This is a genomic window from Escherichia sp. WS1368 (assembly GCF_046487485.1).
Taxonomy (GTDB): Bacteria; Pseudomonadota; Gammaproteobacteria; order Enterobacterales; family Enterobacteriaceae; genus Escherichia; species Escherichia coli.
This window is the reverse complement of sequence record NZ_JBJQJI010000011.1, coordinates 1-57,671: the sequence shown is the minus strand read 5'-3', so window position 1 is coordinate 57,671 and position 57,671 is coordinate 1. Positions and strand designations below refer to the sequence as shown.

At 52.7% G+C, this 57,671-nt stretch carries 46 protein-coding genes and 2 pseudogenes (1 of these 48 running past the window's edge); 27 read left to right on the top strand and 21 right to left on the bottom strand.

Features of this window, described 5'->3' with window-relative positions; translation table 11 throughout:
- On the bottom strand, positions 1–365 hold the 5' end (the start) of the coding sequence (gene ahpF, locus ACJHYD_RS17665) for an alkyl hydroperoxide reductase subunit F (RefSeq protein WP_001366511.1). It extends 1,201 nt beyond the left edge of the window; the window shows 365 of its 1,566 coding nt (coding positions 1–365); its start codon is at positions 363–365; its stop codon lies off the left edge, out of view.
- A gap of 170 nt (positions 366–535) precedes the next feature.
- The gene (ahpC, locus tag ACJHYD_RS17660; RefSeq protein WP_000052796.1) at positions 536–1,099 is read right to left on the bottom strand and encodes an alkyl hydroperoxide reductase subunit C; all 564 of its coding nucleotides are present in this window, start codon (positions 1,097–1,099) and stop codon (positions 536–538) included.
- Positions 1,100–1,470: 371 nt separating this feature from the next.
- Here ahpC and dsbG point away from each other — a divergent pair, with 371 nt between their 5' ends.
- From dsbG to ACJHYD_RS17640, 4 genes are all read left to right on the top strand, one after another.
- Positions 1,471–2,217 (top strand): thiol:disulfide interchange protein DsbG, encoded by a 747-nt coding sequence (gene dsbG, locus ACJHYD_RS17655; protein ID WP_001301891.1) that lies wholly within the window; start codon positions 1,471–1,473, stop codon positions 2,215–2,217.
- Between the two features lie 207 nt (positions 2,218–2,424).
- Positions 2,425–3,327: a DNA-binding transcriptional repressor CitR gene (citR, locus tag ACJHYD_RS17650; protein WP_001550793.1), complete on the top strand. Its 903-nt coding sequence runs from the start codon at positions 2,425–2,427 to the stop codon at positions 3,325–3,327.
- A gap of 146 nt (positions 3,328–3,473) precedes the next feature.
- Entirely contained in the window at positions 3,474–4,694 is a 1,221-nt protein-coding gene (locus tag ACJHYD_RS17645; RefSeq protein WP_000029782.1) for a phosphoadenosine phosphosulfate reductase, read from the top strand.
- Positions 4,667–5,296: an IbrB-like domain-containing protein gene (locus ACJHYD_RS17640; RefSeq protein WP_000502941.1), complete on the top strand. Its 630-nt coding sequence runs from the start codon at positions 4,667–4,669 to the stop codon at positions 5,294–5,296. The genes ACJHYD_RS17645 and ACJHYD_RS17640 overlap by 28 nt, the downstream gene beginning before the upstream one ends.
- Here ACJHYD_RS17640 and ybdL read toward each other — a convergent pair whose 3' ends face one another.
- Positions 5,297–6,457, bottom strand: a complete 1,161-nt coding sequence (ybdL, locus tag ACJHYD_RS17635) for a methionine-oxo-acid transaminase (protein ID WP_001550792.1) — start codon at positions 6,455–6,457, stop codon at positions 5,297–5,299.
- Positions 6,458–6,565: 108 nt separating this feature from the next.
- On the opposite strand from ybdL, the gene hcxA reads away from it, so the two are divergent.
- A complete protein-coding gene (gene hcxA / locus ACJHYD_RS17630; protein WP_001550791.1) occupies positions 6,566–7,654 on the top strand; it encodes a hydroxycarboxylate dehydrogenase HcxA in 1,089 nt (362 codons plus the stop codon).
- A 9-nt stretch (positions 7,655–7,663) separates the two neighbouring features.
- Here the strand turns inward: hcxA and ACJHYD_RS17625 are convergent, their stop codons facing one another.
- The 7 genes from ACJHYD_RS17625 to entC form a co-directional block, all read right to left on the bottom strand.
- A complete protein-coding gene (locus ACJHYD_RS17625) occupies positions 7,664–7,861 on the bottom strand; it encodes a YbdD/YjiX family protein (protein ID WP_000460431.1) in 198 nt (65 codons plus the stop codon).
- A gap of 127 nt (positions 7,862–7,988) precedes the next feature.
- Positions 7,989–10,094 carry a pyruvate/proton symporter CstA gene (cstA, locus tag ACJHYD_RS17620; RefSeq protein ID WP_001043146.1) on the bottom strand — a complete coding sequence of 702 codons (2,106 nt, stop codon included), beginning with the start codon at positions 10,092–10,094 and terminating at the stop codon, positions 7,989–7,991.
- A 180-nt stretch (positions 10,095–10,274) separates the two neighbouring features.
- Positions 10,275–10,688 carry a proofreading thioesterase EntH gene (entH, locus tag ACJHYD_RS17615; RefSeq protein WP_001550790.1) on the bottom strand — a complete coding sequence of 138 codons (414 nt, stop codon included), beginning with the start codon at positions 10,686–10,688 and terminating at the stop codon, positions 10,275–10,277.
- Positions 10,689–10,690: 2 nt separating this feature from the next.
- A complete protein-coding gene (gene entA / locus ACJHYD_RS17610) occupies positions 10,691–11,437 on the bottom strand; it encodes a 2,3-dihydro-2,3-dihydroxybenzoate dehydrogenase EntA (RefSeq protein WP_000347657.1) in 747 nt (248 codons plus the stop codon).
- Complete coding sequence (entB, locus tag ACJHYD_RS17605; RefSeq protein WP_001007138.1) at positions 11,437–12,294, bottom strand: enterobactin biosynthesis bifunctional isochorismatase/aryl carrier protein EntB; 858 nt, start codon at positions 12,292–12,294, stop codon at positions 11,437–11,439. The genes entA and entB overlap by 1 nt, the downstream gene beginning before the upstream one ends.
- A 13-nt stretch (positions 12,295–12,307) precedes the next feature.
- Positions 12,308–13,918 (bottom strand): (2,3-dihydroxybenzoyl)adenylate synthase EntE, encoded by a 1,611-nt coding sequence (entE, locus tag ACJHYD_RS17600; RefSeq protein ID WP_001550789.1) that lies wholly within the window; start codon positions 13,916–13,918, stop codon positions 12,308–12,310.
- 9 nt (positions 13,919–13,927) lie between these two features.
- Positions 13,928–15,103: an isochorismate synthase EntC gene (gene entC, locus ACJHYD_RS17595; protein WP_001550788.1), complete on the bottom strand. Its 1,176-nt coding sequence runs from the start codon at positions 15,101–15,103 to the stop codon at positions 13,928–13,930.
- 188 nt (positions 15,104–15,291) lie between these two features.
- Here entC and fepB point away from each other — a divergent pair, with 188 nt between their 5' ends.
- Entirely contained in the window at positions 15,292–16,248 is a 957-nt protein-coding gene (gene fepB, locus ACJHYD_RS17590; protein ID WP_001234345.1) for a Fe2+-enterobactin ABC transporter substrate-binding protein, read from the top strand.
- Positions 16,249–16,251: 3 nt separating this feature from the next.
- Here fepB and entS read toward each other — a convergent pair whose 3' ends face one another.
- Positions 16,252–17,502, bottom strand: coding sequence for an enterobactin transporter EntS (gene entS / locus ACJHYD_RS17585; protein ID WP_001041781.1), 1,251 nt, complete (start codon positions 17,500–17,502; stop codon positions 16,252–16,254).
- Between the two features lie 110 nt (positions 17,503–17,612).
- Between entS and fepD the strand changes: the two genes are divergently transcribed.
- Genes fepD through fepC form a run of 3 tightly spaced genes read left to right on the top strand, consistent with a single transcriptional unit; the run spans position 17,613 to position 20,418 of the window.
- Positions 17,613–18,617, top strand: coding sequence for a Fe(3+)-siderophore ABC transporter permease (fepD, locus tag ACJHYD_RS17580; RefSeq protein ID WP_001550787.1), 1,005 nt, complete (start codon positions 17,613–17,615; stop codon positions 18,615–18,617).
- Positions 18,614–19,606, top strand: a complete 993-nt coding sequence (fepG, locus tag ACJHYD_RS17575; protein WP_000640927.1) for an iron-enterobactin ABC transporter permease — start codon at positions 18,614–18,616, stop codon at positions 19,604–19,606. Before fepD ends, fepG begins: the two co-directional genes overlap by 4 nt.
- The gene (gene fepC / locus ACJHYD_RS17570) at positions 19,603–20,418 is read left to right on the top strand and encodes an iron-enterobactin ABC transporter ATP-binding protein (protein ID WP_000140646.1); all 816 of its coding nucleotides are present in this window, start codon (positions 19,603–19,605) and stop codon (positions 20,416–20,418) included. Before fepG ends, fepC begins: the two co-directional genes overlap by 4 nt.
- Here fepC and wzz(fepE) read toward each other — a convergent pair.
- The 4 genes from wzz(fepE) to fes all read right to left on the bottom strand — a co-directional run bounded on the left by wzz(fepE) (position 20,415) and on the right by fes (position 27,065).
- On the bottom strand, positions 20,415–21,548 hold the full coding sequence (wzz(fepE), locus tag ACJHYD_RS17565) for an LPS O-antigen length regulator Wzz(fepE) (protein ID WP_001550786.1): 1,134 nt from the start codon (positions 21,546–21,548) through the stop codon (positions 20,415–20,417). The genes fepC and wzz(fepE) overlap by 4 nt on opposite strands.
- Before the next feature lie 215 nt (positions 21,549–21,763).
- Entirely contained in the window at positions 21,764–25,645 is a 3,882-nt protein-coding gene (gene entF, locus ACJHYD_RS17560; RefSeq protein WP_001550785.1) for an enterobactin non-ribosomal peptide synthetase EntF, read from the bottom strand.
- Positions 25,642–25,860, bottom strand: a complete 219-nt coding sequence (ybdZ, locus tag ACJHYD_RS17555; protein ID WP_001550784.1) for an enterobactin biosynthesis protein YbdZ — start codon at positions 25,858–25,860, stop codon at positions 25,642–25,644. The genes entF and ybdZ overlap by 4 nt, the downstream gene beginning before the upstream one ends.
- Before the next feature lie 2 nt (positions 25,861–25,862).
- Positions 25,863–27,065, bottom strand: coding sequence for an enterochelin esterase (gene fes / locus ACJHYD_RS17550; protein ID WP_001550783.1), 1,203 nt, complete (start codon positions 27,063–27,065; stop codon positions 25,863–25,865).
- 242 nt (positions 27,066–27,307) lie between these two features.
- On the opposite strand from fes, the gene fepA reads away from it, so the two are divergent.
- Positions 27,308–29,548 (top strand): siderophore enterobactin receptor FepA, encoded by a 2,241-nt coding sequence (gene fepA, locus ACJHYD_RS17545; RefSeq protein ID WP_001034923.1) that lies wholly within the window; start codon positions 27,308–27,310, stop codon positions 29,546–29,548.
- Positions 29,549–29,722: 174 nt separating this feature from the next.
- Positions 29,723–30,343: an enterobactin synthase subunit EntD gene (gene entD / locus ACJHYD_RS17540; protein ID WP_023063555.1), complete on the top strand. Its 621-nt coding sequence runs from the start codon at positions 29,723–29,725 to the stop codon at positions 30,341–30,343.
- A gap of 121 nt (positions 30,344–30,464) precedes the next feature.
- Here entD and hokE read toward each other — a convergent pair whose 3' ends face one another.
- A complete protein-coding gene (hokE, locus tag ACJHYD_RS17535; RefSeq protein ID WP_000956470.1) occupies positions 30,465–30,617 on the bottom strand; it encodes a type I toxin-antitoxin system toxin HokE in 153 nt (50 codons plus the stop codon).
- Here hokE and ACJHYD_RS17530 point away from each other — a divergent pair.
- From ACJHYD_RS17530 to ybdG, 6 genes are all read left to right on the top strand, one after another.
- Positions 30,586–30,855, top strand: a complete 270-nt coding sequence (locus ACJHYD_RS17530; RefSeq protein WP_077634174.1) for a hypothetical protein — start codon at positions 30,586–30,588, stop codon at positions 30,853–30,855. The two genes, hokE and ACJHYD_RS17530, sit on opposite strands and share 32 nt — an antisense overlap.
- A 204-nt stretch (positions 30,856–31,059) precedes the next feature.
- Complete coding sequence (locus tag ACJHYD_RS17525; RefSeq protein WP_001550780.1) at positions 31,060–32,178, top strand: YbdK family carboxylate-amine ligase; 1,119 nt, start codon at positions 31,060–31,062, stop codon at positions 32,176–32,178.
- 65 nt (positions 32,179–32,243) lie between these two features.
- Complete coding sequence (locus ACJHYD_RS17520) at positions 32,244–32,492, top strand: DUF1158 domain-containing protein (RefSeq protein WP_000682518.1); 249 nt, start codon at positions 32,244–32,246, stop codon at positions 32,490–32,492.
- A gap of 64 nt (positions 32,493–32,556) precedes the next feature.
- The gene (locus ACJHYD_RS17515) at positions 32,557–32,925 is read left to right on the top strand and encodes an MmcQ/YjbR family DNA-binding protein (RefSeq protein ID WP_000360951.1); all 369 of its coding nucleotides are present in this window, start codon (positions 32,557–32,559) and stop codon (positions 32,923–32,925) included.
- Between the two features lie 93 nt (positions 32,926–33,018).
- Positions 33,019–33,672 (top strand): oxygen-insensitive NAD(P)H nitroreductase, encoded by a 654-nt coding sequence (nfsB, locus tag ACJHYD_RS17510; RefSeq protein ID WP_001550777.1) that lies wholly within the window; start codon positions 33,019–33,021, stop codon positions 33,670–33,672.
- Between the two features lie 107 nt (positions 33,673–33,779).
- On the top strand, positions 33,780–35,027 hold the full coding sequence (ybdG, locus tag ACJHYD_RS17505) for a mechanosensitive ion channel YbdG (RefSeq protein ID WP_001153128.1): 1,248 nt from the start codon (positions 33,780–33,782) through the stop codon (positions 35,025–35,027).
- A gap of 80 nt (positions 35,028–35,107) precedes the next feature.
- Here the strand turns inward: ybdG and pheP are convergent, their stop codons facing one another.
- From pheP to cusC, 5 genes are all read right to left on the bottom strand, one after another.
- Positions 35,108–36,484, bottom strand: a complete 1,377-nt coding sequence (gene pheP, locus ACJHYD_RS17500; RefSeq protein ID WP_000786320.1) for a phenylalanine transporter — start codon at positions 36,482–36,484, stop codon at positions 35,108–35,110.
- Between the two features lie 101 nt (positions 36,485–36,585).
- The gene (gene cusA, locus ACJHYD_RS17495; protein WP_001550776.1) at positions 36,586–39,729 is read right to left on the bottom strand and encodes a Cu(+)/Ag(+) efflux RND transporter permease subunit CusA; all 3,144 of its coding nucleotides are present in this window, start codon (positions 39,727–39,729) and stop codon (positions 36,586–36,588) included.
- Between the two features lie 11 nt (positions 39,730–39,740).
- Complete coding sequence (gene cusB / locus ACJHYD_RS17490; RefSeq protein ID WP_000717148.1) at positions 39,741–40,964, bottom strand: Cu(+)/Ag(+) efflux RND transporter periplasmic adaptor subunit CusB; 1,224 nt, start codon at positions 40,962–40,964, stop codon at positions 39,741–39,743.
- Between the two features lie 15 nt (positions 40,965–40,979).
- On the bottom strand, positions 40,980–41,312 hold the full coding sequence (gene cusF, locus ACJHYD_RS17485) for a Cu(+)/Ag(+) efflux RND transporter periplasmic metallochaperone CusF (RefSeq protein ID WP_000709877.1): 333 nt from the start codon (positions 41,310–41,312) through the stop codon (positions 40,980–40,982).
- 23 nt (positions 41,313–41,335) lie between these two features.
- Positions 41,336–42,718 carry a Cu(+)/Ag(+) efflux RND transporter outer membrane channel CusC gene (gene cusC / locus ACJHYD_RS17480; RefSeq protein ID WP_001550775.1) on the bottom strand — a complete coding sequence of 461 codons (1,383 nt, stop codon included), beginning with the start codon at positions 42,716–42,718 and terminating at the stop codon, positions 41,336–41,338.
- Positions 42,719–42,874: 156 nt separating this feature from the next.
- Between cusC and cusR the strand changes: the two genes are divergently transcribed.
- The 10 genes and pseudogenes from cusR to ACJHYD_RS17430 form a co-directional block, all read left to right on the top strand.
- On the top strand, positions 42,875–43,558 hold the full coding sequence (cusR, locus tag ACJHYD_RS17475; protein WP_000770953.1) for a copper response regulator transcription factor CusR: 684 nt from the start codon (positions 42,875–42,877) through the stop codon (positions 43,556–43,558).
- Positions 43,548–44,996 (top strand): Cu(+)/Ag(+) sensor histidine kinase, encoded by a 1,449-nt coding sequence (gene cusS, locus ACJHYD_RS17470; RefSeq protein ID WP_220412323.1) that lies wholly within the window; start codon positions 43,548–43,550, stop codon positions 44,994–44,996. The genes cusR and cusS overlap by 11 nt, the downstream gene beginning before the upstream one ends.
- 736 nt (positions 44,997–45,732) lie before the next feature.
- Positions 45,733–47,634 carry a type VI secretion system tip protein VgrG gene (locus ACJHYD_RS17465; protein ID WP_001550773.1) on the top strand — a complete coding sequence of 634 codons (1,902 nt, stop codon included), beginning with the start codon at positions 45,733–45,735 and terminating at the stop codon, positions 47,632–47,634.
- Between the two features lie 27 nt (positions 47,635–47,661).
- Entirely contained in the window at positions 47,662–48,123 is a 462-nt protein-coding gene (locus ACJHYD_RS17460; protein ID WP_001160804.1) for a DcrB-related protein, read from the top strand.
- Between the two features lie 19 nt (positions 48,124–48,142).
- Complete coding sequence (locus tag ACJHYD_RS17455) at positions 48,143–52,975, top strand: RHS repeat-associated core domain-containing protein (RefSeq protein WP_061089646.1); 4,833 nt, start codon at positions 48,143–48,145, stop codon at positions 52,973–52,975.
- Positions 52,976–52,997: 22 nt separating this feature from the next.
- Positions 52,998–53,708, top strand: a complete 711-nt coding sequence (locus ACJHYD_RS17450) for a hypothetical protein (protein WP_001550770.1) — start codon at positions 52,998–53,000, stop codon at positions 53,706–53,708.
- A gap of 9 nt (positions 53,709–53,717) precedes the next feature.
- Positions 53,718–56,201: pseudogene (locus ACJHYD_RS17445) on the top strand (zincin-like metallopeptidase toxin domain-containing protein); the annotation flags it as partial.
- Between the two features lie 38 nt (positions 56,202–56,239).
- A complete protein-coding gene (locus ACJHYD_RS17440; protein WP_001299578.1) occupies positions 56,240–56,449 on the top strand; it encodes a hypothetical protein in 210 nt (69 codons plus the stop codon).
- A gap of 204 nt (positions 56,450–56,653) precedes the next feature.
- Positions 56,654–56,833 (top strand): annotated as a pseudogene (locus ACJHYD_RS17435) (hypothetical protein); the annotation flags it as partial.
- Positions 56,834–56,978: 145 nt separating this feature from the next.
- The coding region (locus ACJHYD_RS17430; RefSeq protein WP_390526459.1) for an ISAs1 family transposase at positions 56,979–57,671 on the top strand (693 nt) is incomplete at its 3' end.

The window sequence follows — 57,671 nt, the reverse complement described above, 5'->3', positions numbered from 1 at the left end:
TCGAATTCAAAATCACCGTCAATATGGCGAATCTGCTCCAGCAGAGACTGCGCTTCTTTCGACGGATGACCACCGGTCCACAACAACGCCAGTACCAGCGAGGTAAACTCGTGGCCCAGCGGGGAACCTGCAAAACGTGGCCCCTGGTTAGAACCTGGGTTGGTGATCAGGAAAGACGGCTTACGCACCGGCAAGCTGTTATCTTCTTTAAAGGTGACTTTGTCTGACAGTTCTGCGATTTCAGCCAACAGTTCCTTGATTTCTGCCGATTTAGCGCTGTCATCCAGCGTGGCAATTAACTCAACAGGCTTGGTCAATTTCTCAAGGTAAGCCTTGAGTTGAGTTTTCATATTTGTGTCGAGCATGTTTATCTCCTGGGCTTTAAACATCATCATGCAAGCGGCCTCTGCGGCTACCTGGATGCAGCTTGCATCATGGTGCGGGGAAGAAAATCGGGTGCCGCAGCACCCGAAGAATTAGGTGAATTTCCGAAGTATTTCGCGCCGGAGTTGGTAGCGCGAAAGACGAAGGAAATTTAGATTTTACCAACCAGGTCCAGAGACGGAGCCAGAGTTGCTTCACCTTCTTTCCATTTAGCCGGGCAAACTTCACCTGGGTGAGAAGCTACGTACTGTGCTGCTTTGATTTTACGCAGCAGGTCAGACGCGTCACGGCCAATGCCTTCAGCGGTAACTTCGATTGCCTGGATGATACCCTGCGGGTCAACAACGAAGGTCGCACGGTCAGCCAGACCTTCATCTTCACGCATGTTGTCGAAGTTACGGGTCAGGGCGCCAGTCGGGTCGCCGATCATCGCATATTTGATTTTAGCGATGGTTTCAGAGCTGCTGTGCCATGCTTTGTGGGTGAAGTGAGTATCGGTAGATACTGCGTATACGTCTACGCCCAGTTTCTGCAGTTCTTCGTAGTGGTCAGCAACGTCACCCAGTTCGGTCGGGCATACGAAAGTAAAGTCAGCCGGGTAGAAGAAGAAGACGCTCCAGCGGCCTTCGGTATCTTTTTCGGTGATTTCGATGAATTCGCCGTTTTTGAATGCCTGGTTTTTAAAAGGTTTAATTTTGGTGTTAATCAAGGACATCTATACTTCCTCCGTGTTTTCGATGAGATGTAAGGTAACCAATTTTTGCCGATTCGGCTAATGCGTTTCCATTATCAAATCGATAAGTTTTACCTTACAACCTTCGTAAGACAACTTTGTGAACTTTGCACCGCCAGCGGCGATAAAAAGTAAAATGGCCCCCTTTCCAGGTGACCGTGTAATCTGAACTACCCTTTGGTATCTTCAGCGCCTGCCTGCAGGCTGAGGTGTTGCCCTTACAAATGCAACAACGACATGGATTACAACACCCTCATAAACAAAGGGCAATCACCTGATCTAAGCTCTTACCTATGGCAGTGATAGGTTATGCCTTTTACCCGACTTTTGCACTGACTGAAAAGGACAAATTAATGTTAAAAAAGATACTTTTACTGGCTCTGCTTCCTGCAATCGCCTTCGCAGAGGAACTTCCTGCCCCAGTAAAAGCGATTGAAAAACAGGGCATTACAATCATCAAAACGTTCGATGCTCCCGGAGGAATGAAAGGTTATCTCGGAAAGTATCAGGATATGGGCGTCACCATCTACCTGACTCCAGATGGTAAGCACGCTATCTCCGGTTACATGTACAACGAGAAAGGTGAAAACCTGAGTAACACACTTATCGAAAAAGAAATTTACGCACCAGCCGGACGCGAAATGTGGCAACGGATGGAACAATCCCACTGGCTCCTCGACGGTAAAAAAGACGCGCCGGTCATTGTTTACGTCTTCGCCGATCCGTTCTGCCCATATTGTAAACAGTTCTGGCAGCAGGCGCGCCCGTGGGTAGATTCTGGCAAAGTGCAATTAAGAACATTGTTGGTTGGGGTTATCAAGCCAGAAAGCCCGGCGACAGCAGCGGCAATTCTTGCCTCCAAAGATCCCGCAAAAACCTGGCAAGAATATGAAGCCTCTGGTGGCAAGCTTAAGCTAAACGTGCCTGCAAACGTAAGTACAGAGCAAATGAAAGTGTTAAGCGACAACGAGAAACTGATGGACGATCTGGGGGCAAATGTCACACCAGCTATCTATTACATGAGTAAGGAAAATACTCTGCAACAGGCCGTGGGGTTGCCCGATCAGAAAACGCTTAATATCATTATGGGGAATAAATAAAATATAATTCATGGATGGTTGAAATATATCCCTGCTTTTCAACCATCCTAAAAAAGCATGAATTGCTCGCTCTACCCTAAGTGGCTGTGCTATTTTAGAAAAACTTAATCCTGAGTTAAGCAAAAAAACATAATACAAATAAATACAACAGCAACATTATTGATCAAGTGAATGATTTATAGAAGAGATAATATAACGGAGTATGTTATGGCGAATCTTTATGACCTAAAAAAATTTGATCTGAATTTACTGGTCATATTTGAGTGTATTTATCAACATCTCAGCATTAGTAAAGCGGCAGAATCATTATATATAACGCCCTCTGCTGTTAGTCAGTCGTTACAACGTTTACGTGCGCAATTTAATGACCCGTTATTCATTCGCTCAGGGAAAGGTATCGCGCCGACTACGACAGGGTTAAATCTGCATCATCATCTTGAGAAAAATCTCAGAGGCATTGAACAAACGATCAATATTGTTAATAAGTCTGAGCTAAAGAAAAATTTTATTATCTACGGTCCTCAGCTTATTTCTTGTACTAATAACAACATGCTAATCCGCTGTCTTAGACAAGATACTTCAATCGATATAGAATGCCATGACATACTGCTTTCAGCTGAAAATGCCGAAGAACTGTTGGTTCAACGCAAAACTGACCTGGCAATTACACTACAACCAGTAATTAGCCGCTCTGTCATCTGCATGCCGTTACATACTATTCGCAATTCTCTTATATGTAGCAACAAACATCCTCGTATTACCGATACCAGTAACTATGAACAAATTATCGCCGAAGAATTCACCTTGTTGATATCTAAATCAGCAGGGATTGACGAAATTCAAATGGACATAGATGAACGTTTTATGAACCGTAAAGTTTCATTTCGCAGTTCTTCTTTGTTGACGATAATTAATAGTATTTCTGTTACTGACTTATTGGGCATTGTGCCCACCGAACTGTACGATTTACATCGTGATTTTTTGAAGTTACAAGAGATAAAACTGGAACAACCACTTCCTGCGGTTAAACTTTATATTTCCTATAACAAGGCTTCGTTGAACAACCTTGTCTTCTCACGATTCATAGATCGTTTAAATGATAGCTTCTGATTTATTACCACTGATAAATGTTATATTACGCATCAATTGATTCATTGTGTAAATATAAAATAATGTGCTCTATCTTGCTTCGTTTACCCTATAATTAGCGGATTCATCTCACGAGTCACCCCGTAACGTTCAGAGAGCGTTTTCAGATGTCTATTTATAAAATCCCGCTTCCACTGAATATTCTGGAAGCTGCAAAAGAACGTATTACCTGGACACTTAACACCCTACCCCGCGTCTGCGTTTCTTTTTCGGGTGGTAAAGATTCCGGATTAATGCTGCATCTGACCGCCGAACTTGCCCGACAAATGGGCAAAAAAATTTGTGTTTTATTTATCGACTGGGAAGCTCAGTTCTCTTGCACCATTAACTATGTTCAGTCCCTGCGCGAGTTGTACACCGATGTCATCGAAGAGTTTTACTGGGTTGCGCTCCCGCTTACAACGCAAAATTCCCTATCACAATACCAACCCGAATGGCAGTGCTGGGAACCTGATGTCGAATGGGTACGTCAGCCTCCGCAAGATGCGATAACCGATCCTGACTTTTTCTCCTTTTACCAGCCAGGCATGACCTTCGAACAATTTGTGCGTGAGTTTGCCGAATGGTTTTCACAAAAACGTCCGGCGGCGATGATGATCGGCATCCGTGCGGATGAGTCCTACAACCGTTTTGTCGCCATCGCCAGTTTAAATAAACAACGTTTTGCCGATGATAAGCCCTGGACCACTGCCGCACCAGGCGGTCATAGCTGGTACATTTACCCCATCTACGACTGGAAAGTCGCTGATATCTGGACCTGGTATGCTAGCCATCAACGCCTCTGTAACCCACTGTATAATATAATGTATCAGGCAGGCGTTCCTCTACGTCATATGCGAATTTGCGAACCTTTTGGTCCGGAACAACGGCAAGGATTATGGCTCTATCACGTTATCGAACCGGATCGCTGGGCTGCTATGTGCGCACGAGTCAGCGGGGTAAAAAGTGGCGGCATTTACGCCGGACATGACAACCATTTTTATGGTCATCGGAAAATCCTCAAGCCCGAACATTTAGACTGGCAGGAGTATGCATTATTGCTACTCAACAGCATGCCGGAGAAAACAGCTGAGCATTATCGCAATAAAATCGCCATTTATTTGCACTGGTATCAGAAAAAAGGCATCGAGGTTCCACAAACCCAGCAAGGGGACATTGGCGCGAAAGATATCCCCTCCTGGCGGCGAATATGCAAAGTTTTACTCAATAACGATTACTGGTGTCGGGCATTATCATTTAGCCCGACCAAAGCGAAGAACTATCAGCGTTATAACGAACGAATAAAAGGAAAACGTCAGGAATGGGGGATACTATGCAACAACGATTAACGCAGGATTTAACCCAATTTCTCGCCAGCTTGCCGGAAGACGATCGCATCAAAGCGATTAATGAAATCCGCATGGCGATCCATCAGGTTAGCCCCTTTCGAGAAGAGCCTGTGGATTGCGTTCTGTGGGTTAAAAACAGCCAACTTATGCCTAATGATTACAACCCAAACAACGTGGCACCACCCGAAAAAAAACTGCTGAAAAAATCCATTGAAATAGATGGTTTTACCCAACCCATTGTGGTCACGCATACGGATAAAAATGCCCTGGAAATCGTGGATGGTTTTCACCGCCATGAAATTGGTAAAGGCTCATCATCGTTAAAATTACGCTTAAAAGGTTATTTGCCGGTGACCTGTCTGGAAGGTACGCGTAATCAACGCATCGCCGCGACTATTCGTCATAATCGCGCCCGTGGACGTCACCAAATCACTGCCATGTCAGAAATCGTCCGTGAACTCAGCCAGTTGGGATGGGACGATAATAAAATTGGCAAAGAGCTGGGAATGGACAGCGACGAGGTGCTGCGCCTGAAACAAATTAATGGCCTGCAAGAGTTGTTTGCCGACCGTCAATATTCCCGTGCCTGGACTGTCAAATAACTACAGCTGGCGCAGGCGTTCAGCTGCTGCCAGCAACGTCGATTCCTTCTTGGCAAAACAGAGACGAATCAGTTTATGGGGGAAGGGATCGGCGCAAAATACCGACAGCGGGATCGCCGCTACACCGTGCTCCCGCGTCAGCCACTGGCAAAACTCAACGTCATCCAGCGAAGAAACCGCGCTGTAATCCACCAGCAAAAAGTAAGTGCCTTCGCACGGTAAAATCTCCAGCCGACTCTCACTTAAGGCATTCACCAGAATATCGCGTTTTTGGCGATAAAAGTCCGGTAACGCAAGATAATGCTCAGGTTCTGCACGTAGCATATCCGCAAGTGCCAGCTGTGCCGGGGTATTCACCGAAAAGGTCAGATACTGGTGTACCTTGCGAATTTCAGCGCTGATGGGCGCTGGCGCAACGCAATAACCCACTTTCCAGCCGGTCATATGATAGGTCTTGCCAAATGAAGAAACTGCCACCGCCCGCTCACGCAGCTGCGGATGCGCCAGCACGCTGGCATGGCCCTGTTGTGAAAAGTTGATGTGCTCGTAAACTTCATCGCTAATGACAAAAATCTCGTGCCCGGCAATTGCCTGCCACAAAGCGGCGAAATCAGCCTGCTGCCAGACAGTTGCACTGGGGTTATGCGGGGTGTTGAGGATCACCAGTCGGGTGCGCTCGCTTAACAATGCGGCAAATTCCTGCCAGTCCACGCGAAAATGCGGTGGTTGCAGTGCAATACGTTTCACTATTCCCCCCGAAAGCGCGATGGCGGGCGCGTAACTGTCATAGCTGGGATCAAAGCAGATCACTTCATCACCATTGCGCACCAATGCGGTAATCGCTGCATATAACGCTTCCGTCGCCCCTGCCGTTACGGTGATATCGCTATCGGCATCCGGTTGATAGCCATACAGACGTTCCGTTTTCTGAGCAATCGCCTCGCGCAAGGCCTGCACGCCAGTCATAGGCGCGTATTGGTTTGCCCCCTGGGCAACGTGGTACGCCAGGCGCTCCTGCAAATAGCGCGGACCATCAAAATCAGGAAAGCCTTGCGACAGGTTAATTGCCTGGTGTTGCTGCGCCAGCGCGCTCATCTGGGTGAAAATAGTGGTGCCAAGTTGTGGAAGTTTGCTTTGTGGAATCAGAGGGTTATTTGTCATTTTTATTGTACCTGACGAAGTTGCGTGTTGAAGGCACTATAACACGATGCTAGTATTTGGCAATCAAGACGTTTAGATGTCTAAATAAAACAATAAGGACAACACAACATGCCTCACAATCCTATCCGCGTGGTCGTCGGCCCAGCTAACTACTTTTCACATCCAGGCAGTCTCAATCACCTGCATGATTTTTTCACTGATGAACAGCTTTCTCGCGCGGTGTGGATCTACGGCGAACGCGCCATTGCAGCGGCGCAAACAAAACTTCCGCCAGCGTTTGAACGGCCAGGGGCAAAGCATATTTTGTTTCGCGGTCATTGCAGCGAAAGCGGTGTACAACAACTGGCGGCTGACTCCGGTGACGATCGCAGCGTGGTGATTGGCGTCGGCGGCGGCGCACTGCTCGACACCGCAAAAGCCCTCGCCCGCCGTCTCGGTCTGCCGTTTGTTGCCGTTCCGACGATAGCCGCTACCTGCGCCGCCTGGACACCGCTCTCCGTCTGGTATAACGATGCCGGACAGGCGCTGCATTTTGAGATTTTCGACGACGCCAATTTTATGGTGCTGGTGGAACCAGAGATTATCCTCAATGCGCCGCAAGAATATCTGCTGGCGGGGATCGGTGACACGCTGGCGAAATGGTATGAAGCGGTGGTGCTGGCTCCGCAACCAGAAACGTTGCCGCTAACCGTGCGGCTGGGGATCAATAATGCGCAGGCCATTTGCGACGTCTTGTTAAACAGTAGCGAACAGGCGCTGAGCGATCAGCAAAAACAACAGTTAACGCAATCATTTTGCGATGTGGTGGATGCTATTATTGCTGGTGGTGGGATGGTCGGTGGTCTGGGCGATCGTTTTACGCGTGTGGCGGCGGCCCATGCCGTGCATAACGGTCTGACCGTGCTGCCGCAAACCGAGAAGTTTCTTCACGGCACCAAAGTCGCCTACGGAATTCTGGTGCAAAGCGCCTTGCTGGGTCAGGATGATGTGCTGGCACAATTAACCGGGGCGTATCAGCGTTTTCATCTGCCGACTACGCTGGCGGAGCTGGAAGTGGATATCAATAATCAGGCGGAGATCGACAACGTGATTGCCCACACCTTACGTCCGGTGGAATCCATTCATTACCTGCCAGTCACGCTGACACCAGATACGTTGCGTGCAGCGTTCGAAAAAGTGGAATCGTTTAAAGCCTGACGTACACATTTAGCAGCAGCGCGCGCCGCCTTTTCCACCGTAGCGCGCGTCCTGCCGCTCACGGAAAAACTCTTCGTAGGTCATCGGCGTTTGATCGGGATGGTTAACCCGCATATGTTCGACATAGTTGTCGTAATCAGGCATACCAATCATCAGCTTCGCCGCCTGACCTAAATATTTTCCGGCTTTTGCCAGTGAATCAAACATCAATACCTCCGGTAAACAGGTTGCTGAAATATTGCCGGATACGGCGCGAACACCTTATCCGGCCTGGAATTGCTGAGAGTAAGGGGAACCCTCGGCACTATGCCAACATTCCCCCCTCACTCTGACTTTAGTGCGCGCCTTTTGCCTGCGCCACGATCTCCTCGACATTTTCCGGCATTGGCTCATACGGCGTTTCTTTCGCCGTTGGCTTCGGCTCTTTCAATGCCGCCAGTGCCGTCTTAATCGAGAACAGTGCCAGAACCACCACGACCACCATAAAGAAGATGGTTAACCCGGCATCAAGACGGTTGTTGAACACCAGTTGCGCCAGTTGTGACTCAGTATACTGCGACGGAATATTGCCGCTGTCGATCATTGCCTGGAACTTATTAGCAATCGCCAGGAAGCCGACTTTCGCATCCGGGCTAAACGCTTTCTGCCAGCCTGCGGTCAGGGTACAAATCAGCAGCCAGGCCGTTGGTACCAGCGCCACCCAGGCGTAACGTTGACGTTTCATTTTGAACAGCACCACAGCACAGAGCATCAGCGCCATCCCTGCCAGCATCTGGTTGGCAATACCAAACAGCGGCCACAAGGTGTTAATACCGCCCAGCGGATCGACCACGCCCTGATGCAGGAAGTAGCCCCACGCCAGCACGCACAGCGCCGTTGCCAGCAGGTTAGCAGGCAGTGAATCGGTCCGTTTCAGGCCCGGAGACACCACGCCCAGCAGATCCTGCAACATAAAGCGCGCAGCACGCGTACCTGCATCCACCGCCGTCAGAATAAACAGTGCTTCAAACAGAATGGCGAAGTGATACCAGAACGCCACATCCATCATGCCGCCCAGCGCACCGTGCAGAATGTAGGCCATCCCCACCGCCAGGGTCGGCGCACCGCCCGCACGGGAAATGATCGACTGTTCACCCACTTCGCTGGCAATCTGGTTTAGCGTATCCGGGGTAATCGCAAAGCCCCAGCTACTCACCACCTGCGCGGCAGAAGCAACCACATCCGCCGTCCCTGCCGGAGCCAGCACCGCCATCGGGCTGTTCATGGCGAAGTACACACCCGGATCGATGATACAGGCGGAAACCAGCGCCATAATCGCTACGAAGGATTCCATTAACATCCCGCCGTAGCCGATAAAACACGCCTGCCCTTCGTTCGCCAGCATCTTCGGCGTGGTGCCGGAAGAGATCAGCGCATGGAAGCCAGACACCGCGCCACAGGCGATGGTGATAAACAGGAACGGGAACAGGTTACCGGTCCATACCGGGCCAGTACCATCAACAAATTTGGTCAGCGCAGGCATGGTCAGCGTCGGGCGCATAATCAAAATGCCTACCGCCAGACCGACGATAGTCCCGATTTTCAGGAAGGTTGAGAGGTAGTCACGCGGAGCCAGCAGCAGCCACACCGGCAGCACCGCCGCCACAAAACCGTAACCCACCAGCATCCAGGTCAGCTGCACGCCGGTAAAGTCAAAGTACGGTGCCCAGGTCGGGCTTTCTGCCACCCAGCCGCCAGAGATAATGGCGAAAATCAGGAACACCAGACCAATCACCGACACTTCGCCAATACGCCCCGGACGCAAATAGCGCAGGTAGATCCCCATAAACAGCGCCAGCGGAATGGTGAACGCAACGGTATACGTTCCCCACGGGCTATGAGTCAGGGCTTTCACCACGATCATCGCCAGTACTGCAAGGATAATGACCATGATCATAAAGCAGGCCACCAGCGCAATCACCCCGGCGGTTGGCCCCATCTCTTCTTTGACCAGCTCACCCAGCGAGCGACCGTCACGGCGCGTAGAAACAAACAGCACCATGAAATCCTGCACCGCACCGGCGAGAACCACCCCGGCGAGCAGCCAGATCATCCCCGGCAGGTAGCCCATTTGCGCCGCCAGCACCGGCCCAACCAGCGGACCTGCTCCGGCAATGGCCGCAAAATGGTGACCGAACAGCACTTTCTTGTCCGTCGGCACATAGTCCAGCCCGTCGTTATGGCGCACAGCTGGCGTCATACGCGTCGGGTCAACCGCCAGCACATTTTTGGCGATATACAGGCCATAAAAACGGTAAGCGATCAGATAGATACAGACCGACGCCACCACAATCCACAGCGCGTTGATCTGTTCCCCACGATTTAAAGCAATGTATCCCAGAGCAAATGCTCCCATTACAGAGAGCACTGTCCAGACGAGGTATTTCCCTGATTTGTTCATAGTTGTTATCCGTGTGCGTGTCCATAGAGATGTTACATTTTGTTTCTATAACATCTTTGTACAATTTAACAACACAGCAACCATGTAAATCGGAGTTGAAACCAATATTTAACTTAACAATGTTAACTCGATCACTCCGTTAACCGAGTTTTCCTGCAATCTCATTTAATTCTGTCGGGCTCATCCCAAAACTGCCGTACCCAGCCGACAGGTGCAGCAACGCCGCCCCTGTTCATCGAAAACAACGATTTCCCAGCTCTGATTTTGCCGCCCAAGATGCAGCGGCTGGCAGATGCCGCGTACCTTGCCTTCAGACACCGGGCGATGATGTGTGGCGTTAAGTTCCGTGCCCACCACACACTGTCCGTCGAGGGTCATCATAAATCCGGCCATCGATCCCAGCGTTTCCGCCAGCGCCGCCGACGCGCCGCCATGTAGTAAACCGAACGGCTGATGAGTACGGGTATCGACCGGCATTTCGGCTTCGAGTACATCATCGCCCAGACGGGTATACACAATTCCCAGATGCGCCACCATTGTGTTATCGCTGGTGGCGTTCAGCTCGTCGAGCGTTAAATGGCGTTTCCAGATCATGCTTATGCCCCCAGCGTCGAGCCGCCATCTACCACAATATCCTGTAGCGTGATATGGCTGGCGAGGTCAGAGGCGAGGAACAAAATCGTGTTGGCGATCTCTTGTGGACGGGCGATTTTCCCCAGCGGAATGCCGAGTTTAAACTGCTCGCCAAAGCCGCGAATACGCTGCTCTTCGGCGTCATCGCTCACCCACAGCGTGCGTTGCATATCGGTGTCGGTGGAGCCTGGCGAAACCACATTACAGCGCACGCCGCTACCCGCCAGTTCCAGCCCAACGCTCAACGCCAGGCTTTTCAGCGCCGCTTTCGACGCGCCATAAGCACTCATACCAATGCGCGGCGTGTGTGCGGCGTCGGACGCAACAGTAACAATCGCCCCGCCCCGCTGACGGCGAAACTGGTTCATGGTCTGCTGGAACAGGTTAAACGCACCGCCGACATTGACCGCAAAAGTCTGCTGCCAGTCCTCCTTACTGAGCTGATCGGTCGCGCCCATGCGCAAAATTCCCGCCGCATTGACCAGCACGTCCAGTCGCTCCGTTTCAGCTAACAGTCGCTGACATACCTGCGCCACCTGCGCAGCATCGGCAACATCCATTACTTCGGTCGCAAAAGGATATTGCTCCTGAGTAAACGCTTGATCAAAACCTGTAACTTTCGCCCCCGCCTCAACAAATGCCAGCGCCGTAGCATAGCCGATACCTTTCCCCGCGCCAGTTACCCAGACATTTTTACCGCTGAAATCCATTATTTCACCTCGCGGGAGAGTAGCTTCCACCAGGCGTCTATGGTCGGGTTTTTCGCCAGCATGACAAAGTCGATATCGCCATGCACTTTGCGCCAGCGCGCCGCCAGCGCCATCATGCGCACCGAATCCAGACCGTAGTCGATCAGGTTGTCGTCATCGAACGGTTCATCGGACTCGTCCAGCAACGGCAGGATCACCTCACGCAGCGCCGCTTTGCTGGCGGGGATAGGTGCTGGCAGTAATTCTTCGGTCATCACCACCCGGCCAGAACGTCCGGCCACATATTTCAGCGACATCAAATGCTCGTCACGGCTGAAATCAGCCAGCGCATCCGCCACCATAAACGGTTTAATATCGCGCATAAATGCGTCGGTTGCGGTGGTCATACAGCCAATGTGGGCATATACCCCGGTAATAATCAGCTGGTTACGTCCACTCTCTTTGAGCATTTGCTCCAGCGGGGAACGATGAAACGCGCTGTAGCGCCACTTCACCAGCACCGTGTCGTCGGCATCTGGCGTCAGGCGATCCACCACCTTTTGCTGTTCCGGCGAACGGGTCAGGCCAGGCCCCCACATATCATTCAACAGCGCCCGATCTTCATCGCTCTGCTCTTTCGGCTGGGCGGTGTAATAAACCGGGATATTGTGCTGTTTGCAGTAGTCGCGTAGTGCCGCAATATTCGCGATCACCTGCTCCATCATCGGGCAGTTCTCGCCCCAGAAGCTGACAAAATAGTCCTGCATATCATGGATTAACAACGCGGCACGTTGCGGTTCAAAGGCCCAGTCAACTTTATTCTGCGGAATATCGTGAGACTCCGGCAGTGCGTAAGCCTGTAATTTTGGAATAGCCATCGTGTTCTCTCCTTCAGGCTGATGCGCGTGACGCCAGCCACTGACGTAATTGTTTTTTATCGACTTTCCCGACCGCCGTCAGCGGAAGTGAATCCACACACTCCACGCGATCCGGTAATTTAAATTCGGCAATACCCTGTTCACGCAGGAAACGACGCACCTGCACCGCGCGTAGAGGCTCTTTTACCACCAGATAAGCACAGCTTTTTTCGCCCATCAGCTCATCTTCCATGCTCACCAGTGCGGCATAGATCACCGCCGGATGGCGCAGCAGCAGGTTTTCGATCTCTTCGGCAGCGATCTTCTCGCCGCCACGGTTGATCTGATCTTTCTCGCGCCCCTGCACGGTGATGTAACCCTCTGGATCAATAGAGATCAGATCGCCGGAACAGTAAAAACCGTTGGCATCAAAGGCACTGGCATTGTGCTGCGGGCTTTTGTAATAACCGCGGAAGGTGTACGGCCCGCGCGTCATCAGGCGTCCAACTTCCCCTTGCGGCAGTGGATTTCCTTCGGCATCGGCAACCCACACTTCATCGTCCGGGCACATTGGGTAACCCTGGGTATGGATAATTTTCTCCGCGCTATCATCAAGACGGGTGTAGTTCACCAGCCCTTCCGCCATGCCAAACACCTGCTGCAACTGGCAGCCAATCTCAGCGGGAATACGCGCCGCAAGCGTGGCAGAAAGACGTGCGCCGCCGACCTGTAACAGTTTCAGCGAGGCAAGCTGCGCCCGGCTTTCGCCTTCGGTCAGCGCCTGTAACCACAGGCTGACTGCGGGTGGCACCAGCGCGGTGACGTTCACCTGATGTTTTTCAATCAATGGGAAACAGAGCGTGGCGCTGGGATCGGCCGCCAGAACGACCGTTCCTCCGGCAAGAAAGACGCCCAGCGATCCCGGCGAACTCATGGCGTAGTTATGAGCCGCCGGGATCGCGCACAGGTAGCGTGTCTGTTGTGTGAACTGACAAATCTCGACGCTACGACGCACGCTGTAGTAGTAGTCGTTATGAGTGCGCGGGATCAGTTTCGGTGTGCCGGTGGTGCCGCCGGAAAGCTGGAAATAGGCCACTTCATCAGCAGGTGACGGCGTGGCAGTAAAATCCTCAGCCGGATGGTTAATCGCATCCTGCAAATTATGCTCACCGCTGTCGTTGTGCAGTTGCACCACGCGAATGGAGGAATGCTCTGCAACAAATGTATTGAGGAAATCATCCCCGCTAAACAGCGCATGCTGGCGATCGGCAATCAGTAACGCCGGTTCAATCTGGCTGGCATAGGCGTTCAGTTCACTACGCTGATGGCTGAACAGCGCCAGCACCGGCGCAACGCCCAGCTTCAGCAGCGCGAAAAAGGTAATATACAATTCAGCGACGTTACCCAGCTGTACCAGCGCGGTTTCACCAGGTTTAATGCCCTGGCGGCGCAAACTACAGGCGAGGTTATCTGCCGCCCGATTCAGCTCCCGGTAACTCAACTGCCGCTCGCCGTCGATGACCGCGATGCTGTCGCTTGCGGCATGACGGGTCAGAATGTCGGTCAGCGGCAAATCCTGCCAGTAGCCTTTTTCCCGATAGCGACGGGCAAACTCTTCCGGCCAGCGGGTGAATGGAATGCTCATCCTCACTCCTTAATGCAATCCAAAAACGTTCAACATGGTAGAAAGTTTGACGCCCGTTTCGCGCCACTCACCCAACGGTGACGACGCAGGCACAATCCCCGCTCCGGCAAACAGACGCACCTGATTTTCCCGCAGCTTCGCGCAGCGGATGGTCACCACCCACTCGCCGTTACCTTCGCTGTCACACCAACCCACAATGCCGCCAAACAGTTCGCGGTCGAACGGCTCCAGTTCAGCAATAACCTGGGTCGCGGCCTGATGCGGGAAACCGCTCAGCGCGGGGGTCGGATGCAGCAGACAGGCCAGCGTCAGTGCGTTCTCATGCGAATTCGCTTTACCTTCAAAGGGAGTTGCGAGATGCCACAGCGTCGGCGTGGTGATCAGTTGTGGAGAAGAAGGGACGTGTAACTCACTACTTCGTTCGCGCAGTACCTCTTTCATCGCCTGAGTCACCAGTTCATGTTCATGGCGATCTTTTTCTGACGCCAGCAGACGATTACCCGCTTCGCGATCGAGCACTTCATCCGGCTGACGACGCGCGGAACCGGCTAACGGAATGGAGCTAAAACGCTCGCCGTCTTTATGTAGCAGCAGTTCCGGGCTGGCCCCCAGCAGAACGCCACCATCAGCCAGCGGGACATGGAAGTTGTAACTAACCGGGTTTTGCGCAATCAACCGTTCCAGCAATACGCCACTATCAATGGCGGCGTCAGTGGTGATATCAATCAACCGTGACAACACCACTTTGTCGACCTGCGGCGTGGCGGTAAGTGCGGCGGCGCGAGCAACCATCTGTTCAAACGTGGTTTGATCCGGAATTGCCTGACGTTCCACCACGTTCAGCGACTGGCTGCGGGTGAAACGGCGTGCGGAAGCTTGTTTTTCCTGGCGGGAGAACGACTGCCAGGATTCAGGAATATACAGCGATGAAGGCTGACGTGGATCGAAGGGAATCGCCCCGACCATCACCGGATTTTTGATGCCCTTCGCTTTGGCATCGGCAAACAGCGCGGCGAGTTTTTGCTGGAAGGGACTGTCGGGCGAATCCCCGTTCACAGCCGGTTCATCGAAGCGGGCGAAACATCCTGACGTCGTAAAACTGCGGTACGGCGACATAAAGAAAAAGCGATTGGGCGCAAGTGTTGCCATGGTCTGCTGTACTTCCTCAGCCAGTGACGTATCCATATCATCCTCCACAAAATGATAAAGGCTTTAATAATGATTATCATTTATATTTTCGGTCGCTAACCTAAAAGCAAACGCGCACTATGTCAACTCTTGAGGTAACGCAATCTGCAACTCGGGGTTGCATCTGGTTGTGGTTACAATGAAAATGAGAAGCATTAACTTCATTAATAACAGGAAGCTGACTTGTGAGACTCGCCCCGCTCTACCGCAACGCCCTTCTATTAACAGGACTTTTGCTTTCAGGAATAGTCGCAGTTCAGGCCGCCGACTGGCCGCGTCAGATTACTGACAGCCGGGGCACTCATACCCTGGAAAGCCAGCCGCAGCGTATTGTTTCCACCAGCGTCACCCTGACCGGCTCACTGCTGGCGATTGATGCTCCGGTGATTGCCAGCGGCGCGACCACGCCGAATAACCGCGTCGCGGATGACCAGGGCTTTTTACGCCAGTGGAGCAAGGTGGCGAAAGAACGCAAACTGCAACGGCTCTATATCGGCGAACCGAGCGCCGAAGCCGTTGCCGCGCAAATGCCGGATCTGATTTTAATTAGCGCAACTGGCGGGGATTCGGCGCTGGCGCTGTACGATCAGCTTTCTACCATCGCCCCAACATTAATCATCAATTACGACGACAAAAGCTGGCAGGCGCTGTTAACGCAACTTGGCGAAATTACCGGGCATGAGAAACAAGCGGCAGAGCGGATTGCACAGTTTGATAAGCAACTGGCGGCGGCGAAAGAGCAAATCAAATTACCGCCGCAGCCGGTCACTGCCATTGTCTATACCGCCGCTGCACACAGTGCCAATCTCTGGACGCCGGAATCAGCACAAGGGCAGATGCTGGAACAACTCGGCTTTACGTTGGCGAAATTGCCCGCAGGGTTAAACGCCAGCCAAAGCCAGGGCAAACGTCATGATATCGTTCAGCTTGGTGGGGAAAATCTGGCTGCAGGGTTAAATGGCGAGTCACTATTCCTGTTCGCCGGTGATCAGAAAGATGCCGATGCTATTTATGCTAATCCGCTGCTCGCGCACCTGCCTGCAGTACAAAACAAGCAGGTTTATGCGCTGGGAACCGAGACGTTCCGACTGGATTACTACAGCGCCATGCAAGTGCTGGAACGACTTAAGGCGCTGTTTTAAGCATTAACTGTCGGACGCTGTCACCTGCGGCGGCGTCTGGCGAAAACGTCGCAACTCCACCAGCACCAGCAATAACAACACACCGATAATCAACAAACCAAAACCGCTCGCGCTTGCGGAAGCAACCGGTGTCATCATCGCTCCCAGACCGCCTAACAGCGCCGCACCTATGGCATCGCCCGTCACGTTTTGCGCCGTCCACAAACCGTTAATCCGCCCTAACATCGCTTCCGGGGTTTGCGTTTGCAGCATTGTGTATTGCAGCAACGAGCTGACCGCGCTCAGCCAGCCGAATAGCGCCAGACAAATCACGCCTAAAATCCACATCGGCATCAGGCCAAACAGCCCAATGGCGAGGAACGATCCCAGCGTGGAGAGCAGCATCAATAACCCTGGTCGCGCGCTATGTGCCAGCTTCCCGCTGGTTAACGCGCCAATAGCCGCGCCGAGCGGGATCGCCGCATAGAGAAAACCAATCTGTGCCGCCGACATCTGCCAGTTGTCAGCCAGCGCCGGATACAGTACCCGCACCGCGCTCGCCATCGTCAATAAACCACCCAGCAGCGCAATCCCTCCCACCAGCGGGCTGGCGAGCAGAAAACGAAATCCTGCCAGTAATGATTTCAACGGATGCTCACGCGGCTGAGGTGGCGGTGGCAACGCCGGAAGGCTTAATAACGGCAGCAAGGTAATAAACGTGCCCGCCGCCGCCAGCCCGTAGTTCCAGGCTACGCCGCCGGTCGCCAGCAATAAACCGCCAATCATGGGCGAAATCACCGACCCCAGGCGCACGGTCAACATGGTGATCGCCCCGGCCTGCATTAAGTTTTCACGCCCTACCAGTGCAGGTGTCGCCGCCAGTAGCGCCGTAACGCCAAGTGATGCGAAAAAACCATCCCATAAACCAAGTAAATAGATTGCCAACAATGACGGCTCCGGCAGCAGTGCATTAAGGCACAGTCCAATGAAGCCAATGCCACAGGTGCCGCGCGCCAGCAAAATCACTTTTTTGCGTTCATAGCGATCCGCCAGCACACCGCCGACCATCAGGCCAACAAACATCGCGCCGCCGGTCAGCGTCACCGAAAGCCCCACCTGCCAGGTAGAATGCGTCATCATCTGGATCTGCACCGGCACCGCGACGCCGAGCAAACCCAGAGACACAATTGAGATAAAACGAGCGAGGAATACTGCGCGAAACGCCGGGTGCGTTTTCAACAGGCTGAGGTTAAGCAGCCAGGATTGTTTATTCATTACAATGCCTTGCCATCAAATATTTTAAATACCTATTCTTAGGCTGCACATGCTAACATATCCAAATAAGATCGATAACGATAATTAATTTCATTATCATGGAAGTTCGTATGTCTGGTTCTGTTGCCGTGACACGCGCCATTGCCGTGCCCGGATTGCTGTTCTTACTGATTATCGCGACGGCATTAAGCCTGCTCATTGGGGCAAAATCACTCCCCGCTTCCGTAGTGCTGGAGGCCATCTCCGGCACCTGCCAGAGCGCCGACTGCACCATCGTGCTCGACGCGCGACTGCCGCGCACCCTTGCCGGTTTACTGGCCGGCGGTGCGCTTGGGCTTGCAGGGGCGCTGATGCAAACCCTCACCCGAAACCCACTTGCCGACCCCGGCTTGCTTGGCGTGAACGCCGGAGCCAGCTTTGCCATTGTGCTGGGTGCGGCGCTGTTTGGTTACTCTTCCGCACAGGAACAACTGGCGATGGCCTTCGCCGGGGCGCTGGTGGCCTCATTGATTGTTGCCTTTACCGGCAGCCAGGGCGGCGGGCAGTTAAGTCCGGTGCGTTTAACCCTGGCGGGCGTGGCACTGGCGGCGGTGCTGGAAGGGCTGACCAGCGGCATCGCCCTGCTTAATCCTGACGTCTACGATCAGTTGCGTTTCTGGCAAGCCGGTTCGCTGGATATTCGCAATCTACATACCTTAAAAGTGGTGCTGATCCCGGTGCTGATCGCCGGAGCAACCGCGCTATTACTGAGCCGCGCGCTGAACAGTTTAAGCCTCGGCAGTGACACCGCGACGGCGCTGGGTAGTCGCGTGGCGCGCACACAGTTGATTGGTCTGCTGGCGATTACCGTGCTTTGTGGTAGTGCGACGGCGGTAGTTGGCCCGATTGCCTTTATTGGCCTGATGATGCCGCATATGGCACGTTGGTTGGTGGGTGCCGATCATCGCTGGTCGCTGCCCGTCACGCTACTTGCCACCCCTGCCCTGCTGCTGTTTGCCGATATCATCGGGCGGGTGATTGTGCCCGGCGAGTTGCGCGTTTCTGTGGTCAGTGCCTTTATTGGCGCACCGGTGCTGATCTTCCTCGTGCGACGTAAAACGCGAGGTGGCGCATGATTTACGTCTCTCGCCGATTAATCATCACCTGTTTGCTGCTAATTACCGCCTGTGTGGTTGCAGGTATCTGGGGATTACGCAGCGGTACCGTCACGCTGGAAACCTCGCAGGTATTCGCCGCGCTGATGGGCGATGCGCCGCGCAGTATGACGATGGTGGTCACCGAATGGCGTTTACCACGCGTGCTGATGGCGCTGTTAATTGGCGCGGCTCTGGGCGTCAGCGGCGCGATTTTTCAGTCGCTGATGCGTAACCCGCTCGGCAGCCCTGACGTAATGGGCTTTAACACCGGGGCGTGGAGCGGCGTGCTGGTGGCGATGGTGCTGTTTGGTCAGGACCTGACGGCTATCGCCCTGGCAGCAATGGTGGGCGGCATTGTCACCTCGCTGCTGGTCTGGCTGCTCGCCTGGCGTAACGGCATCGACACCTTTCGGTTGATTATTATCGGCATCGGCGTTCGCGCCATGCTGGTGGCCTTTAATACCTGGCTGTTGCTGAAAGCGTCTTTAGAAACGGCGCTAACAGCAGGTTTGTGGAATGCCGGATCGCTCAACGGCCTGACGTGGGCAAAAACCTCGCCTTCCGCACCCATCATTATATTGATGCTCATTGCCGCCGCCTTACTGGTACGCCGGATGCGCTTGCTGGAAATGGGCGATGATACCGCGTGTGCGTTGGGCGTCAGCGTCGAACGTTCGCGGCTGTTAATGATGCTGGTGGCAGTGGTGCTCACCGCTGCGGCAACGGCGCTTGCCGGGCCGATTTCCTTTATTGCTTTAGTCGCGCCGCACATTGCCCGACGCATTAGCGGCACCGCTCGCTGGGGGCTGACCCAGGCGGCGCTGTGCGGGGCGCTGTTACTGCTGGCGGCCGATCTCTGCGCCCAACAACTGTTTATGCCGTATCAACTTCCGGTTGGCGTCGTTACCGTCAGCCTCGGCGGTATTTACCTTATCGTCTTGTTAATTCAGGAGTCTCGCAAAAAATGACCGAATCAGTAGCCCGTTTGCGTGGCGAACAGTTAACCCTCGGATATGGCAAATATACCGTTGCGGAAAATCTGACTGTAGAAATTCCTGATGGTCACTTCACGGCAATTATCGGGCCAAATGGCTGCGGTAAATCCACGTTACTGCGTACCTTAAGCCGCCTGATGACGCCTGCTCACGGGCATGTCTGGCTGGATGGCGAGCACATTCAACATTACGCCAGTAAAGAGGTTGCACGCCGGATTGGCCTGTTGGCGCAAAACGCCACAACGCCGGGAGATATCACCGTGCAGGAGCTGGTGGCGCGTGGGCGTTACCCGCATCAACCGCTGTTTACTCGCTGGCGCAAAGAAGATGAAGAAGCGGTAACGAAAGCGATGCAGGCCACGGGAATCACTCATCTGGCAGATCAAAGCGTGGATACCCTTTCTGGCGGACAACGCCAGCGAGCGTGGATAGCAATGGTGCTGGCCCAGGAAACGGCAATTATGCTGCTCGATGAACCAACGACCTGGCTGGATATCAGTCATCAGATTGATCTCCTGGAACTGTTAAGCGAACTGAACCGCGAGAAAGGCTATACCCTGGCGGCGGTGCTGCACGATCTTAATCAGGCCTGTCGTTACGCCAGCCATTTGATTGCATTGCGGGAAGGGAAAATTGTTGCTCAGGGAGCGCCGAAGGAGATTGTCACTGCTGAATTGATCGAGCGCATTTATGGTCTGCGCTGCATGATTATTGACGATCCGGTAGCCGGAACTCCGCTCGTGGTGCCGCTCGGACGAACGGCACCTTCAACTGCCAAGATTTAAACTAAGTGCTCTTCCATCACGGCATCCTGTTTTCTGGATGCCATCGCATAGCGCAACAGCACGCCACCACAAGCCACCATCCCGCCGATCATCGCAGAAAGGATCACAATAATCGCCTTACCCGGACCGTCTTTTTTCACTGGCAATGACGGGCTTAACTGATATTTAAACGGCGTAAAATTCACATCGTTGATATTTGCTTTTGTTAGCTGCTCAACAAGATACTGGCGATTACGTAATTCACCGTTCAGTTCCGCAACGTCAGTAACCGCTTTTTCAATTTCCAGTTTGCGTTCAATACCGTCTGCGCCGAGAGAAATAGAGAAATCGGGGTCATCTTTAACGGCCTGACCATTACTGTAAACGGGCTTTTTAATTCCTGCCGCGTTAGCAATGTCGAGTGAATAATTGAGGCGCTGAATGTTTGCATCAAGTTGATTTTTCGTTTTAATGCGGTCCTGAGCCAGTTTTTCTTTTTCAAACTGGGTTTTGATCTCCAGTTTATTACGGACGTTTTCTATCGACTCTTTCACCACCAACGCAGAGATATAATCGATATACCCGCTCAAAACGGTCTGCGCCTCTTCGCTGGTTGGCGCGGTAAAACTTAGCGTCCAGGAGGTATACAGTGACGGTTCATCTTTTTTCTTACTGGCATTGTCATCAACCGCTTTCATTTTTTCGCTCAATGCGACAATTGCGCGATGCAAATCCAGTTCGTCGATTTTCGCCTCTTTTAATTGGTCCATCACATAAGGTGTTGAGCGCAGGTACTCTTCCAGCAAGCTAACCGACTGAAACTTCTTGATAAACAGGTTAAATGCTTCTGTACGATCAATTTTGATATCCAGATCCAGCACACGAAGCTTAGTGAATGTTTTCTCAAGCGCCTGCCACTGAACAGGTTCTGGAGGTGTGACAACCGCCGCGCTGGTCCATTTTTGCGGCAGGATGAAAGAGATCAGTAAACCTGCGCAGGCAAACGCAAAAACGACCGCCATGACCGTTTTTTTGGCCCGCCATAAAACTTCAATTAGATTAAGTAAATCAATTTCATTATTACTGGGCGACGCCAGAGGATACTCGGGAAAATGAGCGTCACTTCCCTGTTTAATATTCATTGATGACATGGGGTATAACCTGAAAATGAGTCCAATAGGGGGAAATCTCCACGGCGCTCACTTTACCAGTTGGTGAGAATTATCCGAAGCTGAAGTTTGTAAATTCCTTCCACTGAATGCAACATTCACTCTATTTAAGAGAAATATCCACCAAACTTATAAATTAAATAAATGATAAGCCCATAATTATTTCCTGTAATTATGGGTTTATAGATAATATTAATTTACCTGTTTAGCGTAGCGCGAATAATCGGCCCAATTTTTTCAAACGCCCCTGGAGAGATAATATCCACATGCGCACAATCCTGACGATAGATATCCAGCTCCGCAATCCACGGCGACCAGGCGCGTTCGGGATTCATACCTTCCTGAAGCGTGCGTTCAGCAACAAACAGCGTCGCTTTACCGTCAAACGGTACACTATGAGCAGTCGTCAGCAGGCGCACAGCATCAGCGTAGTTGCCTTCAATGGTGGTAAACAACTCCGTTGAAGTACTTCCCTGCTGTGCCGCCAGGAAGGCCTCGCGCTCGCGGTTAATCTCCGCCAGCACTTCCGGGTCCAGGCCATTAGCCTCTTTTTCCTGCCAGTTTTGCGTTTCTGGCGGCCAGGTATCCAGCAAGCCAATAAATGCCACCTGTTCGCCACGGGCACGCAGCCGCGCCGCAATGCCCTGCGCCAGCGTACCGCCCAGCGAATACCCCAGCAGGTAATAAGGGCCGTGCGGTTGTTGTTCAAGTAACGTTGCCAGATGCGCTTCGCAGACTTCATCCAGGTTTGCCGCGATCTGCATGGGGCCATGAGGGCGCGGCGACTGAATGCCGATAATCGACCATTGTGGATCGAGATAACGCGAGAGCACGCTGAACTGCCAGGCAAAACCGGACGCAGGATGGAAACAAAACAGCGTCGGGCCATTACCTTCACGCAACGGCAGAATGGTTTCGAATCCCATGCGCCGGGAGCTGTCTTCTTCACCATCAATAATCGTTGCCAGTTTGGCGACAGTTGACGCGACCATCACCTGCCCCGGCGTCACCTGACGGGCAAACTGCCGACTTAACTGCGCAGCCAGTTTCATTGCCAGTAGCGAATGACCGCCAAGCGCAAAGAAATCAGCATCGGCATCCTGCACGTCACAACCCAGCAACGACGAGAATGCCGCGGCGATAATCGTTTCACTGCCCGCTTTCGGCGCACGCCCCGGCGCTTGTGCTTTCAGTTCAGGCAACGGTAAGGCTTTGCGATCCAGCTTGCCGTTGGCGCTAAGCGGCAACTGCGGAAGTTGCAGCAGAACCACGGGCACCATATGCGGTGGCAATGTTTCGCGCAACTGCGCCTGCAATGCAGTGGTATCCAGCGGCAGGCCTGATTGCGACACCAGATACCCAACCAACTGACGCGCATCGCCTCCCGTTGCGGCAGCCTGGTTAATGACGCAGGCGTGGGTCACGGCCTGTTCAACGTCCGGCAGCGCCTGCATCACGCGATCGATTTCGCCCAGTTCAATACGCTGCCCGCGAATTTTTAGCTGATCGTCACTGCGCCCGAGGTACTCCACCGCGCCGTTATCCAGCCAGCGGGCAACGTCTCCGGTACGGTACATCCGTTCCCCTGGAGCAAAAGGATCGGCAATAAAGCGACTGGCGGTCAGATCGGGTCGTCCCAGATACCCCTGCGCCAGTTGAATACCGGTGAGATAGAGATCACCCGCCACACCTGGCGGCACCGGATGCATCATCGCATCAAGAATACGCAGGCCCGTATTCCACACCGGATAACCAATCGGCACACTACTGCCGCGCACCTCTGCCAGTTCCTCGCCAAAAGCCGGATACCAGCTGACATCTACCGCCGCTTCCGTCGGGCCATATAGATTATGCAACGGCACGCTGGTTAACTGTTGCCATTCGCGGCATAAATCAGCTGGTAAGGCCTCACCACTACAGAAAACCTGTTTCAACGTCGCGCAACTCTGGCGAGCGGTTTGCGGCGTCAGCGATGCAACAAATGCCGCCAGCATCGACGGCACAAAGTGCGTAGTCGTTACGCCATATTCGGCAAAGAATTGCTGCATAGCGAGCGGATCGCGGTGCGCTTCCGGTTCAGCCATCACCAGTTTAGCCCCGGCAATAAACGGCCAGAAAAACTCCCACACCGAGACATCAAAACTGCACGGCGTTTTTTGGGCAACGACATCTTCACCTGTAAGTGGATAATGATTTTGCATCCACAACAGGCGGTTAACGATAGCCGTCTGCCCGACCATTACCCCTTTCGGCCTGCCGGTGGAGCCAGAGGTAAAGATGATATAAGCCGTGTTATGCGGTTGTGAAAGTTGCAGCGGCGCACTGCCCTGGGGGGTAAGCGGGGCGTTATAGCAAAGGTTTGTTAAATTGGGAACATCGCTAAAGCGCGGCAGTTGATCGTCGGTGGTAATTAACAGCGACGGACGCGCATCTTCCAGCATCATTTTCAGGCGATCGTCCGGATAGCCGGTATCCAGCGGTAACCAGGCCGCACCAGCCTCAACAATTGCATGTAGCGCCAGAGTCAAAAATACCGAGCGCGGTAGCGCCACCGCCACGCTGTCGCCTGGTTTAACGCCGCGCTCACGCAGCAGATTCGCCAGCGCCACCACCTGCTCGCGCATTTCCCGATAGCTAAACTGGTAACTCGCATCAACCAGCGCCGGAGCATGCGGTGTTTTTGCCGCTTGTTCTGCCACCAGCGCGCTCAGCGTGGTTTCTGGAATCTCAACCTGAGTGGCGTTGATCTGCGCCAGCTGCGCGTATTCACCTGGCAGCATAATATCGACATCGCCGCACAACAGCGCCGGATCCGCGGCGAACTGGGCAATCAGCATTTTCAGGCGTTCAGCGTGTTGAATTAACGTTGGCTCATCGTAACGCTGTTTATTGGCGAGGATCTCAATACTCAAATCACCGTGTTCATCCGGGAACAGTGCCAGTTCAAGGTCATTAACCGGACCGGTTGCCAGGGTATGGGTTTGCGCCTGAACACCAGGAATATCCAGTTGGTAATCAAATACCTTGATATTGAGTACCGGACCGAACAGCGGTTCCTCTCCTGCCGCTCGCCCGCTGTCACGGACAATTTGTTCGGCATCGTAACGTTGATGACGACGCATTTTTTTCAGTTGTGCTGCCAGTCGGGTTGCCAGTTCCGGCAGCGTTTCTTGTGCCGCAATGTGAATACCCAACGGCAAAACGTTGAGCACGGGTCCGGTAGCCGTCAGCGCCGCCGAGCCCAGTCGACGCATAAAGATAAATCCGGCAGCGTAGTCCATGCGGTTGCACAATCGCCCCAGCCACAAAGCCGCCAGCGCAAGGGCTAAATCGGTACGCTGCACACCTGAAAGTTGCGTAGCCAGCTGGCGGAATTCCCCGTCAGTAAATTCCAGTTTCAGGCGAAGAATATCTGCCGAAGCGCTGCGCCCCGGTAAAGGTGCCGGAGAAAGTGACGCGGGCGGCGGCAGTTGACGACGCTGTTCCGCCCAGAATGCCGCATCACGCTGCCAGGCTTCGCTTTCGCGGTATTGCTGGTACTCTTCCACTACATCAGCGAAAGGCGTAAACGGCGAAGCAGGCGTTGGTTCGCCACGCAGCCATGCGCAGTAAATATTGGCGATCTGGCGTGTAATGGCCGGGAAACTGAAGCCATCGACCAGCAAATGGTGATAACGCTGATACCAGTACCAGCGGTTATCCGCCACCTGTATCAACTGATGAAAGACCAGTGGTTTACCGCTATCGACGCGCAAATCTTGTTGCAAATCCGCCTGCATTAATGCCCGCGCAGTACCGTGCGGATCAATGTTGGTTCGCAGGTCGATAATTTCTGGCAATTCGAACGTCTGCGCATCATCGACCCACTGCCAGACTTCGCCGTTATCTTCCGTAAAACGCATCCGCAACGTATCTGCTTGCGCTAGTCCGGCAACCACCGCGCGGGCCAGTAGTGGCGCATCAACCTCTCCGGTTAACTCAACGTAATGCGCCACGCTCCAGGCGGAGGGTAAATCTGACAGTTTTTCTGCCATCCAGATGCCGGGCTGTGCGGCGACCAAAGGTAAATGCTGGCTCATTGTGCCCCCTGCAACTGGGTGAAATTCGCCGGTGTCAGAGTACGCCAGTGGGCTTCAAGCCACTGCTGGCAGGACGCCTGTGACTGCGGCTGACACACAACGTCCCAGCCTGCCGGTAAGAGGCATTGTTGCGGCCACAGACTGAATTGCCCCTGCGCATTGCGCAAAATGTAAAACGCTCCCTGCGGATCATCGAAGGGATTACTGAATGCCATATTCAACTCCTGTCATGGAAAAGTGGTTGCCAGAGGTCGATTAGCCCCTGCATCAAGCCACCGCGCCAACAAAGCGCATCATGTCCGCCGTCAACCTGACGCCAGAAAATGGATTCTTTTATGGGGTGTAATTGCGCATACAGCGCCTGATTGGCCTGCATGATCATCGGCTCGCGAATACCCGCTTCCAGCACAATGCGCAGACCTTCGGCACTAACTTGACCAGCTTTAAGTTGCTCAAGTAAAACACCTTCTTGCTGCCCGCCCCGATGCGGCCACCAGTACGATCCTGACTGGCTTAATACACAGCCAAAGCGTTCAGGCCAGTGCAGTCCGGCATACAGCGCGGAAAGCCCACCAAAACTCTGCCCGGCGACCACGGTGCGATCGGCGCGATCGCTAAAAGGGGCAATATCTTTCACCAGGGGTAATAACTCTTGCTGTACTGCCAGCCAGAAATCCGCATTACACGGCAGTTCGTGGGCGCGGTGCGTGGTGTCGATAGCGTCGATCAACACATACACGGCGGGAGGAAGTTGCCGACGATGGGTCAGCGAAGTTAGCGCCGGCCAGACGGGCATACTCTGCGCCCAAAATTCGCCATCAAGCAAAACTGCCAGCGGGCGTTCTTCTGCTGTTGCATCGCCGGTGGTAAAAATCCATACACGGCGTGAATTTTTCAGCCGCTCACTTTTCCAGATAATTTCTTTGGCAGGCGTTTCTGGCGCTTGCGGACAATCCCAACCAGGTTGTAGGGGCGCTTGCGGCATTTCGAGTGTAGAAACAGCGTGCCCTCGCCCGCCTTTCCAGCTTTGTGGATTCAGCGGATCGGCTATCGCCTGGGGTAATAGTTTTCGCCAGCCTTCGCGTAATTCGAGGCGATCGGGGGATGGTGCAGAAAAAATGTCAACGCGTTCGGTGGGAATAAAACAGTAGCTGCCGCGCCAGTTGGCATTAAGTTGTGTCGTCCACTGCCAGACGTTGGTACCTGCAATTCGCTGCATCGACTGGGGCTGGCTGTTCTGATGGTGATCGGTCACACCAGTGATGTAGACCCATACGCGCTTTATCGTCGAGTATTCTTCAGAACCCTGGGGATCACGCCACCAGAAAGTGACCTCAAACATTTCGTCATTCAGACGCTGCCATTCCGGGCCATGTTTCGACTGCCACCAGCTCTCACTTCCTACTTTTAACGCCGTCACACCATAACCCCATGTTTACTGTGAAATTTTTCATTGATTGCAGAAATATATTGATAATATTATTGATAACTATTTGCATTTGCAATAGCGTAATGGCGCGCCGTGGGAAGCGCGGACATTAATTAACCAACTGCACTGCGTGTCTTTCAGGATCAAAGGTTTTCGCGGTAGCGGGATGCGTCGTGTTGATGACGACCATGCCCGACAGTTGCAATTCGTGGCAAAAATGCAGGAATAAAACAATGAACAAGAAGATTCATTCCCTGGCCTTGTTGGTCAATCTGGGGATTTATGGGGTAGCACAGGCACAAGAGCCAACCGATACTCCTGTTTCACATGACGATACCATTGTCGTTACCGCCGCCGAGCAGAACTTGCAGGCACCTGGCGTTTCGACCATCACCGCAGATGAAATCCGCAAAAACCCGGTTGCCCGCGATGTGTCGGAGATCATCCGTACCATGCCAGGCGTTAACCTGACCGGTAACTCCACCAGTGGTCAGCGTGGGAATAACCGACAGATTGATATTCGCGGCATGGGTCCGGAAAACACGCTGATTTTGATTGACGGCAAGCCGGTAAGCAGCCGTAACTCGGTGCGTCAGGGCTGGCGTGGCGAGCGCGATACCCGTGGTGATACCTCCTGGGTGCCACCTGAAATGATTGAACGTATTGAAGTTCTGCGTGGTCCGGCAGCTGCGCGTTATGGCAACGGCGCGGCGGGCGGCGTGGTTAACATCATTACCAAAAAAGGCAGTGGTGAGTGGCACGGCTCGTGGGACGCATATTTCAATGCGCCAGAACATAAAGAGGAAGGTGCCACCAAACGCACTAACTTTAGCCTCACCGGTCCGCTGGGCGACGAATTCAGCTTCCGCTTGTATGGCAACCTCGACAAAACTCAGGCTGACGCGTGGGATATCAACCAGGGCCATCAGTCCGCGCGTGCCGGAACGTATGCCACGACGTTACCAGCCGGGCGCGAAGGGGTGATCAATAAAGATATTAACGGCGTGGTGCGCTGGGACTTCGCACCATTACAATCGCTGGAACTGGAAGCAGGTTACAGCCGCCAGGGTAACCTGTATGCGGGCGATACCCAGAACACCAACTCTGACTCCTATACCCGCTCGAAATATGGCGATGAAACCAACCGTCTGTATCGCCAGAACTACTCGCTGACCTGGAACGGCGGCTGGGATAACGGCGTGACCACCAGCAACTGGGTGCAGTACGAACACACCCGTAACTCGCGTATTCCGGAAGGTCTGGCGGGCGGTACCGAAGGGAAATTTAACGAAAAAGCGACACAGGATTTCGTCGATATCGATCTCGATGACGTGATGCTGCACAGCGAAGTTAACCTGCCGATTGATTTCCTCGTTAACCAGACGCTGACGCTGGGTACGGAGTGGAATCAGCAGCGGATGAAGGACTTGAGTTCCAACACCCAGGCGCTCACCGGGACGAATACCGGCGGCGCTATTGATGGCGTGAGTGCCACCGACCGTAGCCCGTATTCAAAAGCAGAAATTTTCTCGCTGTTTGCCGAAAACAATATGGAGCTGACTGACAGCACCATCGTAACGCCGGGGCTGCGTTTCGATCATCACAGCATTGTTGGCAATAACTGGAGTCCGGCTCTAAACATATCGCAAGGTTTAGGCGATGACTTCACGCTGAAAATGGGCATTGCCCGTGCTTATAAAGCGCCGAGTCTGTACCAGACTAACCCAAACTACATTCTCTACAGTAAAGGTCAGGGCTGCTATGCCAGCGCGGGCGGCTGCTATCTGCAAGGTAATGATGACCTGAAAGCGGAAACCAGCATCAACAAAGAGATTGGTCTGGAGTTCAAACGCGACGGCTGGCTGGCGGGTGTGACCTGGTTCCGTAACGATTATCGCAATAAGATTGAAGCGGGCTATGTGGCTGTAGGGCAAAACGCAGTCGGCACCGATCTCTATCAGTGGGATAACGTACCGAAAGCGGTGGTTGAAGGTCTGGAAGGATCGTTAAACGTACCGGTTAGCGAAACGGTGATGTGGACCAATAACATCACTTATATGCTGAAGAGTGAAAACAAAACCACGGGCGACCGTTTGTCGATCATCCCGGAGTATACGTTGAACTCAACGCTGAGCTGGCAGGCACGGGAAGATTTGTCGATGCAAACAACCTTCACCTGGTACGGCAAGCAGCAGCCGAAGAAGTACAACTATAAAGGTCAGCCAGCGGTTGGACCGGAAACCAAAGAAATCAGTCCGTACAGCATTGTGGGTCTGAGCGCGACCTGGGATGTGACGAAGAATGTCAGTCTGACCGGCGGCGTGGACAACCTGTTCGACAAACGTTTGTGGCGTGCAGGTAATGCCCAGACCACGGGCGATCTGGCAGGAGCCAACTATATCGCCGGTGCCGGGGCGTATACCTATAACGAGCCGGGACGTACGTGGTATATGAGCATTAATACTCACTTCTGATGCTAACGTCAGATTGTTGACAAAGTGCGCGTAGTTCATGCCGGATGCGGCGTGAACGCCTTATCCGGCCTACAAAAATCTTGCCAATTCAATATATTGCAGGACCACGTAGGCCTGATAAGCGTAGCGCATCAGGCAGTTTTGCGTTTGTCATCAGTCTCTAATATGGTCGACATGAAAACTACGCATACCGCCCTCCCCTTTGCCGGAAATACGCTGCATTTTGTTAAGTTCGATCCGGCGAGTTTTTGTGAGCAGGATTTACTCTGGCTGCCACACTACGCGCAACTGCAACACGCTGGACGTAAACGTAAAACAGAGCATTTAGCCGGACGGATCGCTGCAGTTTATGCGCTGCGGGAATATGGCTATAAATGTGTGCCCGCAATCGGCGAGCTACGCCAACCTGTGTGGCCTGCGGGGGTATACGGCAGTATTAGCCACTGTGGGGCTACGGCATTAGCCGTGGTATCTCGTCAACCGATTGGCATTGATATTGAAGAAATTTTTTCTGCGCAAACAGCGGCAGAATTGACAGACAACATTATTACACCAGCAGAACACGAGCGACTCGCAGAATGCGGTTTAACCTTTTCTCTGGCGCTGACACTGGCATTTTCCGCCAAAGAGAGCGCATTTAAGGCAAGCAAGATACAGGCCGCTCAAGGTTTTCTGGATTATCAGATAATTAGCTGGAATAAACAGCAGATCATCATTCGACTAGAGGATGAGCAGTTTGCTGTGCACTGGCAGATAAAAGAAAAAATAGTCATAACGCTGTGCCAACACGATTAATTGACAACATCTGGTACGATTCGCCCGCAGCCATTACTGACCGCGGGCGAAAGTGTAAAGCAGGTGCCTTACCATCCTGACCTGACAACCGGATATGCGGGGATTGCTCCCCGCACAACGGCTACTTCTTCGGTTCGTAAGCGAGAACAGCCTTAAACTCAATATTACGTTCCTTCACCGTAAACTCACACAGCGAGTCGCGGACCAGAAGCGTAAATCCCAGCACCGTTAAACACAGCACTATGACTGCCACAAGGGCATATTTCGTCAGCATGTTTATATTGCCTCCATGCGAAGAAGGGACTACCATCCAAATTGTTTGGGTTTGGAGTGGCAGCCCCAGGGTTGATAGAAATATCGTCCTGGGGCTTCATCTTTCCAGACCTCAGAGTAAACCTGAAACCGGAAAGCTTCAGGCACCCGCCGTTATCTTACCCTTCCTTAGCAAAATAACTGTTTATTTATACAGTAAGTCCTGTTTCGGACTTCTCAATCCTCATTTGATCAACTGAAGCTGAACCCGTTTTTTTCTGCATGCCTCAATCGTCAAAATTCTTCGCCACCAGTCCGCACTGCCATAACTTGTCATATTGCAAAATGTAGCCAATTTGCTTCAGTCACCATCATCAAAAAAAGAAACATTCCAGAACTTCCGCATCTCGCCCAGTCGCTCCCACTTCTATACTGAATAGAAAACGCCAACATAAGAGAAACCTATGCCATTACCCGATTTTCATGTTTCTGAACCTTTTACCCTCGGTATTGAACTGGAAATGCAGGTGGTTAATCCGCCGGGCTATGACTTAAGCCAGGACTCTTCAATGCTGATTGACGCGGTTAAAAATAAGATCACGGCCGGAGAGGTAAAGCACGATATCACCGAAAGTATGCTGGAGCTGGCGACGGATGTTTGCCGTGATATCAACCAGGCTGCCGGGCAATTTTCAGCGATGCAGAAAGTCGTATTGCAGGCAGCCGCAGATCATCATCTGGAAATTTGCGGCGGTGGCACGCACCCGTTTCAGAAATGGCAACGTCAGGAGGTATGCGATAACGAACGCTATCAACGAACGCTGGAAAACTTTGGTTATCTCATTCAACAGGCGACCGTTTTTGGTCAGCATGTCCATGTTGGTTGCGCCAGTGGCGATGATGCCATTTATTTGCTGCACGGCCTGTCACGGTTTGTGCCGCACTTTATCGCCCTTTCCGCCGCGTCACCATATATGCAAGGAACGGATACGCGTTTTGCCTCCTCACGACCGAATATTTTTTCCGCCTTTCCCGATAATGGCCCGATGCCGTGGGTCAGTAACTGGCAACAATTTGAAGCCCTGTTTCGCTGCCTGAGTTACACCACGATGATCGACAGCATTAAAGATCTGCACTGGGATATTCGCCCCAGTCCTCATTTTGGCACGGTGGAGGTTCGGGTAATGGATACCCCGTTAACCCTTAGCCATGCGGTAAATATGGCAGGATTGATTCAGGCTACCGCCCACTGGTTACTGACGGAACGCCCGTTTAAACATCAGGAGAAAGATTACCTGCTGTATAAATTCAACCGTTTCCAGGCCTGTCGCTATGGGCTGGAAGGCGTCATTACCGATCCGCATACTGGCGATCGTCGGTCACTAACGGAAGACACCTTGCGTTTACTGGAAAAAATCGTCCCTTCTGCACATAAAATGGGTGCATCGAGTGCGATTGAGGCCCTGCATCGCCAGGTCGTCAGCGGTCTGAATGAAGCGCAGCTGATGCGCGATTTCGTCGCCGATGGCGGCTCGCTGATTGGGCTGGTGAAAAAGCATTGTGAGATCTGGGCTGGTGACTAAGCCGGGAATTGCCTTACAGAAGAATATCCCTGACAATGGTGTTTTAACTTACATTTAACAATGTTATGAAACACCCTTTAGAAACCTTGACCACCGCAGCAGGCATTTTGCTGATGGCTTTCCTTTCTTGCCTGCTGCTACCCGCCCCCGCACTGGGGCTGACGCTGGCACAAAAACTGGTGACCATGTTCCATCTGATGGATCTTAGCCAGCTTTACACTTTATTGTTTTGTCTGTGGTTTTTAGTGCTGGGCGCTATTGAGTATTTTGTTCTGCGCTTTATCTGGCGACGCTGGTTCTCGCTGGCGGATTAAACGTCGATTATCGCCGTACTTCGCGGCATACTTTGCTTATTCTCCTTCGCCTAAAGGAACGTTTATGGATAAGCAATCACTGCACGAAACGGCGAAACGCCTGGCCCTTGAGTTACCCTTTGTCGAGCTTTGCTGGCCTTTTGGCCCGGAGTTCGATGTTTTTAAAATTGGCGGCAAGATTTTTATGCTGTCGTCGGAGCTGCGCGGCGTCCCCTTTATCAATCTGAAGTCCGATCCACAAAAATCCCTGTTAAATCAGCAAATATATCCGAGCATTAAGCCAGGGTATCACATGAATAAAAAGCACTGGATTTCGGTGTATCCCGGAGAGGAAATCTCCGAAGCGTTACTTCGCGATCTGATCAACGATTCGTGGAATCTGGTGGTTGATGGTCTGGCTAAACGCGATCAAAAAAGAGTGCGTCCAGGCTAAAGCGGGAATCTATAGCGCATTTTTCTCGCTTACCATTTCTCGTTGAACCTTGTAATCTGCTGGCACGCAAAATTACTTTCACATGGAGTCTTTATGGATATCATTTCTGTCGCCTTAAAGCGTCATTCCACTAAGGCATTTGATGCCAGCAAAAAACTAACCCCGGAACAGGCCGAGCAGATCAAAACTCTCCTGCAATACAGCCCATCCAGCACCAACTCCCAGCCGTGGCATTTTATTGTTGCCAGCACGGAAGAAGGTAAAGCGCGTGTTGCCAAATCCGCTGCCGGTAATTACGTGTTCAACGAGCGTAAAATGCTTGATGCCTCGCACGTTGTGGTGTTCTGTGCAAAAACCGCGATGGACGATGCCTGGCTGAAGCTGGTTGTTGACCAGGAAGATGCCGATGGCCGCTTTGCCACGCCGGAAGCGAAAGCCGCGAACGATAAAGGTCGCAGGTTCTTCGCCGATATGCACCGTAAAGATCTGCATGATGATGCAGAGTGGATGGCAAAACAGGTTTATCTCAACGTCGGCAACTTCCTGCTCGGCGTGGCGGCGCTGGGTCTGGACGCGGTACCCATCGAAGGTTTTGACGCCGCAATCCTCGATGCAGAATTTGGTCTGAAAGAGAAAGGCTACACCAGTCTGGTGGTTGTTCCGGTGGGTCATCACAGCGTTGAAGATTTTAACGCTACGCTGCCGAAATCTCGTCTGCCGCAAAACATCACCTTAACCGAAGTGTAATTCTCTCTTGCCGGGCATCTGCCCGGCTATTTCCCCTCAGATTCTCCTGATTTGCATAACCCTGTTTCAGCCGTCATCATAGGCTGCTGTTGTATAAAGGAGACGTTATGCAGGATTTAATATCCCAGGTTGAAGATTTAGCGGGTATTGAGATTGATCACACCACCTCAATGGTGATGATTTTCGGTATTATTTTTCTGACCGCCGTCGTGGTGCATATTTTTTTGCATTGGGTGGTACTGCGGACCTTCGAAAAACGTGCCATCGCCAGTTCACGGCTATGGTTGCAAATCATTACCCAGAATAAACTCTTCCACCGTTTAGCTTTTACCCTGCAGGGGATTATCGTCAATATTCAGGCGGTATTCTGGCTGCAAAAAGGCACCGAAGCGGCAGATATTCTGACTACCTGCGCGCAGTTGTGGATCATGATGTATGCGCTGCTTTCAGTCTTCTCGTTGCTGGATGTTATTTTGAATCTGGCGCAGAAATTCCCGGCGGCATCTCAGTTACCGCTGAAAGGGATATTTCAGGGGATTAAACTGATCGGCGCGATTCTGGTCGGCATTTTGATGATCTCGCTGCTGATTGGTCAGTCGCCAGCGATTCTGATCAGCGGTCTTGGTGCAATGGCTGCCGTGCTGATGTTGGTATTTAAAGATCCGATTCTTGGTCTGGTGGCAGGTATTCAGCTTTCCGCGAACGATATGCTGAAACTGGGCGACTGGCTGGAGATGCCGAAATACGGCGCGGATGGCGCGGTGATCGATATTGGGTTAACCACCGTCAAAGTGCGTAACTGGGACAATACCATTACCACTATTCCCACCTGGTCTCTGGTCTCTGACTCCTTTAAAAACTGGAGCGGGATGTCAGCATCTGGCGGGCGACGTATTAAGCGCAGTATCAGTATTGATGTCACCAGTATTCGTTTTCTTGATGAAGACGAAATGCAACGTCTGAATAAAGCGCATTTGTTAAAACCTTATTTAACCAGCCGCCACAAGGAAATTAATGAGTGGAATCGCCAGCAAGGTTCTACGGAGTCGGTATTAAACCTGCGCCGAATGACCAATATTGGAACCTTTCGTGCCTATCTGAACGAATATCTGCGGAATCATCCGCGGATTCGCAAAGATATGACCTTAATGGTGCGCCAATTAGCTCCGGGCGATAACGGTTTACCGCTTGAGATCTACGCGTTTACTAATACCGTGGTGTGGCTGGAATATGAAAGCATTCAGGCTGATATATTCGATCACATATTTGCGATTGTCGAAGAGTTTGGTCTGCGACTTCATCAGTCGCCAACCGGCAATGATATTCGCTCTCTGGCGGGTGCATTTAAGCAGTAATTAAAAAAACCGCTCTTATCGAATGGATGAGAGCGGTTTCGGATGGTTGACATCATTTTGTCGGATACGGCGTGAATGCCTTATTTCCGACGCAGCGTTTTAAACGCTACAAACAGGAATACAATCCACACTGGCAGCAGAATCGCTGACAAGCGCATATCATCCATCGTGCACATCAGCAGCAAAATCATGCCGAGGAAGGCAATGCAGAGATAGTTGCCGAACGGATAAAGCAGCGCCTTAAACTGTGTTTCACGTCCCTGACGTCGCATCGCCGCGCGAAAACGCAGATGCGCCAGGCAGATCATAATCCAGTTCAACAGCAGCGTTGCTACCACCAGCGCCATCAGCAGACCAAACGCTTTTTGCGGCAGCAGATAGTTGATTAACACCACCAGCGAAGTGATCGCTCCGGAAAGCATCAGCGAGTTAATCGGCACGCCGCGACGGCTGACGCGAGTCAAAAACTTCGGCGCATTACCCTGCACAGAAAGGCCAAACAGCATGCGGCTGTTAGAGTAAACCCCGCTGTTATACACCGATAATGATGCTACCAGAATGACGAAGTTCAGCGCAGAAGCTACCACGTTGCTGTCGAGATTATGGAAAATCATCACAAAAGGGCTACTGTTGGATTTCACTTCCACCCACGGATAGAGTGCCAGTAAAACCACCAGTGAACCGATATAAAACAGCAGGATGCGATACACCACCTGATTCACTGCTTTCGGGATGCTTTTTTCCGGATCGCGCGCTTCAGCCGCAGTAATCCCAATCAGCTCCAGACCGCCGAAGGAGAACATAATTACCGCCAGCGACAAAATCAGCCCATTCCAGCCGGTGGCGAAGAAACCACCGTAGCGCCAGAGGTTGTCGATACTGGCTTTTTCGCCGCCGTGCCCAGAAAACAGCAGCCACAGGCCAAAGCCGATCATACCGATGATCGCCAGCACTTTAATCAGCGCAAACCAGAATTCGGTTTCGCCATATAAGCGCACGTTTACCAGGTTAACGGCGTTGATGATAATAAAGAAGGCGGCAGCCCAAATCCACGTTGGAACATCCGGGAACCAGTACTGCATATAGATGCCCGCAGCGGTCAGCTCTGCCATTCCCACCAGCACGAACATCACCCAGTAGTTCCAGCCAGAGAGGAAGCCCGCAAACGGTCCCCAGTATTTATAGGCAAAGTGGGCAAATGAACCAGATACCGGCTCTTCGACCACCATCTCGCCGAGCTGGCGCATAATCAGGAAAGCGATGATCCCGGCGACGCCGTAGCCCAGCAATACAGCCGGACCCGCCATCTGAATCGCCGGGCCAATGCCAAGAAACAGACCAGTACCAATTGCGCCACCCAGCGCAATCAGTTGAATATGACGGTTATGTAATCCGCGATGAAGCGTCGGCTCTTGATTCGACGCAGTATCTTCCGATACGGTTGACGCGTTTTTCACGCCTTTCCCCTGTGTGTCTTTTTTGTTGAGGGGCACCTTTTAACATTTAGTGCCCATCGTCGCAAGACACAATCCACACGGTTAAACCGGGTATCCTGCTTTTATTTCCGTACCCGATGTCGGTGCAGCCACATCAGCTTATATGCCGCCGGGATAATAAACAGCGATAGCAAAGGCGCGGTGATCATGCCGCCAATCATCGGCGCGGCAATCCGGCTCATCACCTCTGAACCTGCTCCCGTTCCCCACAGAATCGGCAGCAGACCAGCGATAATCACCGCCACCGTCATCGCTTTCGGGCGCACGCGCAGGACCGCGCCGTGATACAACGCCTCATCCAGCTTCTGCTCGCTGAATGTTTGCGGATTATTCAACGACGGCTCGGCCTCTATGGCGTGACGTAAATACATCAGCATCACCACGCCAAATTCGGCGGCAACCCCGGCGAGGGCAATAAAACCGGTGCCCGTCGCCACGGAAAGATGAAAGCCCATCCACCACAGCAACCAGATGCCGCCCACCAGCGCAAACGGTACGCTGCTGATAATCAGCAACGCTTCGCCCACCCGACGGAACGCCAGATATAACAGCACGAAGATGATCATCAGCGTCATCGGCACCATGAGTTTCAGCTTATGGTTGGCGCGTTCCAGTAGCTCGAACTGCCCGGAGAATGCCACGCTGGTGCCCGGTTTTAACTGTACTTTTTCAGCTATCGCTTTTTGCAGATCGTGAACCACCGACACCATGTCACGATCGCGGGCATCGATATAAATCCAGCTCGTCGGGCGCGCATTCTCGGTTTTCAGCATCGACGGTCCGGTAGAGACTTTAACGTCGGCCACGTCTGCCAGGGTGATTTGCTGCTTCATCGGCGTCAGGATCGGCAACTGGCGCAGCGCCTGCGGACTATCGCGCCAGCTTTGCGGATAACGCAGATTAATTGGATAACGGGCAATCCCTTCCACCGTTTCGCCAACCATCGCCCCGCCCACCGCAGAAGTCACAAACAATTGCACATCCGCCACCGTCATACCGTAACGCGCGGCTTTTTCACGGTTAATCTCAACGTTGATATAGCGCCCACCTTCCAGACGCTCAGCAAGCGCAGAAGCTACGCCTGGCACCGTTCGTGCCACTTCTTCAATTTGCTCAGCCATCGCGTCGATATCCGCCAGCACAGTACCGGAAACTTTAATGCCGATGGGGCTTTTAATGCCAGTCGAGAGCATATCGATACGGTTACGAATTGGCGGCACCCACAGATTCGCCAGCCCCGGCAGCCGCACGGTGTTATCCAGTTCCTCGATGATTTTGTCCATCGTCATGCCTGGCCGCCACTGCTCTTGTGGCTTAAGCTGGATGGTCGTTTCTACCATCTCCAGCGGAGCAGAATCGGTGGCGGTTTCCGCTTTGCCGGTTTTGCCAAATACCCGCGCCACTTCAGGTACGCTCATAATCAGCTTGTCGGTTTTTTGCAGCATAATCGCCGCCTCTGCTGCGGAAATCCCCGGCAGCGTCGATGGCATATACAACAAGTCACCTTCATTGATCTGCGGTAAAAACTCCCCGCCAACTTTATTGAGCGGCCAGAGAACCGTCAGCACCGAAAGCGCTGCCACCAGCAGCGTGGTTTTCGGCCAGTGCAGTACTTTCAGCAACAGCGGATGATAAACACGAATCAAAAAGCGATTGAGCGGGTTACTGCTTTCCGGCGGAATTTTGCCACGGATCCAGTAGCCCATCAGGATAGGGATCACTACGATCGCCAGCAGCGCCGCACCCGCCATCGCATACGTTTTGGTGAACGCCAGCGGGCCAAACAGACGCCCTTCCTGCCCTTCCAGGGTGAAGATCGGGATAAACGACAACGTGATAATCAGCAGACTGATAAACAGCGCCGGCCCCACTTCAACAGATGCATCGGTGATCACCTGCCAGCGCGTTTTATTATCCAGCGTGGCGTCAGGATGCTGGTGCTGCCACTCTTCCAGCCGTTTATGCGCATTCTCGATCATGACGATAGCGGCATCGACCATCGCCCCGACGGCAATAGCAATACCGCCCAGCGACATAATATTGGCGTTCAGTCCCTGAAAGTGCATGACAATAAAAGCAATACACAACCCCAGCGGCAACGAAATAATCGCCACCAGCGCCGAGCGCACATGCCAGAGAAACAGCGCACAGACTACCGCCACCACAATAAACTCTTCCAGCAACTTGCCGCTGAGGTTGTCGATGGCGCGGTCAATGAGCTGGCTGCGATCGTATGTTGTAACTATCTCCACGCCTTCCGGCAGACTACTTTTCAGCGTTTCCAGTTTGTCTTTCACGGCGGCGATCACTTCTCGGGCGTTTTTGCCGGAGCGCAGGATCACCACCCCGCCCGCCACTTCGCCTTCGCCGTTCAGTTCGGCAATGCCCCGGCGCATTTCCGGGCCAATCTGGACCTTCGCAACATCACGCAGATAAACGGGCACGCCATTTTCACTGGCTTTTAAAACGATGTGATTAAAGTCGTCGAGCGTTTGCAGATAGCCGCTGGCTCGCACCATATATTCCGCTTCCGCCAGTTCGATCGACGAACCGCCCGCTTCCTGGTTTGAAGCATCCAGCGCGCTTTTTACTTCGGCGAGACTGATGCCATATTGCGCCAGGCGCTGAGGATCGATAACCACCTGATACTCTTTCACCACACCGCCTACCGACGCCACTTCCGCAACGTCAGGAATGGTTTTCAGCTCATATTTGAGAAACCAGTCCTGCAATGAGCGTAAATCGGCCAGATCGTGCTTACCGCTGCGATCCACCAGTGCATATTCATAGATCCAGCCAACACCCGTGGCATCTGGCCCCAACTCGGCGCTGACTCCCGCAGGCAGCTTACCCTGTACCTGGTTGAGGTACTCCAGCACCCGCGAGCGCGCCCAGTACGGATCGGTGCCATCTTCGAAAATGACATACACATAAGAGTCGCCAAACTGCGAAAAACCGCGCACAGTCTTCGCGCCAGGCACCGACAACATGGTGGTGGTTAGCGGATAAGTCACCTGATTTTCAACGATTTGCGGTGCCTGACCGGGATAGCTGGTTTTAATAATCACCTGCACATCGGAGAGATCCGGCAGCGCATCCACTGGCGTATTAATGATGGTCCAGGTGCCCCAGATACTCAGAAATAACGCGCCCATCAGCACCAGAAAACGGTTCGCCACCGAGCGACGAATAATCCATTCAATCATTGGTTATTCCCTCAATGTGCATGGGTAGCACTTTCAGAGCGCATCCGCTCCAGTGCGCCAGAAATATTGGCTTCGGAATCAATCAGGAACAGGCCGCTGGAAACCACCTTTTCACCTTCCGCCAGACCAGAGCGTAACGCGGTGACGCCTTGCGATGCCTGGAAAACGGCAACGCGTTTCGGTACAAAGCGCCCGTCGGCATCAACGGTAATCACCCGCTGTTCGTTGCCGGTATCAATCAGCGCCTGTGACGGAATGAGCAGCATCGGTTCGCTGGCGGTGTTGAGTTGCAACCAGGCGTTCATTCCCGGTTTTAGCGCCTCGTCGGCGTTGTCGACTTCCAGACGCAGCTGCAACGTGCGGGTCGCGGCATCCACGCCAGGTAGTAGCGTCCATTTGCGGATGGTGAGTGTTTTATCAGGTCGCGCCGGAACGGTGAGCGTAAACTGCGAGGCATCTTTCACCAGCCAGGCGATGGACTCCGGGATCGCAGCAGTGACCCACACCGGGTCCATACCCTGAATTTTCGCGACCACGTTATCTTTGGCGATATTCATTCCCGCGCGCAGATCAAACGCGGTGATCACGCCATCAATGGGCGCTTTGAGCGTAAAGCGAGTCTGTATTTTTTGCGTGGCGATCAGGCGGCGAATATCCGCCTCCGGCATTCCCGCCAGTCTCAGCCGCTCAAGAATGCCTTCAGTCTGGGTCGCCGTACCGCCGGTTTCGCGCAGCAGTAAATACTCACTCTGCGCTTCCACCCAGTCGGGAATGGTCAGGTCGAGAAGCGGTGTGCCCTTTTGTACTTTATCGCCCACGGTAAGCGGATACACCTTGTCGATAAACCCGGCAGCGCGAGCCTGCACAATGGCATACTGATACTCGTTGTAACTGACATTCGCCGGGAAACTCTGGGCAAAAGTCAGCGGTCCGCGCGTGACGGTAGCCGTTTTCACCCCCAGATTCTGCGTCTGAGTCGGGTCAATGCGCACACCAGACGCAGAACTCTCTTCATCGGCATATTTCGGCACCAGATCCATATCCATAAACGGCGATTTACCTGGTTTATCGAACCGCGTATTGGGATACATCGGGTCGTACCAGAATAAGATTTTACGTTCTGCGGTCGACGTTTTTTCTGCGGGCGGTTCAGCCCGGTCAAACCAGGTAAAACCTGCCGCAGAAATAATACCGCCCGCGATCATGCTGCCGATAATAAGCGCGATTTTTTTCATCTCATTAAACCTGGGTTACTGGCTGACTTTAATATCCTGTAATAAAGAAAGGTTGCCCTGCTGGACAAAATTAAACGCCACTTTGTCGCCAGTTTTAATTTCACTCATTTTCGTCTGCGGAGTGATGGTAAAGCGCATGGTCATCTCCGGCCAGTTCACCGCGGTAATTGGATCGTGGTGGATGGTGATTTTTTTGCTTTCCAGATCAATGGTTTTTACCACCCCAGTGGCGCTAATGACCTGTGGTTGTGCCTCGCTCATGGTTTCATGATGATGTTCGTTAGCCTGGGCATTAAAGCCAATCACGGTAAACAGACTGAACATTGCGACTTGCAGTGCTTTTTTCATTTATTCTCTCCTGGAGTTAAAAATTATTGCTGCCAACCGCCACCAAGTGCGGTATATAAAGAAATTTCGTTGACCTGACGGGCATAATTCAGGTCAAGTAAGGTTTGTCGGGTTGCAAATAAAGAACGCTCGGCATCCAGCACTTCCAGATAACTGACTGCGCCGTGCTGATATAATGCCCGCGCCCGTTGCAAAGTAATTTGCAGCGACGCCAGATAACGCTGCTGGGCGCTGATTTGATCGTTCAGGCTTTGACGTAATGCCAGCGCATCTGCCACTTCTTTAAAGGCGTTCTGGATTTTCTGTTCATAATTCACTACCGACTGCTGCTGGCGAATTTCGGCGATATCCAGATTGGCCTGGTTGCGTCCGGCATTAAAAATGGGGATCTCAATTTTAGGAATAAAATTCCACATCCCGCTGCTGGCGTTAAATAATGACGACAGATCGCTGCTGGCGGTTGATATTCCGCTGGTCAGGCTTATAGATGGGAAAAATGCCGCGCGTGCGGCCCCAATATTGGCATTAGCCGCCATTAACGCGTGTTCAGCTTCCATAATATCCGGGCGCTGCAATAAGATTTGCGACGACAAGCCCGCCGGTAATTTAACGCTTTGCAGGCTGTCGCTGTTTACTGTCTGCGCTTGCGGCAGCTTGCCGTAGCTTCCCAATAATAGTTGCAATGCATTATTCGCCTGCGCCAGTTCCCCCTGACGTTTAGCGATGTCGCTGCGGGTACTTTCAATCACCCCGCGAGCCTGTTCCAGCGCCAGAACATTGCTGCTACCGGTCAACAGTTGTTTTTCGACAAACGCATATGACTGCTGATAATTACGCAGCGTTTCTTCGGCTATTTGCAATTGCGCATACGCCAGCTGCTGATTGAAATAGCTTTGCGCGACATTAGAAACCAGCAGAATATGCACCGCGCGCTGGGCTTCCTCAGTGGCTAAATAATTTTGTCGCTCGGCTTCGCTCACGTTCTTTAAGCGACCGAAAAAATCGAGATCAAAGCTGGCGTTAAGGCCAGTCGAGAACTCCCGCGTCGTGGCTGAATCGCCTTTAAGATTGCCGCTCCAGCTGCCGCTGCCCTCGCCATTGAGCTGTGGGTAGCGGTCGGCATCGGTCAGACGATATTGCGCCCGCGCTTCCTGCACTTTCAGCGTCGCCATGCGCAAATCCCGGTTATTCACCAGCGCCTCGCTAATCAGCGTCTTCACCTGATTATCAACAAAAAAGGTGCGCCAGCCCGCGTTCTGGTAGTTATCTGCTGCGTTAACCAGGCCGTTCTGGTTGAGTGAGAACTGCTGCGGCACGGGCATTGCCGGGCGCTGATAATCCGGTGCCAGTGAACAACCGGTTAGCGCAAGGGCCACACAAAATGGCAGAAGTTTACAAGGAGACATAGGCTCATAATTTCTGGTGATTTTATGCCGCCAACTTTACTCGCCAGGCTCTGATTTTCCGGTGACAGGAAAATGACAAAATTGTCATTTTGCCAATAAGCGATTGCCATCTGATCCCGCTACTCTAGAATTGCCCGGGCAACATGCGGAGGAAATATGAAACTGTTGATTGTCGAAGATGAAAAGAAAACCGGAGAATACTTGACCAAAGGGTTAACCGAAGCCGGTTTTGTGGTCGATTTGGCCGACAATGGGCTGAATGGCTACCATCTGGCGATGACCGGTGATTATGACCTGATAATCCTCGATATTATGCTGCCGGACGTGAACGGCTGGGATATCGTGCGCATGTTGCGCTCCGCCAATAAAGGGATGCCGATTCTGTTGCTTACCGCGCTTGGTACCATTGAACATCGCGTCAAGGGGCTGGAGTTGGGGGCGGATGACTACCTGGTGAAGCCGTTCGCTTTTGCTGAACTGCTGGCGCGGGTGCGCACTCTACTGCGGCGCGGGGCGGCGGTAATTATCGAAAGTCAGTTTCAGGTTGCCGATTTGATGGTCGATCTCGTCAGCCGCAAAGTCACCCGTAGCGGCACGCGCATCACGTTGACCAGTAAAGAATTTACTTTGCTGGAGTTTTTCCTCCGCCATCAAGGCGAAGTGCTGCCCCGCTCGCTTATCGCCTCGCAGGTGTGGGACATGAATTTCGACAGCGATACCAACGCCATTGATGTGGCAGTGAAGCGGCTGCGCGGCAAAATCGACAACGACTTTGAGCCGAAGCTGATTCAAACCGTGCGCGGCGTGGGTTACATGCTTGAGGTGCCGGATGGTCAGTAAGCCATTTCAGCGCCCGTTTTCGCTGGCAACCCGCCTGACCTTTTTTATCAGCCTGGCCACCATCGCGGCGTTTTTCGCCTTTGCCTGGATCATGATTCACTCGGTAAAAGTGCATTTTGCTGAGCAGGATATTAATGATTTAAAAGAGATTAGCGCCACACTCAAGCGCGTTCTTGATCATCCCGAAGAGACACAAGCCCGACGCTTAATGACGCTGGAAGATATCGTCAGTGGTTATTCCAATGTGTTGATTTCCCTGGCAGATAGCCAGGGTAAAACGGTGTATCACTCCCCCGGTGCGCCGGATATCCGCGAGTTTACGCGTGACGCCATACCCGATAAAGACACGCGGGGCGGCGAGGTGTATCTCCTTTCCGGCCCGACGATTATGATGCCGGGCCACGGTCACGGGCATATGGAACACAGCAACTGGCGGATGATTAACTTGCCGGTTGGCCCGTTGGTGGACGGCAAACCGATTTATACGCTCTACATCGCGCTTTCGATCGATTTTCATCTTCATTACATAAATGATTTGATGAATAAACTTATTATGACCGCATCGATCATCAGCATCCTGATCGTCTTTATCGTGCTGTTGGCGGTACATAAAGGTCACGCACCGATCCGCAGCGTCAGCCGTCAAATCCAGAACATTACCTCGAAAGATCTCGACGTTCGCCTTGACCCGCAGACCGTGCCGATTGAGCTGGAACAGCTGGTACTGTCGTTCAACCATATGATCGAGCGTATTGAGGATGTCTTTACTCGCCAGTCCAATTTCTCAGCGGATATCGCTCACGAAATTCGTACACCAATTACGAATCTCATAACGCAAACCGAAATCGCCCTCAGCCAGTCACGCAGCCAGAAGGAGCTGGAAGATGTGCTCTACTCTAATCTCGAAGAGCTGACGCGAATGGCGAAAATGGTCAGCGATATGCTGTTTCTCGCCCAGGCCGATAACAACCAGCTAATCCCCGAAAAGAAAATGCTCAACCTGGCGGATGAAATCGGCAAAGTGTTCGATTTTTTCGAGGCGCTAGCGGAAGATCGCGGCGTGGAACTGCGGTTTGTTGGTGACGAGTGTCAGGTTGCGGGCGATCCGCTGATGCTGCGTCGGGCGTTAAGCAACCTGCTTTCGAACGCCCTGCGTTATACGCCGCCCGGAGAGGCGATTGTAGTGCGCTGCCAGACGGTCGATCACCAGGTGCAAGTTTCCGTCGAAAACCCCGGTACGCCCATTGCGCCCGAGCACTTACCGCGATTGTTTGACCGTTTCTACCGCGTTGACCCCTCCCGCCAGCGAAAAGGCGAAGGTAGCGGTATTGGGCTGGCGATAGTGAAATCGATTGTTGTCGCGCATAAAGGCACGGTTGCAGTAACGTCAGATGCTCGGGGGACAAGGTTTGTGATTATGCTGCCGGAGAGAGAGTGATTATTAAGTTCAAATTCAGGGCGTGGTGCATCACCTCCTGGTATTGTTGATCAACAAATTAGAGAAAAACTTATTAAACATATGAAATATCGAAGGCTTTTATTTTTCAAAGTTTCACGAGATGTTTGTATATGAAACTTAGTTAAATCTGTGTTTCTTCCAATTGTAGATCACAATGCCCTTTCTAAATTTTCATCGTTATAAACAAGCCATCTATCATATAAAGCAATGAATAATTTAATCGCGATTAATCATCATTAATTGTTATATTATTCACTCAATCTATTTATCAAGTGAATTTGATAAATTCCTAATTTAAAATATCCACTATTGAGCCAGTATTTAACAACGTTAAGATGTGCAATGTGCAGATCATGTTATCAGGGTGGAGCGGTAGCATATATTTCTTATGCAATCATTCATTTTAATAATGTTAATTGGATTATTTATTGCTGTGAATAAAAATATATTATGAATATTGGTTTAACTTTGCGTTTTTGTTACTCGTTGTGATATGCGTACCTGTCCTGAATAACGCCAAGAAACAAGAGGTTGAGCTTGTGATTATTTTTTTGACTGAACAGACACCCGTTTCTGTAAAGTAATATTTAAACAAAATTCTCACATAACCATAGCATTTTCTGTTCCTTCCCTAATAACGTCTGAAGTCGTCCCGCTTATCACATTATCCGCAGTTGTACGGTACGGATCATTATTCATTTTACTGGAGGTTGCTATGTCAACCGGATTACGTTTCACACTGGAAGTGGACGGCCTGCCGCCGGATGCTTTTGCGGTGGTTTCCTTTCATCTGAACCAGTCACTCTCTTCGCTCTTTTCCCTCGATCTCTCCCTGGTCAGCCAGCAGTTTCTCTCCCTTGAATTTGCGCAGGTGCTGGACAAAATGGCCTACCTGACGGTATGGCAGGGCGATGACGTACAGCGCCGGGTGAAAGGCGTGGTGACCTGGTTTGAACTCGGGGAGAACGACAAAAACCAGATGCTGTACAGCATGAAGGTGCACCCGCCGCTGTGGCGTGCCGGTCTGCGCCAGAACTTCCGTATCTTCCAGAACGAGGACATCAAAAGCATCCTCGGCACGATGTTGCAGGAAAACGGGGTGACCGAATGGAGTCCGCTGTTCAGCGAGCCGCATCCTTCCCGTGAGTTTTGTGTCCAGTACGGTGAGACTGATTACGATTTCCTGTGCCGGATGGCGGCGGAGGAAGGCATCTTCTTTTATGAGGAGCATGCTTACAAAAGTACCGACCAGAGCCTGGTGCTGTGCGACACAGTCCGCCATCTGCCCGAATCTTTTGAAATCCCATGGAACCCGAACACCCGTACCGAGGTGAGCACCCTCTGCATCAGCCAGTTCCGCTACAGCGCACAAATCCGCCCTTCTTCCGTGGTGACCAAAGACTACACCTTTAAACGCCCCGGCTGGGCCGGACGTTTTGAACAGGAAGGCCAGCACCAGGACTACCAGCGCACGCAGTATGAAGTGTATGACTACCCCGGACGTTTCAAGGGTGCCCACGGGCAGAACTTTGCCCGCTGGCAGATGGACGGCTGGCGAAACAATGCAGAAACCGCGCGGGGAATGAGTCGCTCGCCGGAGATATGGCCGGGACGACGAATTGTGCTGACGGGGCATCCGCAGGCGAACCTGAACCGGGAATGGCAGGTGGTGGCAAGTGAACTGCACGGCGAACAGCCACAGGCGGTGCCAGGACGGCAGGGAGCGGGGACGGCGCTGGAGAACCATTTTGCGGTGATCCCGGCAGACAGAACATGGCGACCACAGCCGTTGCTGAAACCGCTGGTCGACGGCCCGCAGAGCGCTGTCGTGACAGGACCGGCAGGCGAGGAAATCTTCTGCGACGAACATGGTCGCGTGCGGGTGAAGTTCAACTGGGACCGCTATAACCCGTCAAACCAGGACAGTTCGTGCTGGATCCGTGTGGCACAGGCGTGGGCAGGCACCGGTTTTGGCCACCTGGCGATACCGCGTGTGGGTCAGGAGGTGATTGTAGACTTCCTCAACGGCGATCCGGACCAGCCGATCATTATGGGGCGCACCTACCACCAGGAAAACCGCACCCCCGGCAGCCTGCCGGGAACAAAGACGCAGATGACCATCCGCTCCAAAACGTACATGGGCAGCGGATTTAATGAGCTGAAGTTTGATGATGCGACAGGGAGAGAACAGGTCTACATCCACGCGCAGAAGAACATGGATACCGAAGTGCTCAACGACCGTACCACCACCGTAAAACACGATCACCACGAAACCGTAAAAAATGACCAGACGGTCACGATCCAGGAAGGTAACCGCCTTCTTACGGTGGAAAAAGGCCACAAGATCACCGGAGTACTGAAAGGGTCTTTATCTGAGGATGTCTTTCAGGACAGAGGCACGATTGCCGGTTCGGTGCATGTTGACGCTGTAAACAATGGTGGCGAAGGCGACGGTATACAGGCTTATACGGCGATTAAGGAAATTTTGCTGGCCGTGGAGGAAAGCAAAATTGCGCTGACGCCGGATGGCATTCAGCTACAGGTCGGGGAATCGACGGTAATCAGGCTGTCGAAGGATGGCATCACCATCGTGGGCGGTTCTGTTTTCATCAACTGATTCACTCAGATTATCAGGGAGTATTTTATGCAGTTCACTTTTAATGAAGGCCACATTCAACTGCCGTCTCAATGGCAGGATCAGTCAATGCAGGTCCTGGTGTCCACAGATAACAGTGGCATCAACCTGGTCATTACCCGCGAAGCCGTTCCACAGGGAACCCTGACACCAGAGCTGTACCAGGAAACGCTGGCGCTGTACCAGGGCAAACTTGATGGGTACACCGAACATGCCTGCCGGGAAATCACTCTGGCAGAGGCCCCGGCCTGGCTGCTGGATTATTCCTGGAACGGTCCGGAAGATGAGGGGAATCAGGGGCGGATTAGCCAGATAGCCGTATTCCAGCGGCGTGGAGATACGCTGCTGACCTTCACTTTCAGCACCTCCTTATCCCTGAAGAACAGTCAAAAGACGATGCTGCTGGAGGTGATAAAGAGCTTCACCCCGTTGCCACCGGAGAATGACATCCAAAAGGACCAGCCGCGCTGACATAAACGAGGGATAACACATGAGTGAAGGACCAGGCGGGCCACAGGGAGCGACCGCAGGCGGTACGCTGGCAATGCGAATGCTGTCACAGCAGGCGATGGTCGCCAGCCAGATGAAACGGGCAGCCAACGACAAAGCCATTGCACAGATGCTGGCATCAAAAAAGTCCGGCCCCCCCGCCGCCAGGCTGGGCGATGAAATTCAGCACAAGAGTTTTTTGGGGGCGCTGGCAGGGGCCGTGCTGGGGGCGATAGTGACCATCGCAGAAGGTTGCCTGATTATGGCCGCCTGTGCCACCGGCCCTTATGCGCTGGTTCTGGTGCCTGCGCTGATGTATGCCAGCTATAAGGCGAGTGATTATGTGGAGGAGAAACAGAACCAGCTTGAATCATGGATAAACAGCTTTTGTGACACGGACGGCGCCATCAATACCGGTTCTGAAAATGTAAACATTAACGGAAAGCCCGCTGCCAGGGCCGCCGTCACCCTTCCCCCTCCTCCCCCACCTGGAGCAATACCTGAAATCCCACAGGGGGAACCCTCATGGGGTGATATTGCCACTGACCTGCTTGAATCGGCAGCGGAAAAAGCAGTACCACTGGCGAAGGCCTGGGGGAACGCTGTTATCACCCTGACGGACAGCAATGCCGGTTTTATGGATCGCGTCAGCGCCGGCGCATCGCTTCTGTTTCCCGCCGGTCCGGTATTAATGGAGTTTGCCACCATGGTGGGCGGGCGTGGCGAAATCAAAAAAGATGTGGATTTCCCGGAAGCCGGTGAGGACACGGCGCTCTGCGACAAGGAGAACAAACCACCGAGGATAGCCCAGGGCAGCAGCAACGTCTTTATCAACAATCAGCCCGCCGCGCGCAAGGGCGACAAACTGGAGTGCAGCGCGGCAATCGTGGAAGGTTCGCCGGACGTCTTTATTGGCGGTGAACAGGTGACCTATCTGGATATCCAGCCAGAGTTCCCGCCGTGGCAGAGAATGATCCTGGGGGGAATAACGATAGCCAGCTATCTTCTGCCGCCAGCGGGACTGCTGGGAAAACTGAAGAATCTGGCGAGACTCGGCAAACTGGGGAACCTGCTGGGGAAAAGCGGGAAGCTGCTGGGGGCAAAGCTCGGCGCGTTGCTGGGAAAAACAGGTAAGTCGTTAAAAAGTATTGCCAATAAAGTCATCAGATGGGTAACAGATCCTGTCGATCCGGTAACCGGCGCGTACTGCGACGAACGTACCGACTTTACGCTGGGCCAGACCCTCCCCCTCTCCTTCACCCGTTTCCACAGTTCTGTACTGCCGCTGCATGGCCTGACCGGCGTGGGCTGGAGCGACTCCTGGAGCGAATACGCCTGGGTGCGTGAACAGGGAAACCGGGTGGATATCATCAGCCAGGGAGCCACGCTGAACTTCGCCTTCGACGGTGACAGTGATACGGCGGTTAACCCGTATCACGCCCAGTACATTCTGCGCCGCCGCGATGATTATCTGGAGCTGTTCGACAGGGATGCACTGAGCAGCCGCTTCTTTTATGACGCCTTTCCGGGAATGCGTCTGCGCCACCCGGTGACTGACGATACCAGCGATGACCGCCTGGCACACAGCCCCAATGACCGGATGTACATGCTGGGCGGGATGAGCGACACCGCCAGCAACCGCATCACGTTTGAGCGCGACAGCCAGTACCGGATCACAGGTGTCAGTCACACCGACGGGATCCGGCTTAAACTGACGTACCACGCCAGCGGCTACCTGAAAGCCATTCACCGCACGGATAACGGCATACAGACGCTGGCGACCTACGAACAGGATGCGCGGGGGCGGCTGACAGAAGCGGATGCGCGGCTGGACTACCACCTGTTTTATGAGTACGACGCTGCGGACCGGATCATCCGCTGGTCCGATAACGACCAGACGTGGAGCCGTTTCACCTACGATGAACAGGGCCGGTGCGTGAATGTCACCGGGGCGGAGGGCTATTACAACGCCACGCTGGACTATGGTGACGGCTGCACCACCGTGACGGACGGCAAGGGCATTCACCGTTATTACTATGATCCTGACGGCAATATTCTGCGGGAAGCAGCGCCGGACGGCAGCACCACCATGTATGAATGGGATGAATTCCATCACCTGCTGGCCCGTCACTCCCCTGCCGGGCGGGTGGAGAAATTTGAATACAACGCCGCACACGGTCAGTTAAGCCGTTACACGGCGGCAGACGGCGCGGAGTGGCAGTACCGCTATGATGAGCGCGGCCTGCTCAGCAACATCACCGACCCTGCCGGGCAGACGTGGACACAGCAGTGTGATGAACGCGGCCTGCCGGTAAGTCTGGTGTCGCCACAGGGCGAAGAGACCCGGCTGGCATACACCGCTCAGGGGCTGCTGTCGGGAATATTCCGCCAGGATGAACGGCGTCTGGGCATAGAGTACGACCACCACAACCGGCCGGAAACACTCACCGACGTGATGGGCCGCGAACACCACACCGAATACAGTGGTCACGACCTGCCGGTGAAGATGCGCGGCCCCGGCGGTCAGTCAGTGAGGTTGCAGTGGCAGCAGCACCATAAACTGAGCGGCCTTGAGCGCACTGGCACCGGCGCGGAAGGATTCCGCTACGACCGTCACGGCAACCTGCTGGCGTACACGGACGGTAACGGTGTTGTCTGGACAATGGAGTACGGCCCGTTTGATTTGCCGGTGGCGCGAACGGACGGTGAAGGCCACCGCTGGCAGTACCGCTACGATAAAGACACGCTGCAACTGACAGAAGTCATCAACCCGCAGGGTGAGTCATATCTTTATGTTCTGGATAACTGCGGCCGGGTGACGGAAGAGCGTGACTGGGGCGGCGTGGTCTGGCGTTACCGTTATGATGCCGATGGCCTGTGTACCGCCAGGGTTAACGGTCTGGAGGAAACCATCCTCTACAGCCGGGACGCCGCAGGCCGCCTGGCAGAAGTCATCACGCCGGAAGGCAAAACGCAGTATGCGTATGACAAATCCGGCAGGCTGACGGGTATCTTCAGCCCGGACGGCACATCACAGCGCACCGGCTATGACGAACGCGGGCGGGTGAATGTCACCACTCAGGGCCGACGGGCCATTGAATACCACTACCCCGATGAACACACCGTCATCCGCTGTATCCTGCCACCGGAAGATGAACGCGACAGACACCCCGGTGAATCCCTGCTGAAAACCACGTACCGCTACAACGCAGCCGGAGAACTGGCAGAGGTCATCCTGCCGGAGGATGAGACGCTGACGTTCAGCCGTGATGAGGCAGGACGTGAAGTGCTCCGGCACAGTAACCGGGGTTTTGCCTGTGAGCAGGGCTGGAATGCAGCCGGTCAGCTTACCAGCCAGCGCGCCGGACTTTTCCCGGCGGAAGCCACATGGGGCGGACTGCTCCCCTCACTGGTGCGGGAGTACCGTTACGACAGCGCGGGCAATGTGTCGGCTGTCACCAGCCGGGAAGATTACGGACGGGAAACTCGCCGGGAGTACCGGCTGGACCGGAACGGCCAGGTCACGGCGGTGACAGCCTCAGGCACCGGGCTGGGCTATGGCGAAGGCGATGAGTCCTATGGCTATGACAGCTGCGGCTACCTGAAGGCGCAGTCTGCGGGCTGGCACCGGATAAGTGAAGAGACTGACCAGTATGCCGGAGGCCACCGGCTGAAACAGGCCGGAAACACGCAGTATGACTATGACGCCGCAGGCCGGATGGTCAGCCGCATAAAACACCGTGACGGCTACCGCCCGGAAACAGAGCGGTTCCGGTGGGACAGCCGTGACCAGCTGACCGGGTATTGCAGCGCACAGGGTGAACAGTGGGAATACCGCCACGACGCCAGCGGCAGACGGACGGAAAAACGCTGCGACCGGAAGAAAATCCGCATCACGTACCTGTGGGACGGCGACAGTATTGCGGAAATCCGGGAATACCGCGATGATAAACTGTACAGCGTACGGCACCTGGTGTTTAACGGCTTTGAGCTGATAAGCCAGCAGTGCAGCCGGGTACGGCAGCCGCATCCGTCCGTGGCCCCGCAGTGGGTGACGCGGACGAATCATGCGGTGAGCGACCTGACGGGCCGTCCGCTGATGCTCTTTAACAGTGAAGGTAAAACCGTCTGGCGACCGGGGCAGACCAGCCTGTGGGGGCTGGCACTCAGCCTGCCCGCAGACACCGGCTACCCGGACCCGCGCGGGGAACTGGACGCGGAAGCCGACCCCGGCCTGCTGTATGCAGGACAGTGGCAGGATGCGGAATCCGGGCTGTGCTATAACCGGTTCCGGTATTACGAGCCGGAAACAGGGATGTACCTGGTGAGTGATCCGCTGGGGTTGCTGGGGGGTGAGCAGACTTACCGGTATGTGCCGAATCCGTGTGGGTATGTTGATCCGCTGGGATTAGCATTTTGCCCCAGAATGCAGAAGACATTGCAAAAATTAACTGACAAGGCTGTTGCTGATATTATCGCTAACCCCAGACTCGCTGAAGATCTGATGTCGGCGGGGAGCTATGCACATTTAAAAAATGGAACTAATTTATATGCAGCCAGTTTTGGTAAGGCTGTTGAACGTAGGGTTGCACAGTTAGTTAGTGACAATTCCCGATTAAGCAAACTTGTTGAACATACTGGTCAGGCCAAGGGGGCTAATGGACAGTTTATATCGAGCCCTGACTTCACCACTAAAGGTAAAGGCGTGTTCGACGTTACAACAAATAAAGCACTCCAAGCGCATATAGACAGATATACTAAAGCTGGTGTGTATACTCCCTATAATGATATTGGTTACTTGGTATATGATGTCGTATATGGATTATCTTTCTAAAGCAAACTAATGGTAACTAAATATGACAAAAGTTCTTGAGAATGAAGAGTTCAATTCTATACATATAGACGAAGGTGGGGTTTTTAATAGTTTACGCTTTGAAAAATGTCTTTTTCAAAGCTGTAGCATACTTAGCAGAAAACTAAATGATAATAGTGATTTACCTCCTCGCTTTGAAAACATTCTCATTAAAGATTGCACTGCTCTTAATTGTGTAAGTGGCCCAGCTTTTTTAAAAGATGTAACTGTTGAGAATTTTAGGACCGGTGATATTTTTCTTATTTATTCCACTATGTTTCATCATGTAACATTAAAAGGAAAGCTTGGGGCAATAAAAATAAATAAAAAAGATTATGTGCGTGACTATGATAGCCATCAAAGACATATTGAGATGATGAGAACGAGATTTTATTCTCAGATAGATTGGGCGATGGATATATCACAGGCGAAGTTTTTAAGTTTCTCCTGCAAAGGTATCCCAGCAAAATTAATTAGACGAGATAGTGAGACTCAATTTGTTGTAACGAGGAAACGTTTCAACTCTATGGATGTACTAAATGCAGAATTTAAAGGACAATACCCGTTTGTTTATTTACTGCTGGAGCTCTTTTTAGAATCAGATGAAGATGACCAGGTATTAGTTACACCATTAGGCAAAGCAAAAAAATATTATCAGCCAATTCTCGAAGGATTTAGAGAGTTAAGACGAGCAGGAATACTCGAACCTAACTAAATAAGGGTTATATTCCGCCAGGATGAACGGCGTCTGGGCATAGAGTACGACCACCACAACCGGCCGGAAACACTCACCGACGTGATGGGCCGCGAACACCACACCGAATACAGTGGTCACGACCTGCCGGTGAAGATGCGCGGCCCCGGCGGTCAGTCAGTGCGCTTACAGTGGCAGCAGCACCATAAACTGAGTGGCCTTGAGCGCACTGGCACCGGCGCGGAAGGATTCCGCTACGACCGCCACGGCAACCTGCTGGCCTGGACGGACGGTAACGGTGTTGTCTGGACAATGGAATACGGCCCGTTTGATTTGCCGGTGGCGCGAACGGACGGTGAAGGCCACCGCTGGCAGTACCGCTACGATAAAGACACGCTGCAACTGACAGAAGTCATTAACCCGCAGGGTGAGTCATATCTTTATGTTCTGGATAACTGCGGCCGGGTGACGGAAGAGCATGACTGGGGCGGCGTGGTCTGGCGTTACCGCTATGACGCCGATGGCCTGTGTACCGCCAGGGTCAACGGCCTGGAGGAAACCATCCTCTACAGCCGGGACGCCGCAGGCCGCCTGGCAGAAGTCATCACGCCGGAAGGCAAAACGCAGTATGCCTATGACAAATCCGGCAGGCTGACGGGTATCTTCAGCCCGGACGGCACATCACAGCGCACCGGCTATGACGAACGCGGGCGGGTGAATGTCACCACTCAGGGCCGACGGGCCATTGAATACCACTACCCCGACGAACACACCGTCATCCGCTGTATCCTGCCACCGGAAGATGAACGCGACAGACACCCCGGTGAATCCCTGCTGAAAACCACGTACCGCTACAACGCCGCCGGAGAACTGACGGAGGTCATTCTGCCGGGGGATGAGACGCTGACGTTCAGCCGTGATGAGGCAGGACGTGAAGTGCTCCGGCACAGTAACCGGGGTTTTGCCTGTGAACAGGGCTGGAATGCAGCCGGTCAGCCTGTCAGTCAGCGCGCCGGACTTTTCCCGGCAGAAGCCACATGGGGCGGGCTGCTCCCCTCACGGGTACGGGAGTACCGTTACGACAGCGCGGGTAATGTGTCAGGCGTCACCAGCCGGGAAGATTACGGACGGGAAACACGGCGGGAATACCGGCTGGACCGGAACGGCCAGGTCACGGCGGTGACAGCCTCAGGCACCGGGCTGGGCTATGGCGAAGGCGATGAGTCCTATGGCTATGACAGCTGCGGCTACCTGAAGGCGCAGTCTGCGGGCTGGCACCGGATAAGTGAAGAGACTGACCAGTATGCCGGAGGCCACCGGCTGAAACAGGCCGGAAACACGCAGTATGACTATGACGCCGCAGGCCGGATGGTCAGCCGCACCAGACACCGTGACGGCTATCGCCCGGAAACAGAGCGGTTCCGGTGGGACAGCCGTGACCAGCTGACCGGGTATTGCAGCGCACAGGGTGAGCAGTGGGAATACCGCCACGACGCCAGCGGCAGACGAACAGAGAAACGCTGCGACCGGAAGAAAATCCGCTTCACGTATCTGTGGGACGGCGACAGTATTGCGGAAATCCGGGAATACCGCGATGATAAACTGTACAGCGTACGGCACCTGGTGTTTAACGGCTTTGAGCTGATAAGCCAGCAGTTCAGCCGGGTACGGCAGGCGCATCCGTCGGTGGCCCCGCAGTGGGTGACACGGACGAATCATGCGGTGAGCGACCTGACGGGCCGTCCGCTGATGCTCTTTAACAGTGAAGGTAAAACCGTCTGGCGACCGGGACAGACCAGCCTGTGGGGGCTGGCACTCAGCCTGCCCGCAGACACCGGCTACCCGGACCCGCGCGGGGAACTGGACCCGGAAGCCGACCCCGGCCTGCTGTATGCGGGACAGTGGCAGGATGCAGAATCCGGGCTGTGCTATAACCGGTTCCGGTATTACGAGCCGGAAACCGGGATGTACCTGGTGAGTGATCCGCTGGGGTTGCTGGGGGGTGAGCAGACTTACCGGTATGTGCCAAATCCGTGTGGGTGGGTTGATCCGCTGGGATTGGCTGCAAGTTCTAAAATCAGCAGTTTGATGGACTATATTGGCGATGGTCGTCGTGTTAGTGGGCATACGGGTTTCCTGGATGGGGTTCGTTTATCACGTAGTCAAATAAACAATATTGCTAAAGAAATGGAGAAGCTAGGAATTAAAGTAATAAGGAAAGCAGATAAATATTTGCCACCAAATGCTAGGGCAGCTTTTGATTATGGCCTTCGCAATATTTATCTTAGGAAAAATGCTACCTTATATGAGGTGTATCATGAAGTGATTCATGCTAAGCAATTTGCGAAAGTTGGACGAGAAGCATACGAAGCACTAGGACGTTTATCTAGGGAGGAACACGTTCTAAATGAAATATTAAAAAGTAAAAATTTATTCAATGAGGCGGAAATAGCTCATGCCATAAAATATGTTGAGGGATTGAGAGAAAAATTCATGATGGGACTAATAAATTGATAAAACATAACAAAATAACTATCGAAATGGCTCTTGACTTGGCTCGGCGTGAGTTAGAGTTAAGGGAAATTCCTTATATTAAAAATAGTCTACATGCCAATTACAGCTATAAATCTATTAGTATTGGTTCTAAGCAAGGTTGGTTAATTTCAGCGAAATTAAAAGTCCCTGAAACTTTTGAGCCTGATATGATATTTATTGAGATATCTGACCCAGAAGGTTTTATTAATATTCCTGATGTATTATAAACTACGTTAGAGGTTTTGTTATAAGGTAATCGGTTTCTTTACAGACCGCTGGCGTACATCGCACAGAGGCTGCTAACAGGGATATTCCTGCCTGGATGAACGCAAGGCAAGATCATGGAAATAGTGATATACATCACTATTTCCATCCTGATTTTAGCTATCGCATTAATAAAACAGCGGATGTTAGCCAATATCGAAACCAGTAACCCGTATCACGCCCAGTACATCCTGCGCCGCCGCGATGATTACCTGGTGCTGTTCGACCGTGATGCCCTGAGCTGCCGCTTCTTTTATGACGCCTTTCCGGGAATGCGTCTGCGCCACCAGGTGACCGGCGATACCGACGATGACCGCCTGGCACACAGCCCCGCAGACCGGATGTATACAGGGAAAGATCATCAGAAGTACACTTTTTGTACTAAATAATTCACATTTTATGTTTAAAAATTGAGATATTCCTCATTACCTGAAGCTGTTTTTTATTGCTTATACATGATCAAATACTCCTTACATAATTAAGGAGAACAAAATGGAACTTAAAAAATTGATGGAACATATTTCTATTATTCCCGATTACAGACAAGCCTGGAAAGTGGAACATAAATTATCGGATATTCTATTGTTGACTATTTGTGCCGTTATTTCTGGTGCGGAAGATTGGGAAGATATAGAGGATTTTGGGGAAACACATCTCGATTTTTTGAAGCAATATGGTGATTTTGAAAATGGTATTCCTGTTCACGATACCATTGCCAGAGTTGTATCCTGTATCAGTCCTGCAAAATTTCACGAGTGCTTTATTAACTGGATGCGTGACTGCCATTCTTCAGATGATAAAGACGTCATTGCAATTGATGGAAAAACGCTCCGGCACTCTTATGACAAGAGTCGCCGCAGGGGAGCGATTCATGTCATTAGTGCGTTCTCAACAATGCACAGTCTGGTCATCGGACAGATCAGGACGGATGAGAAATCCAATGAGATTACAGCTATCCCAGAACTTCTTAACATGCTGGATATTAAAGGAAAAATCATCACAACTGATGCGATGGGTTGCCAGAAAGATATTGCAGAGAAGATACAAAAACAGGGAGGTGATTATTTATTCGCGGTAAAAGGAAACCAGGGGCGGCTAAATAAAGCCTTCGAGGAAAAATTTCCGCTGAAAGAATTAAATAATCCAGAGCATGACAGTTACGCAATGAGTGAAAAGAGTCACGGC

Bases quoted from the DNA above. Each gene is read 5' to 3' on its own strand.
- ACJHYD_RS17460 (WP_001160804.1), top strand. From the start codon at position 47,662: ATGCAGTTCACTTTTAATGAAGGCCACATTCAACTGCCGTCTCAATGG.
- entC (WP_001550788.1), bottom strand. From the start codon at position 15,103: ATGGATACGTCACTGGCTGAGGAAGTACAGCAGACCATGGCAACACTT.
- hcxA (WP_001550791.1), top strand. From the start codon at position 6,566: ATGCCTCACAATCCTATCCGCGTGGTCGTCGGCCCAGCTAACTACTTT.
- cusA (WP_001550776.1), bottom strand. From the start codon at position 39,729: ATGATTGAATGGATTATTCGTCGCTCGGTGGCGAACCGTTTTCTGGTG.
- ybdG (WP_001153128.1), top strand. From the start codon at position 33,780: ATGCAGGATTTAATATCCCAGGTTGAAGATTTAGCGGGTATTGAGATT.
- fepG (WP_000640927.1), top strand. From the start codon at position 18,614: ATGATTTACGTCTCTCGCCGATTAATCATCACCTGTTTGCTGCTAATT.
- fepA (WP_001034923.1), top strand. From the start codon at position 27,308: ATGAACAAGAAGATTCATTCCCTGGCCTTGTTGGTCAATCTGGGGATT.
- cusF (WP_000709877.1), bottom strand. From the start codon at position 41,312: ATGAAAAAAGCACTGCAAGTCGCAATGTTCAGTCTGTTTACCGTGATT.
- ybdL (WP_001550792.1), bottom strand. From the start codon at position 6,457: ATGACAAATAACCCTCTGATTCCACAAAGCAAACTTCCACAACTTGGC.
- ACJHYD_RS17450 (WP_001550770.1), top strand. From the start codon at position 52,998: ATGACAAAAGTTCTTGAGAATGAAGAGTTCAATTCTATACATATAGAC.
- fepC (WP_000140646.1), top strand. From the start codon at position 19,603: ATGACCGAATCAGTAGCCCGTTTGCGTGGCGAACAGTTAACCCTCGGA.
- cusC (WP_001550775.1), bottom strand. From the start codon at position 42,718: ATGTCTCCTTGTAAACTTCTGCCATTTTGTGTGGCCCTTGCGCTAACC.
- cusB (WP_000717148.1), bottom strand. From the start codon at position 40,964: ATGAAAAAAATCGCGCTTATTATCGGCAGCATGATCGCGGGCGGTATT.
- entB (WP_001007138.1), bottom strand. From the start codon at position 12,294: ATGGCTATTCCAAAATTACAGGCTTACGCACTGCCGGAGTCTCACGAT.
- ACJHYD_RS17465 (WP_001550773.1), top strand. From the start codon at position 45,733: ATGTCAACCGGATTACGTTTCACACTGGAAGTGGACGGCCTGCCGCCG.
- ACJHYD_RS17455 (WP_061089646.1), top strand. From the start codon at position 48,143: ATGAGTGAAGGACCAGGCGGGCCACAGGGAGCGACCGCAGGCGGTACG.
- entH (WP_001550790.1), bottom strand. From the start codon at position 10,688: ATGATCTGGAAACGCCATTTAACGCTCGACGAGCTGAACGCCACCAGC.
- citR (WP_001550793.1), top strand. From the start codon at position 2,425: ATGGCGAATCTTTATGACCTAAAAAAATTTGATCTGAATTTACTGGTC.
- entD (WP_023063555.1), top strand. From the start codon at position 29,723: ATGAAAACTACGCATACCGCCCTCCCCTTTGCCGGAAATACGCTGCAT.
- cusS (WP_220412323.1), top strand. From the start codon at position 43,548: ATGGTCAGTAAGCCATTTCAGCGCCCGTTTTCGCTGGCAACCCGCCTG.
- cusR (WP_000770953.1), top strand. From the start codon at position 42,875: ATGAAACTGTTGATTGTCGAAGATGAAAAGAAAACCGGAGAATACTTG.
- entF (WP_001550785.1), bottom strand. From the start codon at position 25,645: ATGAGCCAGCATTTACCTTTGGTCGCCGCACAGCCCGGCATCTGGATG.
- ybdZ (WP_001550784.1), bottom strand. From the start codon at position 25,860: ATGGCATTCAGTAATCCCTTCGATGATCCGCAGGGAGCGTTTTACATT.
- dsbG (WP_001301891.1), top strand. From the start codon at position 1,471: ATGTTAAAAAAGATACTTTTACTGGCTCTGCTTCCTGCAATCGCCTTC.
- ACJHYD_RS17530 (WP_077634174.1), top strand. From the start codon at position 30,586: ATGACTGCCACAAGGGCATATTTCGTCAGCATGTTTATATTGCCTCCA.
- ACJHYD_RS17515 (WP_000360951.1), top strand. From the start codon at position 32,557: ATGGATAAGCAATCACTGCACGAAACGGCGAAACGCCTGGCCCTTGAG.
- entE (WP_001550789.1), bottom strand. From the start codon at position 13,918: ATGAGCATTCCATTCACCCGCTGGCCGGAAGAGTTTGCCCGTCGCTAT.
- cstA (WP_001043146.1), bottom strand. From the start codon at position 10,094: ATGAACAAATCAGGGAAATACCTCGTCTGGACAGTGCTCTCTGTAATG.
- hokE (WP_000956470.1), bottom strand. From the start codon at position 30,617: ATGCTGACGAAATATGCCCTTGTGGCAGTCATAGTGCTGTGTTTAACG.
- ACJHYD_RS17525 (WP_001550780.1), top strand. From the start codon at position 31,060: ATGCCATTACCCGATTTTCATGTTTCTGAACCTTTTACCCTCGGTATT.
- entA (WP_000347657.1), bottom strand. From the start codon at position 11,437: ATGGATTTCAGCGGTAAAAATGTCTGGGTAACTGGCGCGGGGAAAGGT.
- ACJHYD_RS17640 (WP_000502941.1), top strand. From the start codon at position 4,667: ATGGGGGATACTATGCAACAACGATTAACGCAGGATTTAACCCAATTT.
- ACJHYD_RS17625 (WP_000460431.1), bottom strand. From the start codon at position 7,861: ATGTTTGATTCACTGGCAAAAGCCGGAAAATATTTAGGTCAGGCGGCG.
- ACJHYD_RS17645 (WP_000029782.1), top strand. From the start codon at position 3,474: ATGTCTATTTATAAAATCCCGCTTCCACTGAATATTCTGGAAGCTGCA.
- fepD (WP_001550787.1), top strand. From the start codon at position 17,613: ATGTCTGGTTCTGTTGCCGTGACACGCGCCATTGCCGTGCCCGGATTG.
- nfsB (WP_001550777.1), top strand. From the start codon at position 33,019: ATGGATATCATTTCTGTCGCCTTAAAGCGTCATTCCACTAAGGCATTT.
- ahpC (WP_000052796.1), bottom strand. From the start codon at position 1,099: ATGTCCTTGATTAACACCAAAATTAAACCTTTTAAAAACCAGGCATTC.
- ACJHYD_RS17520 (WP_000682518.1), top strand. From the start codon at position 32,244: ATGAAACACCCTTTAGAAACCTTGACCACCGCAGCAGGCATTTTGCTG.
- entS (WP_001041781.1), bottom strand. From the start codon at position 17,502: ATGAATAAACAATCCTGGCTGCTTAACCTCAGCCTGTTGAAAACGCAC.